Consider the following 55,774-nt stretch of genomic DNA (forward strand, 5'->3'; position numbering starts at 1 on the left):
GCCACCATATTGCCTGCTTCTATGTTTGGGGCGACAAGAATGTCCGCAGCACCAGCCACCTCGGACGTAATCCCTTTGGTGCGTGCCGCATTCAGATCGACCGCGTTGTCCATAGCCAAGGGGCCGTCAACCAACCCTCCTGTGATCTGACCCCGTTCGGCCATCTTCGACAGCAAGGCGGCATCAACTGACGACGCCATGCGCGGGTTGATCGTCTCAATGGCTGAAAGCACGCCTACCTTTGGGGTCTCAATCCCGATGGAATGTGCCAGATGGATGGCGTTCTGAACAATATCAGCCTTCGTTTCGAGGTCAGGGGCAATATTCACGGCCGCGTCAGTTACCATGATCGGACGCGACATCCCCGGAACATCCATAACGAATATATGTGACAGCCTTCGCCCGGTTCTCAACCCGTTTTCGCGGCGCAGAACCGCGCGCAACAAGTCATCGGTGTGCAAATGCCCCTTCATCAGTGTTTGCGCCCTGCCCTCAACCACCAGGTCAACCGCGCGATGGGCGGCGGCTTGGTGGCCATAGGCCTCGATAATTTCAAATCCGGACAGATCGGCACCCAGTGCCTCGGCTGCGGCAGCGATCTTGCCGGGATCACCCACAAGGATCGGCGTGATAATGCTGTTGCTATACCCCAGCAAAGCACCCCCCAATGAGTTTGGCTCTTCAGGTGCAACAACAGCAGTTGGCATCGGGTCAAGGGGTCTGGCTTTCGCCAGCAACGCTTCGAAATGGCGGTGGCGTTGTACGATAAGTCCCGGCACCTCTATCGAATCGAATTCCATATGCTTTGCGGGCGGCGTGACTCGGACATCTCCGCTCAGGACCAGGGTGCTGTCGCCAACACGCCGAACCTCGGCGGTGCAGATAGCATCACCATCGTCAGATTTTTCTGTAACCCGAACAACTGCGGTCAACTCATCTCCGGCCAGAACGATCGCGTGAAACCGCAGATTGGCCGCGCGGGTCTGGGTTCCCGCGCCCGGCAAAATATTCCCCAAGACGGCCGCCACCAGACCGGCGGGCCAAAGCGCAGGGGCCACCGCCTCGGGGTGGCCGTCGCCGTCACCGTCATAGGCCGCCAGATGCAGAGGATTGTGATCCCCCGATGCCGAGGCGAAGGCGTAAAGATCGTCAACCGTGCACAATCGTGTCAGCTGGGCTTCGTCTCCGACCGCGAGCTGTGAAAAGGTTCGGTTTTCCTGGATCTTCATTTGGTCAGGCCTTTTTTCAGACGGTGCATCGGCATGCCTTGGAATTGGCGGCGGGTCAGAGCGGGGCATTCTCGGTCACTATTCGACCTGCGCCAAATCCTCCAGATCGGATGACGGATCCATACCTTCACCAATAACACGTTCACCTACCTCTAGCCGATCCTCTGCTGACGGCAATAGGCCGGACAATGTTTCAGCAGCCCAATTTAAAATGATGGATTGTTCGACAACAGCACTGCCCGGACCCTCCGAAGGAGTACTGCGCCTGAGTGGCTTGCCATCCGCACCGTCAACCAAGAATAGTTTTCACAAATTGCGAGTTAAACTTTTGATTTAAGAACCACTTTTGACATATTACGACCCGGCCAAACCCTTTGCCGCCCTTAGACCTGTTCCCACTAGCCAGTAATGCGGGGGCAAAAATGGGACGGGCATTCACATCTGCACAGGCAAAAACCTGCGGAAGCTGGTATTCTTCAATGCGGCAGACCGGGCATATTGGTCTGATGACCCTGTTTGGGCTACAGCGCCGCTGTCCAAACTCTGTAACGTCCCTGCCCTGTCACCTCGCGGATCAAGCCCCTCCGGCTGAAACGGTCAATGTTGCGCTGAACCGCAGCGCGTGAGGCTTTGGTCAGCTCTTCCGCCAATGGGGCCGAGACCATTGGCCAGGCCGTAAACACGTCGATCAGTCTTGGTGGTGTGCGCCCGCTCAACTCTGCAGTGGTCTCTCTGGCGCGCTGCTCCCAGGCGCTGACCCGGTCCAGGTGCAGCAAGGCGGACAATACCGCCTGCCCTGTTCCCCTGATCCAGGCAGCAAGCTTTTCTGATGGTTCACCAACACCTCTCAAAGCACCCGGACCCGACAGAACCAAGGGCATGAACACAGCCCCGCCCCGCCCCATCTTGGCCGCATGACGGGCGGCAATGATTGCAGCCTCGGTATCCTGTCCGATGCCTTGAGACAGGGCCCGCCAGGCATGAAAACCGATGGCGGCCTGCGTCACCGGATGCAACCCTTCGGAATTGCGCATGACTTCGGCAAGATCGGCGATGGCTTCGGGGACTTCGTCAATCCCCTGCGCAATCCGATCTAAAAAGGCTGTCAGGCCGGTCTCCCACCCGCCATCCGATGGCGCGGCGCCAGATGTTAGCCGCCGTACGGCCCAGCCCGCGCGGTACAGGGCCTGCACATCATCCCCGGTTGCACCAATGCGAAGTCCGGTCCAAAGCGCCAGCCGATCAACGCTGATCCGGTCGCCGGTCCACCATCCCAAATCGGATACATCCATCAGCGCCAGCCGGTGTGTCCACCCATCCGGACCGGCGCGCAAACGTTCGTCCAAGGCGCCAAAACTAACTGCCAGATCGGCCAGTTCCAACGACAGATCTGCCTGCGCCGCACGCCAGTCCCTGGGATCAAACAAAAGACTGCGGTCGATCCTTGGACCGGGCGGCAGGAAATCCTCGACAGCCTCTTCGTCAGGTGGCAGGAACCACAGATCGTCCTCATCAGCGTCGTTATCATCATAGATGCTGCGCGGGCCGAGGGGGTCCTCGTCCTCATCCGGATCGGGAATGACGGGTGTGGTGGTCATGTCCGCTATATTTCTGGTATTTCCGCAGGTTCACAAGGCGTTTTTGACGCCGCCTCAGCTTGCAAAGGTCGCGGTCAGAATATCCAGCTTACTTTCCAGGTCAGTCTGGTCGCTGTCACCAATCAGCATATAGCCATAACCGTCTTTGGACCAGGTGGCCGTCGCCAACCCGCTGAGCACTGCCTCTTTCAAATCCTTGCTTGGCGCGCCTTCACCCTGACGAATGACACAGAAGGCAAAAGGCTGGCCCTGTTCATTCGCAAAGACCACTTGAACCAACGGTTTGCCCCTGAAGGACAACACCTGCGCACGCTTCAATTCCATCCCCGGCAACGCCTCAAGAGTGTCACGTCTCAAGGATAGACCCAGCTGTGCCTCGGCCTGATCAAACTGAGTTGTCAACGCCTGTTCCGAGCTGTCCATCCCCGCGATCGTGTCCGCCGCATATAGTGATTGATAGATCGCCGCCTGCTCAGCCCACCCCATGGGCTGAGGCCTGGTTACCAAATATGTGGCCGACACAGAAATCACCGCGACAGATGCAGCTACGGCCAACAGGCGCAGAGGACCGCTACTGGTTTGTATCTCGGCATTTGGGTCAGGCAAAACCATCCGGGGCATCTCGGCCGGGACATGTTCAAACACCGCTTGTACCACCGGTGCGAATGGATCAAGCCCCATCAGGCGCGCCTCAAGCTCGGGTTCGGCCGCAACCGCAGCTTCTATCGCCTGGGCCTCGGCTTCATTCACTTTGCCTTCCAGATACGCTTTGAGAACTTCATCGGAAAACTTCATTTGCGACTCCGTCGAACGGCATCTGCCGCCTCATGCTGCATCACGACTTTCAGTTTTTGTCGCGCATTGGACAGCCTGCTCATGATCGTTCCTATTGGCACCTCCAGCAATGCTGCGGCCTCGCGGTAGCTATAGCCTTCGACATAGACCAGCATCACCGTTTCTCGCTGTGCTTCTGGCAACTGCATCACTTGGGTAAACACTTCGGCGGCGAATATATTCGTTTCCGAGTCCGGTCCGGATGCAATCAGCTCTGACTCTGGGGTCAACGACAGTGCCTGCGCTTTTCGGACCGAGCGGGCACGCAGCTCATTCAACCAGATTGAACGGCAGATCGTCATCAACCAACTGTCCAACCGCTCAAATGACGTGACCTGGTGGTGGCGTTCAAGCGCACGCAGGCAAGTGGCCTGCAACAGATCATCGGCCACATCGGAAGCACCCGACAGGGCAAGCCCAAACCGCCAGACGCGCCTCGAATGCGTCTGGATCGCGCCGCGCACGGCCTGCTCGGAACTCAATTCACCGACCATAGTTTGCTTCACGACCTCTATCATTTTCACGAACCAGGTTCGCTGGGTCAGGCCTGACATACCCTGCGCGGGAAAGAAATGGAACTTATGTTGAAAAGGAAAGTACCATGCGGTCTTTGAAATTGCCCGTGATCTGATCGGAAATCCGCAGGCTCTGATTGATACATCCTCACTAGGAACGGAGTCTACATCCAGACAGCCGGATCAAGGAGAGGAGTTTAGGTCGCGAAGATACACGTACATATCCTGCGCACTCTATTTTCTGGATCGTTGTTGTGAAGTCAGATTTCAGGCATGAAGCCGCTTCACGACTGCGCTTCATCTAGGCGTTTGATCTCTGTGCAGATATACTCGGCCAACTTTTGTTGAAATGCTGTGAGGTTCCGGTCTTTTCGTTGAACAAGATAGATCGGAAAGGCCAGCGACATCCCCGGTGTTTTTATCTCTCGTAAAGACCCGTTTTCCAATTCGTCTTTAACAGAAGACCAAAACAGGAATGAGATGCCCGCCCCTGCCCGGACGGCCTGTTTGATGGCTTCGCCATGTCCAAATTCCAGTGTGACATTGCTTCTGATTATTCCATGAGTCATCAGCGCATAGTCTTCGAGATCGCGCCGGGCAGTATTTGCCCTTGCGGTGACAAATGGAAGGTCCTTCAACTTCTCTGGTGTCACCTGATTGCCAACAAAGGTCGTCTTATCTGACCCCGCCAAGATCAATCTTTCATTGTACAACGGCGTTACATCAAGCCCGCGGATTCCGTGAATCTGGTCGACAATCGTCAGTCCAAAGTCACATTCGCCTCTCAATACCTGCTCGCTGGCCAGTTTTGGGCTCGCAACCTGCACTGAAATATCACTCTGTTCGTGGTCCGTTTTGAACTGAGAAACAATGGACGGCAGGATGTATGACCCCAAAGTCATTGACGCGGCGATTGAGGCGTGCCCAACCGCGCCGGATTTGCGGTCCTGAAGTTCCTGCTCAAGCTCTCGTGTCTGCGACACGATTTCCTTGGCCCAGACGTATATGCGTTTCCCATCTTCTGTCAGCGCTATCCGCCGCCCATTGCGCTGCGTAAGCTGCACCCCCAGTTTTTCAGAAAGCGCCTTGATATGCGTAGTTACAACGGGTTGTGCGATGCTGCATTCCTCAGCAGCCCGCGAAACGCTTTCTAACTCGGCGACGTGACAAAACACTTCAAGCTTGTGAAGTGTTAGCTGACTGATGAGTGACCGCATCTGTTGACCCTCGCCCTTGGACTTTTTTGTTCTGATGAACTTCCACTGTCATATCTATTATATGATATGAATTACCTCTGTACTATATATTTTTCATCAGGCGTCAGCGTTTCTATTTTGCACCCCAACTTGGCTTGGAGATGTAGATGGCTCTTGATCACGACTCACAAAACGACGCTCGGCTAATTGATGCGGCTATTAACGAGTTGGTTTTGGCCAATAGAATTCTTGCGCGTGAAGACGTTATAGACAGTTTTGGGCACGTCAGCGTGCGCCACCCGCTGCGGAAAGATCGCTATTTTCTGTCCCGTTCGCGCAGCCCTATCAATGTGACTCGCGAGGACATCATGGAGTTCACCTTGGAAGGTGAACTTATCGGCGAAGATCATCGTCGGCCATATAACGAACGACATATTCATGGGGCGATCTACAAAGACCGACCCGATGTGAACTCGGTGGCGCATCATCATGCGCGCTCGATCATTCCGTTCACAATGAATGATGTGTCCTTGCGTCCGATCTTTCACATGTCTTCAGTCATTGGCAAAGAAGTTCCGACCTGGGACAGCCAGGACGAGTTTGGTGACACCAACATGTTGGTTGACCGGATGGATATGGGCCACTCTCTTTCGCGCGCGCTTGGGCAAAACAGTGTCGCCCTGCTGCGTGGCCACGGCTGTATCTGTGTGGCTGCAAACATCCGGGCAGTTTGCATGGTTGCGACCGGTCTTAAAGACAATGCCGCGCTGGTTCAGCAGTCGCTGGCGCTGGGTTCCCTCAAACATCTGACAGATGGTGAAATCGACAAAACCAGCGCGATGCTTTTGGGCGATATGCCCCTGGCCCGGGCCTGGGATTACTGGGTGTCGCGTGCGGGCTTCGCCGGCTTGTAACAAAGCCGAGCCGCGCATTTCCGGCAAATGGATATAGCTAAGAGCGTTGCCTGTGTGACCTCTTGCCAAAGTGACTAAGGAGGCAACAGTGCCAATAGAGCCTATTTTGATTGCAGGTGCCGGAATCGGCGGCTTGGCCGCCGCAGCTGGTCTTGCCCGCAAGGGTTTTCGTTCGATCGTTGTCGAACAGGCCCCCATTTTGGGAGAGATCGGTGCTGGTATCCAGATCGGACCAAATGCTTTTCACGCTTTTGACTATCTGGGCGTTGGAGACGAAGCGCGATCCAAGGCCGTGTATGTCGATTCACTGCGTCTAATGGATGCTAAGAACGGTAATGATATTACGACAATCCCACTGGGTGAGGACTTCAGAAAACGTATGGGCAACCCATACGCTGTTGTTCACCGCGCCGATCTGCACTCGGTCCTGCTGGATTATTGCGAAGCAAGTGACCTGATCGACATTCGAACGAACACACTTGTCAGCGGTTACGAACAGGATGGAAAATCCGTCAGCCTCAAGACATCTCTGGGTGTATTCAAAGGCGCTGCGCTGATCGGTGCGGAAGGGCTTCGTTCACCAATCCGATCCCAGATGATCGGAGATGGCGAGCCCAGAATTTCAGGTCACACCACATATCGAAGCGTCATTCCCACAGAGCAGATGCCTGAAGATCTGCGCTGGAATGCTGCAACATTGTGGGCTGGCCCCAAATGCCACATCGTGCACTATCCGCTGAAGGGCGGGAAGGTTTACAATCTGGTTGTCACCTATCACCGCGACCTGCAGGAGCCTATTGCAGGTCGACCCGTTAGCCGCAAAGAAGTGATGCAGGGCTTCGAACACATTGCCCCCCGAGCGCGTCAGATCATCGAACACGGTCAGGACTGGAAGCTTTGGGTGCTTTGTGACCGCGATCCGATTTCCAACTGGCGCGATGGTCGCGTGGCTCTCTTGGGCGATGCGGCTCAACCAATGCTGCAGTATTTTGCTCAGGGCGCATGTATGGCGCTCGAGGATGCTGTCTGCTTGTCGCATTGCATGGAAAACTACGGCGACAACATCGAGAACGCGTTGGAAATCTACCAGAACCAACGCCGGGTTCGGACGGCACGTGTTCAGATGAACTCGCGCCTGATCGGCGACTATATTTATCACCCGGACGATGCGCAGGCCGCCGTACGCGACCACGTAATGTCGAACATGACACCCGACGAATGGTGCGACCAACTTCATTGGTTGTACGGATCGAATGGACTTGAAAATTAAAGGATAACAGATGGGCTACGTTTTCCCCCCTCAAAACACCGTAACCCTTCCGGTAGCTGGCAGCGATGATCGTCTGCCAGTGCGCCGTATTTTGTGCGTCGGCCGGAACTATGCGGCACACGCACGCGAAATGGGTAAAGACCCTGACCGCGATCCGCCGTTCTTCTTTTCGAAACCCGCCGATGCAGTGGTTATGGACGGCGAAACCGTCGCATACCCGGCTGAGACCGCCAATTTCCACTACGAAGCGGAATTGGTCGTTGCGATCGGCAAAGAAGGTCGCAACATTCCAATGAACAACAGCCTCGATCACGTCTGGGGCTACGCTGTCGGCAATGACCTGACCCGCCGGGACCTGCAGCTTGCAGCCCGGGAACAGGGACGCCCCTGGGACATGGGTAAGTCGTTTGACCGCTCGGCCCCGATTGGCCCGATCCACCCGGTTTCGGCCGTTGGCCACCTGTCAACCGGGGAAATCAAGCTGACCGTCAACGGAGAAGTTAAGCAGCAGGCTGATCTTTCGGAATTAATTTGGTCCGTTCCCGAAATCGTTTCGATCCTGTCCAGCTTCATCGAGCTAAAACCAGGCGACCTGATCATGACCGGCACGCCGGCAGGTGTTGGATCGATGGATCCTGGTGATGTCTGTGTCGTCAGCATCGAAGGGCTGGGGCACATCACCACAACAATCGGGGCCGCTGAATGAACTTTCAGCTGCATAACTTCTTCAGGTCTTCAACATCGACGCGTTTGCGTGCGGTGTTGAACCTGAAAGGGTTGGACTACGACTATATCGCCTATGTTCTTCGCACGGGCGAAACCAGAAGTCCCCAATATCTGGCTATGAACCCCCAAGGGTTGGTTCCTTCCCTTGTACGGGAAGATGGCACGGTCATGACCCAATCCCTTGCCATCATCGAATGGCTGGATGAGGTTTATCCCGAACCTGCACTTTTTCCTTCCGATCCAGACGGAAAGGCCCAGGACCGTGCGCTTGCCTATATGATTGCATGTGACATCCATCCGCTGAACAACCTGCGCGTATTGCAATATTTGGGCAGTGAATTCGATGCGGATGAGGAAAAGCAGAAAAGCTGGTTCACACATTGGGTGAAAACCACACTTGATGCGTTTGAACAGACGCTGGCGTCTCGGGAAGAACAATCAATCTATTGCTTGTCCGACACACCCGGATTGGCCGATGTCTGTTTGTATGCGCAAATCTGGAACAATAAGAGATTTGGTATCCCGATGAATGATTGGCCAAACATATCGCGTATTTACAAAGCATTGGATGCACTTCCTGCGTTCCGAAATGCGGCGCCACCGAACCAGCCCGATGCAGTATAATGAAAGACTTTAGGAGACTGTTTTGAGTTCCGATACCAGCCACGAGAACGTTGAGCATTCAATGCAGCCCGAAGACAGCCCCGAGCTGCGCAATTTGTACAAGAATTTTGCAGACGAGCATATCATTCCGCTCTGGACTCAGCTTGGGGATTTGATGCCCATGCATCCCAAGCCGAAGGCCATTCCTTATGTTTGGAAGTGGCAAACGATCCTGCCTCTGGCAGAGGCGTCTGGTGATCTTGTCCCCGTCGGTCGGGGTGGCGAGCGTCGCGCGTTGGGATTGGCCAATCCCGGCCTTGGCGGCAACGCATACATAACCCCCACGCTTTGGGCAGCGATCCAATACTTGGGCCCCAAGGAAACCGCGCCTGAACACCGCCACTCACAAAATGCGTTTCGTTTCGTCGTCGAAGGCGAAGGGGTTTGGACCGTTGTCAATGGCGATCCGGTTCGAATGAGCCGCGGAGACCTGTTGCTGACACCAGGTTGGAACTTCCATGGTCATCACAACGATACCGACAATCCCATGGCCTGGATTGATGGTCTGGACATTCCGTTCAGCCAACAAAACGATGTCGGATTCTTCGAGTTCGGATCGGATCGGGTAACCGATTATGCGACGCCGCGGTTCTCACAAGGAGAGCGTCTGTGGTGCCACCCAGGTCTGCGGCCATTGTCGCAACTGCAGAACACCGTTTCGTCGCCAATCGGCGCATATCGCTGGGAGTTCACGGACCGGGCGCTGACAGAACAGCTTTTGCTGGAAGACGAAGGAAACCCGGCAACCATAGCGCCGGGCCACGCCGCGATCCGATATGTGAATCCAACGACCGGAGGCGATGTGATGTCGACAATCCGGTGCGAATTCCATCGTCTGCGTGAAGGAACAAATACCCAGACACGACGCGATGTCGGATCAACCGTGTTCCAGGTATTCGAAGGCAGTGGTGCGGTCATCATAAACGGTGAACGTCGCGCGTTGGACATCGGCGACCTGTTTGTGATCCCGTCCTGGGTTCCATGGGCCTTGGAGGCGGAAACACAATTTGATCTTTTCCGTTTTTCGGATGCCCCGATTATGGAACGGCTCAACTTCGCGCGCAGCTACGTTGAAGGCCAAGAGTGACCGATAAGGCACGGCAAGACCACCGAGCAAGAATGGGTTCTGGCGCCAGATTTGATTCAGATCTGGCACCAAAGCAAGACTTGCTTCTAGCCCGCCGCGGCACCGCATTTTTTGCACGCTTATTAAATGATCTACCCGATACCGCTTTATCAGCGGACAGCACTGTGCCTGGTTGGCAGCGGCGACATGTCATTGCTTCAGTCGGTTTGCACGCCCGGGACATGTGCGAAACGATTGAACGTGTTCGATCTGATAGCCCCAGCTTTGAAACAACGGTCCCTGGGCGAAATGACATACATGAATACGCAACAATTCCAGCCCGCGCGCTTCATCATCTCTTCAGCCACGCGGCCGTTCACTTAAATGTAGTTTGGCGTGACTTAACTGATTTCGAATGGGGAATGTCCGTTGCTCAGACCTCAATATCGGACACGCCTTCCGAACGTGCAAAGGTCATATGGGCCGCGGCACTTGACTTGAATGTCGGGGCTGACTCCGCTGTATTTCCAGATCAGGCCCGGGCTCTTTTGGAAGAGCGCCATCACCAATAGACGGCGAGTGGTTCCGTCTGAATATCGCTTCTGATCGCTGGACGTGAATGCACATCAAAACAGCGGCGAAAGTCCATTCGAATTCAATCTATGCGCGATCTACGAATGCTAGATAGCAATTCGAATCTCTCGCTTTGCATCCCCCAAAAGGCGCCAAAGTTTCTCTTTTGGTTGTCAATCCTGACGAAGTTCAACCCCAGTTTGAAAATCTATGACAGAATTGTCAATTTAAAGGAAAAGCACTGTGTTTTAGTACGTGTTTTCTTTGTATTTGGGAATTTTGTACTCTATAAGCTCCCTAATACTCATATTTAGGGATTTCTAGGGAGGACCTCATGAATACCAAGACACCACTAAAGGGCATGGCCTTGGCGGCGTGCGCTACCATGGCAATGGCAGAAGAACAGGACACTCAGGATGGCGGCCAGCAGGGCCAGCTACCGGTTGGGATTGCTGCGATCTACAACCTTGGCGGGTCTGGCTTGCTGGAAAGTTATCTGTCGAATGAACCGTTTGGCATAGCTCAGACAAGGATTGGGGTCGCGCGCGCTGTTACCGGTGTCGCGCATGCAGGAGGGCCAACAACCGGATATGAGACGTCACCTGTCTCGGGGATCATTGATATTCATGCGTTGAAGATGATCGGGCCGGATTCCTTCATTCGGTTTTCGACTGAATACGTCGCCACAGATGGTGATGGCAGCATCGTCGTGGTAGACGCCGACACCATTCGTCTCGATGCTCAGTACGTCAAATTTTTTGATGTGAATACAATGCTTGCATTCGGCGCCTTTTACGAAAACACCGACATCGAAAACATTGGCGTTGCCGATTTGACCTATGGCGGATGGGGTCTGCGCGCGGATGCCTTGAAGCAATTCAATCCAAATTGGGGCATGTCAGCTCGGATGGAATACATGTTCGGCGAGACTGATATCTCGCTGCCGGTAAGCCCAACAGCCACATTGACCCAAAACCAGGACGATGATCGCCTGTACATCCAATCTGAGCTTGTCGGCCGGTTTGATAAGTCAGACTTGAAATGGTTGCCACAAGGATGGGTGTTGAACCCAATCTTTGGCGTTTTGTACCAACGGGCATGGATCGAAGAGACTGCTGACAGCTTTGGCAATCTGGCGTCAGGTGTCGATGGTCCGGACGAGACCTATAGCACAATCTGGGCCAAGGCCAGGATCTCAAAAGAGCTGAGACCTGGAACTTGGTCACCCAAGGCGACGTTGGGCCTTGAACACGAGTTGGTCAACGACTTGGATGAGTACCTTGACGAACCGACCTACGGTGTTGTCGGGCTGGGGATTACGCATCTGACGAATTCCGGCGGCTATTTCGACCTGACATATTCCGGTCGCCTCGGCCTGAACGGTGTGCGCCGGCAAAACGGGCTCACTTTTGCCTTCACCAAGGCGTTCTGATCTATCTAGAAAAGGGCGGCACATCTGTGCCGCCCATTCCCCAAGTGCAACAACATTCAATAGCTGCAAAAGAAAGCCGACCCTATTAAACGAACCGGCGGTTACTTTTGATAGACTGTATGTTCTCGTCAACCAGTTCTAGTGCCCTGAATCTTGTAACGTATGAAGCACGCGTTGCATCAGGCGCACAAATTGCTCCCGTTCGTCTGGAGCAAGGTCTTTCAATGCCAAATCGTTGACCTTCGTCGCAGCTTCGTAGGCATCATCGCGGATCGATTTGGCTTTTTCTGACAGAAAAATGAACTTTGCGCGGCCATCTGTCGGGTGATGTTTACGCGAAATCAAACCATCACGTTCCATTCTGTTCAACGTGTTCGCCATAGTCGCCTGCTCGATGTCCAGCTTGTCGACAAGTTCCTTCTGCGTTTGCCCATCCTTCTGCCACAGCGCAAGTAATGCGGGGAATTGTCCCGGCACTATGCCCAAAGGTTCAATACGTCTGCGCAATTCCTCAAAAAACAAACGAGCCAAATGGTTTATAAGGTACCCGGGCGAAGACGTGTGATCAAATTCCATAGAACCTTTTAGATTTGCATAGTGACGGATGCAATGATATATAGCAGGCTATGCACAGCCAGGTGTACGACACGCGCAACTGCATAGAAGGACTATCCAGATGAAAACCCGCATCCATGCCACCGCCGGTGGCATCGCGTTTCTAACAATTTTGACATTTTGGACGTCGAGTGTTTTTTCAGAACTGTTCCTTGATCATGAAGCCATTGCATCGGTGAAGACCATGATTTTGCGGGGTATGTTTATCCTGATACCCGCGATGATCGTTGCAGGCGGCTCTGGTATGGCGCTTGGGAAAAACCGGACAGACCAGCTGGTGTTGGGCAAGAAAAGGCGCATGCCGTTCATTGCCGGAAATGGAATTCTTGTCCTTATCCCATGTGCATTTTTCCTTTCCAGCAAGGCCTCGGCAGGAGAATTTGACACTGTGTTCTATGTCGTACAGGCTGTCGAACTTCTTGCCGGTGCAACCAACCTCAGTCTGCTGGGGATGAATATACGGGATGGGCTGCGTATGACCGGCAAGATCGGCGGCGGTTCTAGCGTTGCGGACAACACCGCGACGATCCGCGGTCTTCCAGATGGCCCCCTTCTGGCCAGAGAGATCCCCAGATTGACCGATGCTGACGGTTCCGATGTAGCCGTGAAAAAATCTTTGGCCTTGTGTCGTTGCGGAGCGTCAAAGTCCAAGCCTTACTGTGACAGTTCACATACTGGTATTGGCTTTAGTTCAGCGGTGTCCAAGGATCGAACCCCGGACCAACTGACCGCCTATCAAGGCAAGGATATCACAGTTCACTACAATCGCCTGTTGTGTTCCCATGCGGGGGAATGCGGCCGCAGATTGAAGTCTGTTTTCGACTCGAGCAGAAAGCCATGGATTGAGCCTGACAATGGCGACGCCAACGCAATTCGCGAAATTGTTGCAGCCTGCCCTTCCGGCGCGTTGTCCTGGAGCGAACCAGGTGGCGAGCCACAGCAACCCAGCGTCGACATCCCCGGCATTACAATCGAGCGTAACGGACCCTTTCGGGTAACCGGAGTTGACTTGCAGGATGTTCAGTGGGCTGAGGGCGCGTCATCCAATAAATACGTCCTTTGCCGGTGCGGTGCCTCCAAGAACAAACCATTCTGCGATGGGTCGCATGTCGACATTGGCTGGGAAGACAGCGCTGAGTGATCTCGAAATTCAACTGAGGCAATCGAAATGAAAAGTACAACAACGTCTTATGGGACTGTGGCAATCACTCTGCATTGGCTCAGCGCAGCATTAATCATTGCGCTGTTTGCAAGCGGGTTTCGGGCGGCGTCCATTGATGTCAGCGTCGCGAAGGCAGGGGTTCTTTCAGTCCATGTCCCAATCGGTATTTCGGTACTGTTGCTCACACTTATCCGTATCGGGTGGTGGATGTTTGCTGATCAAAAGCCCGCCCATTTGGAAACTGATCCGGCTTGGCAGGTGTTTATCGGCAAAGCGGTTCATCTCCTGCTCTATATCGTTACCTTGGGTATGGTCGCCAGCGGAATAGGCATGGTCGTGATGTCTGGCGCCGGAACTATTCTGTTCGGCGGATCAACTGCACCGTTACCGAACTTCTTCGACTATCCGCCACGGCTTGCACATGGGGCCGGTGCGCGGTTTCTGCTTGTTTTGCTAGCGCTTCATGTCGTTGGCGCGCTTTACCATCACTATGTCAAAAAAGACGGCACTTTCGGGCGCATGTGGTTTGGTCAAAGTTAACTAACTGATTGGGGCGCGGTGCGATTTAGGCCGCGTCTCAATATCTAGCTCGCGTGCCATTTGCCTTGATAGCTTTGGTAATAAGAGCAACAATTTGCTGCTGCTCAGTATCGCTTAGCCCCTCCAATATTAACTCGTTTTGCTTGCTTGCCCGCTTCAGCGTTGGCTCTTTCAAAGACTTGCCATGCTCTGTCAGCCATGTTTGTCGGATGCGCCCATCTTCTGTATCTCGCCGACGGATGATCAGGCCGTCTCGCTCCATCCGAGCCAAAGTATAGGCCATTGTTGCCTGTTCGATCCCGACACGCTCAACCAGTTGTTTTTGCGTCAGGCCGTCGTCTTCCCATAAGTGCACCATGATCGGGAAAACACCTGTTGAAAGGCCAAGAGGCTTTATTTGCTCTTGTAGCGCGTTCGCAAACAGGCGCGCGAGGTGATTAATCAGATATCCCGGAGAATTCTCTCGTGAAAAGGTCATGTTCCTTCGATTCTTTTACATAGTAGACTATACATTTATTGTATAGCTTGCTATATGTGTTCTGGCAATGAGTCGTTTCACATAAGACTCACACCATTATACATAGCTTACTATGTAATGATGCGAGAAAGGAGACTTCAGATGACCAAGAAAATTCACCCGATTGCAGGCGCCCTTGCCTTTATTATGATCGCCAGTTTTTGGCTTTCCACTGTGATCGTCGAACTCTTTGGCACCGAAGCACAGATCATCGCGGTCAAAACGACAATACCTTGGGGCTTCTTAATTCTCGTCCCGGCAATGGCCGCTGTTGGCGGCTCGGGCTTCACCCTTGCAGGCAAGCGTCGCGGCGGGGTCCTTGGGGACAAGGCCCGCCGGATGCCAATCATCGCCTTCAACGGCATAGTGATCCTGATTCCTGCAGCCCTTTTTCTGGCCGCTAAAGCGAAAGCCGGAGAACTCGATAGTACCTTTTATCTGGTGCAAACTCTCGAGCTGGTCGCCGGTGCGACGAACCTCACGCTAATGAGCCTTAGCATGCGCGACGGTCTTCGCATGAAAGGTCGACTTCGTCATCGGAAGGTAAAAGCATGATGTCCTTGGCCCGCACGGCGGAAGCGATCACAATCATAGCCTCGGGCATGTTTGCCGGGTCGATGCTGTTTATTGGAATGACGCTTGGCGGCTATTGGCAAAGCCTTGACGCGCAGCAGTTCCTGGACTGGTTTGCTGTGAACAACGTTTTCATCCAGCGAACCATACCCTTGGTATCGATGCCGGCTCTTCTCGGCTCGATTCTCTGCGTGGCATTGTTTTGGAGAAGCCCCGCTCGTGGAATGTGGATTGCAGCGCTACTCAGTTGGATGATCGTGGCGATCCTGACATTCGCATTCTTTGTTCCGACGAATACGGCTTTTGCCTCTGGGGGTCTGCCAACAGCCGAAGTTGCTGACACGCTGGAGCTTTGGCTGCAGGTGCATTGGCTTCGGATCATCTGCGGGATTGCCGCAACTGTCTTCGCTTATCTGGCAATACGACGAGCTTAAAATCTCGGCACTGACCAAAGGAACCTAAGACGATGAAATCACCTCTCATTCTAGCCACAGCCATTGTGATCACCACGGCTGCATGCGGCGCGACCTATTTGCAAACCGTTCAAGATGCCAAAGCTGCATTACAAGGTGCTCCTGCCGAACGTCTGAAAACCTGCATTGGCGAACCCGCGACTGTGGAAACTCAGGGCCGTCAATTCATTGCCACCTATAGTTCTGCTCAGGCGCGCGGACCGGACGGATTAACACTGCCATCAGCTGCAGCCGCCGAAGACCCTAAGGCTTGCGTCTTCAACTTCACCATCTCGGATCGCGTTATTCAGAGCATCAATAGCGAAAACCGCGCCGGTTGGGGCGGTGGCAGCATCACGAAATGTGCTGAACTTGTAAAAGCCTGCACAAATCAGGCTCAGTGAAAGGGTTCAAAAATGGCTTTTGAGATTGGACTTCGCGGGGGGCTTTCCGCGCTGGTGACCGTGTTCGCTTTCAGCGCTGGCAGCCCGGTTGTTGCAGATAATACTACCTTTCAATCCGTATGTGCAGAATGCCACACGGGCGGCCTTAAAGGCTTCATGTCAGGCGCGCCCAACGTCAAGAAACCGGACAACTGGCAAAAGTTCCTGCAACGGGATTCAGAACAGCGCATGCGCGATATCGTGTTACGTGGCACCAAGGACCATAAAGCGAAAGGCGGCTGCACCACCTGTAGCGACGAACAGATCGACGCTGCGATCGACTACATGTTGGAGTTGGTGAAGTAACAATGGAACGTTACCACCCTCTTCTTGTTACGCTGCATTGGCTTATGGCAATTCTCATAATCCTGACACTTTTGTCGGGAGGCATTGCCCCTCTGAGTTTCCATTTGACCAGCGGAATCTTGATCCTGGGGCTGATAATGCTTCGGCTTCTCGTCCGTTTTAAAACAGAGAAACCAAGCGCACCAGAAAGTGGATTGAATATACAAGTGCGACTGGCAAGCTGGATGCATACCTCCTTGTATATTCTTCTTGGCGCCGTCGTCGTAACGGGCACCGGAATTGCTGTCGAGTCAGATCTGATACACGTGGTACAAGGCAACAAGATGCTACCCGCCGGGTTCACTGAGACAGCCCTGTACAGGGTTCATGGCCTAGCAACGGATCTGTTGATGGTCGCAGTCGTCGCTCATGCCTTCGCTGCCGCTTGGCATCAGTTCGTTCAAAAAGACAAGCTCTTTGCGCGGATGTGGTTCAAAAGGCCCAAGCGCGGCCGTGCACAGACATCCTGATACTTGATGAACGACATCGCGAAATTTGCGCACCAGTGCACCAAACTATTAAGTCAGACGCCCAAAATCTGAGCTTACAGCTCTTTAGTTAAATCCCGAGGCACACCGATGCTGTTTACGCTTATGAAGTTCACTCACTTGTTCGGAATCCTACTGGTCGCGGCCGGTTTGTTTTCGGTTTTTGTCCAAGACATTCTGTCCCGCGGAATTGCAACACAGGCTGGCTACAAGAACGCACTTGGGGCCATGGGCATTGCCTATAGCTTCCTCGCCCTGCCGGGGGCCCTGTTTGTCATCTCATCAGGCGGATGGCTGATTGCGAACTACTATGGCCCGGTTGAATTATTGGAAACACCATGGTTGGCGGGCATGGTTGGCCTGTTTTCGGTTTGGCTGTTTGTGGTTCACGTCAAAGTAAGATTTGACCTGCGTCGCTGTCGTAGAATGCTTGGCGAGGGGCAAACGGTCAAAAAACTCGAGGCACTTCGAAATAACGGTTTGTCCCTATTTTGTCGGGCTCTGGATTTACCGATACTTATTTTGATCTTGGTCCTGGGAACCTTTCGGCCCGAAAGCTGGGCCCTGCTTCTGATCGGGATCGGCTTCGCGATCGAATTCGCGCTTATTCTGACAACCGTAGGTTCTTGGCTCTGTCGCCAAGCTAATCGTCAGGAAGCCACGGGTTTTTGACAGAGTGATGGACTTTAACGCGTTGGGAACGTTCAGCACTAAGCTATTGCTGGTTCCTCGCGCATCGCTTGCCGAGTAGTGCCCCACGAATTTCAGAGGTAATGGTGGCCTATGGCCCGAAGAACCAGAAGTCATCGGGCCAAAAGATTGATGACAATACTGAGTATTAACCCACGCAGAAACCTGGGACGGTCATCTTGGTGAACAAGTGAGGACGCACGACTGCGCTCTCAGGGTATTGACCGATCCGGGCCTGGAATTCCGGGTTGGTAAATGCGTTGCGGAAAGACGCGACGTCCTCCCAGATTGCATAGTTCATATAAGTTCCGCTACCGGCCAGACCTTTGTGCATCTGAGTCGAAATGTAGCCAGGCTGCGCCTTCATAAAGCCGGCATCATGCGCCCACGCGGCAACCAGCGCTTCTTCGTCTTTCGGATCGATCGAGAATACGTTCACCAGAACAACTGGGCCTTCACTGCTGCCCAGTTGCTCGGCCAATGTGACGACCTCATCAAGTTCTACAAGTTTAGCCATGATTTTCTCCTAGTTGGTGGGTTTGCTAACTGTTGCGGGTCAAACCTGCGTTCTACCCGCCTGGATTCTGGTGCGCCTTTTTTGCGCCCAAACGCCTATGACTAGGCATGCTTTGTGTTGACCAAATAACATAGTCAGCTATGATTTTATATATGATCTTTTTTGACATCATCAAATAGACCCTACGAACATCGTGCAAGCTTTGGCGCTATCTTGTCACTGTGCAAAGGTTCGGCTTCAGATCAGTTTCACCTTGTTTTGAATGAGTTAGCTGCGCACTTCACTTTCTTTATCATTTTTCCCACTTTACGGGAATTTCTTCATTGTTAAATATTCATTAATCCTATAAATAGACAAAAGCAACAGGAGATGCCCTTAAGATGACGACTGCGCCGGATATGGACAAACAGCCAAAACTTGACCGCAGTGTTCACCTGAACTTTACTGGTGACTGGGGCCAAGCAAATTTTCACCGCATCTGCTCATGGCTGTGCCAGGAGGTCTGCGACCGCACCGAAAAAGGATCGCGCGTTGCAATTTGGAATCTGATTGCCGGTGCTGACTCTCCGATTGCTGTGTCTAACGGTGAGGTTGATCTCTGCATCGCCACGCCCGTCCAAATGTTGCCCGGCGCGCTGGCTGGGGAAGGAATCTTCGAAGGAAGCCCGCTTCCACGGCTGCGCACGCTTGCAATTCTTCCACAAACAGACCGCATGGTTTTCGCCATCGATCCAAAATATGGCGTCTCAACATTTGAAGAGCTGCGTGAGAAAAAACCACCAATCACACTCGCCACTTCGGAAGATGACGGTGTAAATCTGATCGGTTATACGGCCGCCCGTTATCTAGAGGCCCATGGCATCGACCGCGACACTCTGGAGTCCTGGGGTGGTAAATTGATTACGGATACCAGACCCGAACAATCGGTGTTCCGTATGCGGGATGGCGAAGTCGACGCCCTACTGCAGGAGGCATATATGACGCCTTGGTGGCGGGATGCTGTCGCAAACCGCTCTCTGGTGTTCTTACCAGCAGAAGATGCTGCCCTGACGAAGCTGGAGACCCAGTACGGCTGGCCCCGTGCCGTTGTGCCTGCTTATTTCTGGGAAGGTCAAACCGAAGATCTGCCCGCGTTGAATTTCTCTGATTTCGCCGTGCTTGTGCGTGATGATATGCCCGAAGATCTTGCGCATCTGTTGACCTGGTGTCTGGTCGAAACCCGCGAGGTTATCGAACAACAATTCCGTCACATCCCATCACATCACAGCCCCCTCAGCTATCCGCTTGTGCCGGAACGCATGGCGGATTCCCCGATACCCTTACATCCCGGTGCTGCGCGCTATTACAAAGAAGCGGGCATCATCGAGTAGAACCACCCCATAACACCTACTCACTCACAACCCCCCCTCGCTCTACCACTCACAACTCCCCTCACTCACAGACCCCCTCGCTCTACCACTCACAAACCCCCTCGAACTTGTTCCCTTCAACATTCAACACGGAGCACGACATTATGGCTATTGATAGTAAGACAATCACTATTACTGCAGCTGATGGCCAATCGTTTTCAGCCTATCGCAGCAGACCGTCATCGACCGACGCTATCGGTGGAATCGTTCTGATCCAGGAAATTTTCGGTGTAAACGACAATATCCGAGCAGCATCCGACTGGTTTGCCGAGCAAGGTTACGATGTCATCGCACCGGATATGTTCTGGCGGCAGGAGCGCGATATCGAACTGAACGCCGCACTTGAAGAAGATCGCGAAAAGGCGATGGGGTTTATGCAGGGGTTTGACCTCGAGGCAAGCCTTGGCGACATGGATGCCGCCGTTGCACTTCTTCGCGAGGATGCCAAGCTGCAAGGCAAGATCGGTGTTGTTGGCTATTGTCTGGGAGGGCGCGTTGCCTTCCGCATGGCGACGTCCAATGCTGCCGATGCCGTCGTTTGCTTTTATCCAGTGGCTATCAGTCAGGATCTTGGGAGCAGCACTGGTCCTCAGGCTCCGCTTTTGATCCATTTGGGTGCCGACGATCATCTTTGCCCGCCTGAAGCTCAGACCGCGATTACCGAACATGTCGAGCAGTCAAAAGACGGCTCTGTAACTGTACATGACGGTGTCGGCCACGCATTTGCACGTTTGGGCCGTTCTGGTCGTGCAGAAGAAGCTGCTATTGCCGCAGAATCGGCCACTCTGGAGTTCTTCAAAAAACATCTGGGTGCATAAACCCAAGGCGAACCAAGCGGGTCACCTGCTCTTCAAACGTTATGAGAACCGGATTTTGTAAGTCCGGTTCTTATTGCATGCGCAAGCACCTACTCAGCTCGCTGAGCTTGCTGCGCAACGTCCGTAAACTCTAACTCGATGGGGAATGTAAATGAGCACGATGCCAAGGAAGATAATATCCTGGATTCCAAGACTAACTTTGCTGTTGTGTGGGCTCATCATGTGTCTCGCCGGTATTGCTGGCGTAATGGACCCTACCGTCATCAGTGGAACTGCAACTCTTGCTCCTGACGGGATCACCAGCATCCGCGTCGACTTCGGCGGCTTCCACTTGGGTTTGGGACTGTTCGCTCTTTACGGCGTATTCTTTCGGTCGTTTTTGAAGCCTGGGTTGGTGGCAGTTGCCACCACACTGACTCTTGTTGTCATTACCAGACTTACCGGGATCAATCTGGACGGGTCGAACGATGCCCAGCTCACAATCCTATCCAGAGAATTGGTTCCCTTCACCCTCTCGGTCGTGGGATTTCTATGCCTCGTAGTTTCATCCAGAGCGCATTCTGAAACCTGAAGCTCTTTTAGGGCAATCATCCGATTACAAAGACTGGCCCGCGGCCCCTACCTATCCAGTGAGAACAGGTAAGGGTCAAACGCGTCGCCTAAATTTATTCAGCTTTCATAGCTTCGATCGAAATCGAAATGTCGACTTTATCGCTGACACCCGGCGCGTATTTGCCCAAACCAAATTCAGACCGAAGCACGGATGCTGTCGCATCGAACCCCACCCAATCCTTTTGCTCTTTGTCGTGGAAACCCATTTTGTTCATTCTTGCATCAAGAGTGACTGGATGTGTTGAACCATTCATCGTCAGGTCGCCAGTTATCTTGGCCGTTGTCTCACCAGTGACTTCAATATGCGTTGACTTGAACTCGATCTGATCATTCTCAGTCGCAACAAAAAAATCTCCACCGACGGTAAAGTTCGCATCTCTCTGCTCGAGGCCGGTGAACATCGTTGACACCGGGAACCAGACCGCAACACTGGATCCTTCCGGGTTCTCTTTGTCAAAGTCGATCTCACCTTCAATACCTGAGAACATGCCGGTTGTTCTGGAGTAACCAAGATGATCGTAGCTAAATATAATTTGTGACCATTTCGGCGCCAGAAGGTATTTTTCCGAGTCAGCCACACTGGTGGATGCCAGAGCCGAGGCAGTTAAGGCCATTGCGGCAAACAACACCGAAAGCTTCATGAAATATCTCCTGATAGAAGCGTGAAATTCTAAGGACAAAAAGCCACTCGTAAGAAAGAGCTCACTTAGTGTCCGCTAGCGTCGTGCTGATTTCATTATCTTCCTGAGCGGCACGGAATCGTCACTAAAGATGGCTTCGTCACCGTGAAAATTCGGGTCGGCGATCATTCTCCGTAACAAAGGCATATCGCGGGCTTGATTGATCGTAACCGCACCTTGGATCTTGTTGTCGACAAGCTGAATCAGGGTCAGCCCATCATCCTCGCCCGCACGCTCAATACAATGCATCTCTGCGTCCAACTGCCCCAGAATTTGAATATTCAGATCGCCCTGATCAGACCAGAACCACGGAATCGTGGAAACTTCGGTCAGCTCGCCCACCACCGATTTACCGACCGCATCACCCTGTACATTGGCATTTTCCCAAGATTCCAGGCGCATGTGACGATCATATTCAGGGTTCATCTGGTTAACTGCATCACCTATGGCGAAAATATCAGGATCAGAAGTTCTGCCAAAACTATCCGTCTTGATGCCGTTTTCGATAGTCAATCCAGCATCTTCGGCAAGCGATGTATCGGGGTCTACCCCAATACCGACTAGGATCATATCGGTGGGAACAGACGTGCCGTTCGACAATACCAAGTTTTCGCCATCCATTGCCTGGGCCTGAACACCAAACAGAAAGCGCACGCCTTTGTCAGAGTGATAGGTCTGCACAAAGGTACTGACAGTGGGTGATCCAACTCGGGGCAACAGCGCTTCACCAGCTTCAACGATTGTGACAGTGCACCCAAGCTTTTGGGCCGTTGCCGCAACCTCAAGTCCGATGAACCCGCCACCAATGACGGTCAATCGTTTGCCTTTTGTCAGTTGATCCCGCAATTTGCTGCAGTCATCCATGCTGCGAAGATAGTGAACACAATCCTCTTCGGCACCGTCCAACGAGATACGCCTTAGCCGGCTACCGGTCGCGAGAATCAGTTTGTCATAAGCTATGTTTTCGCCATCTTCGAGAAGAACGGTTTTTGTCGCCCGATCAATTTTTGTCACCGACACTCCCAAGTGCAAACGAATATCCCGTTCCTTGGCCGTCGCATCATCAAAGACAAATGGAAGCTTGCTTTCGTCATCCAGCAACATGGCTTTCGACAGAATCGGCCTTTCGTATGGTGCGCAAGGCTCCATTGAGATCAGAGAGATGTCGGCAGCTGGGTCTGATGCGCGCGCCGCCAGAGCCGCACGGCCACCCGCTTGTCCGCCACCCACAATCACGATTTTTTGTCGCTGTGACAATGCTCCACCCTTTCTTTCGTGAGTCGGGATTCGATGAACCCTTCCTGCGATATGGACTCCTGCCTGGCGAGTGCGAATATGTCAGGAAATGCACGCTCAGACAGCATTCAATTTCAATCGCATATGGCACATTTTCTCGCATTTAACAATAAAATTAGATGTTCTATTTGACATTTTTCCCAACATATGCGATTTCTGGCTGAAATTGGTGATCAAGTTGAACACCTATTAACGAACCATTGCTCAATGGGAGGAAATCCAAATGGCTAAACCAACACTTGAAGAAATGACTCAGGAAATGCGCAAGCGCGTCGGTGAAGACAGCGGCTTTGGGCACACTGTAAAATTCAACTTTGGCGACGAAGGCGTCATCTATATTGATGCCAAAAATGTCCCTCATATCGTTTCGAATGAAGACAATGACGCCGAAACAATCGTAAACATCAAATTTGGGGATTTCTGCAAGATTTCTGACGGCAGCAAAGACCCAACCGAAGCCTTTATGGCTGGCCGGATGACGATCGACGGAAACGTTGACGCAGGCTGGAAGCTCGGCTCGATCATCGGACCCGACCGGGCTTGAGTGGAAATTAGTTGAAACCCAACATGGGACGTTAGCGAATGAGCACAGACAGCACCCAACTAACTATTGCGCCACCTGATCCGGATCGCCCGCCTATGGCGTCGAACGCATTCCATGCAGCTCGGACAGCAAATACGACACTTACAACCCCGTTCCCTTATGTGACGGACGAATGCCTTGTTCCTGGTATCGCCTTGTTCCAAGGCGACCTGGGGGATGATGGCATGGGCCATTTCCATCACACAAACTCGGTTGATGAGACCTTCCTTTGCCTGGCTTCCAAGGGCTCGGCGGTCAGAACTGGTACGCTGATGGTTGGTCCACGAAGCCACCACGTTGGGTCGTTCTTTGAGAACGAGAGAGACCCGGAAAACGTGATGCTGATGATCGTTGTTCAACGTCAATCAGCAGAAGGTGTACGTCAGCATGAAGGCCTGACCTTCCATTGCCACAAGTGCCAGAATGTTATGCTGGATCACGAATTCGACGTTGAGAATTACAACGAAATCCGCGGCCCTGTGCCTGGGTACTTTGCTCCGCTGGAAACGCTGCTCAAGAGCTATGAATTCGGCAAAGAGTACAACGACGACCCAGAAGTTCGGAAATGTTCCAAATGTGGGCACGAGCACAACCTGTTCCCGATGCACGTCTGGGGTTGGACGAGCTACCATACAAATTACGAAGCCAGTGAGCATTGCCGCGATTTGCTCATCGAAGCGACGTCCGCTTGAATTTAGCGAGGAGACAGAAAGATGCCACGTAGGCGATTTCATCAAACCTATCAACTCGCTCAGCAGATCGGCTGCTATGACGAGTATCCAGCAATCTCTGAAGGTGTAGACCCGCAGGTCAACATCAGCCGAAGCGACCGCATTCAGCCGTTCCATCTGATTTGTGAAAAAGACACAATGATCGTACTGATGTCGGGCGCAGCCAAGGTTGAATTCCGCGACAGCAGCGTGAATTACGTCAAAGGAACGCCGGGTGAAATGATCTATGTTCCGGCCCGTACCCCGCATCGCGTCGTACCTTCGGAAGAGACCATCCATTATCGTTACAAAGCAGAGCATGCCGGTTTGGAGGCTGTTGCTTGGTATTGCGAGAAATGCTCGTCAGAAGTTGCGCGCGTAACTTGGGATACGGCCGAGGAACTCCCTCAAGAGGCGTATCTGCGTGCGACCAACGCCTTTAACAGTGATAAAGACATGCGCACATGCGGCGACTGCGGCACCGAACATCCGCCGGTGGATACTACCGGCAACAGATGGCAGGCAATAGTCGACGAGTTAACGGCTGAAACAGACGACGATGACGACTGGTAGGTTGTGCTGCGATTAATTACCATCGGCGATCAGCAAATAGGAGAAAAGCTTTATGACAACTGCAGATAAACTTTTATCAGTCATGAAGCTTTTCACCATTGAAGAACCGGAATGGACAGTGGAAGAGGCGACCAAACGTCTTTCCCTGTCCAGCAGCTCGACTTACCGCTACTTCAACAGTCTGAGTGCTTTCGGTCTGGTCGAGGCCTTGAACCCCGGCGTTTACACTCTTGGTCCGGCGATTATCGAATTCGACAGAATGATAAGGCGTCAGGATCAATTAGTTAAAACGGCAACGCCGATCATGCGTAAGCTGGTCGATCTGACGGGCGACAATGGTTCCGCATTGCTGTGCCGAAAGTATCGCCATCAGGTCATGTGTGTTCACTCGGAAGGGTTTGTCGATCCCGAAAAATCCCTTTCCTATGAGAGGGGCCGGCCTTTGGGGTTGTTTCTTGGCGCAGCTTCCCGAGTTGTCCTTGCCTATATCCCTAGCAGAAACCTAAAAACGATCTTCGCCGAACACGAAAAGGAAATCGAAGCTGCCGGTCTTGGGGCAACCTGGGAAGAGTTTCGTCGCAATTTGAAGCGCATCCGGTCCAACTCCATCGTAGTTGCGTATGGGCAGCTGGATCCAGGGAAGGTCGGAATCGCCGCACCTATATTCGCAGCTAACAAGTCTGTGATCGGCAGCATGACGCTTGTCTTGAACGAGCATGAAGTGAATTCGCAGATGGTCGAACGGCTATCAATTTATGTTCAGGCTGCGGCTCAGGAAGTAACCTTGGGTCTCTCAGCAGCCTTTATCGAAAAACAGTCCGGTCCGACCGGTTCAAAGAATGCAAAACCCAAATGACGGGTGCTGCGAAAGGATAGAAATGAACGATCATCCAGTTGTTGTTCTGGTCGCGTCTATGAGCGGCGTTGCAGAAATGGTCGCGGATGAAGTGGCCGATAAGCTTGTTGAAACCGGGTACAAAGCCCGCGTTGTCCGCATGGAAAAAGCATCACAAAAAATGCTGGATGCACGCGATACCTATGTGATCTGCAGTTCGACATATGGCACTGGTGAAGTGCCGGACAACGGCAAAGAGTTTCACGAGTTCCTGACAAAAGATCGCCCCGATCTGTCGTCCGTGCGCTATGGCGTCATTGCTTTGGGAAGCATGGATTATCCACAGACATTCTGTGGTGGCGGCAAAGCCTTTGATGCAACCTTCGCTGAATTGGGTGCCAAGCGGCTGGTAGATCGCATGGAACATGATGCGAAATCCGGCGTCTATCCTGAAGAAGCCGCGCTGGACTGGATCGACGGTTGGGTCGCGGCACTATCCAAAGAAATGGCCTAAAAAACCGGGAACCTTGCACCTTGCGAGGTTCCCATACAACTTGTGAGGACGGCCTTCAGAAATCAGGTTTTGTCACGGCAGTTCCCGAAGCATTTCGCCAGGAAATGCAATGAATCTACGCCTCAAACATTTTGATACCGATACCTGCGTCAACAAGATTTCTGCGAATTTTGGTTCCCATAGCAACGGCACCAACAGTATCGCCATGCAAACACACCGTATCAACGCGACATGGAAGGCGTTTCCCGGTTTTGGTGATAACCGCCTGCTCTTTCAACATCATCATGATGCGCTCGGCGGCATAGTCGGCATCCTCCAAAACAGCGCCCGGTTGCCTGCGGTCTACCAAGGTTCCGTCATTTTCGTAAGCGCGGTCAGCGTAGACCTCGCCTACCCATGAGCAATCCAGTTCCTTCACTGCCTGCTCCATCGCAGTTGATGCAATCGCCATGAGTATGATTTCGGGCTGAACTTTCAACGCGGCCTCAAAGCAGGTTCTGGCAATATTGATGTCTTCCGACGCCATGTTTCCCAAGGCACCATGCAGCTTAAGGTGTCGAACTTTTCCACCCGACAGTAGCGCCATCGACTGCGCCGCACCCAGCTGATATCCAATCATATTGGTCAGCTCATCCGAGGAAAAACTCATCCGACGGCGACCGAATCCAGTCAGATCGGGAAAACCGGGATGTGCACCAATTCCGGTCCCTTTTTGGACCGCAATTTTCATGGTCTGGGCCATAATGTTCTGATCTCCGGCGTGGAATCCGCAGGCGATGTTCGCAGATGAAACGATGTCCATCAGTGCAAGATCATCCCCCATTTTCCATGCACCAAATCCTTCGCCAAGATCCGAATTTAGATCAACCACATTAGTCATTATTGCCAGGCCCTAATTCTTAGATGTCGGATTATTGAGTGTCTGAGGCAGCCACGCGATTTCTCGAACCCACAATGAAGAAAGCAAGCACAGACAAGCCCACAATATCTGTCCAGATCGCGGAGGGAAACAAATCTGAAGGCAACAGACACAGCACACCACAAAGCGTCAAAGTTAAGCGACCGATGAACCCCCTGACATGTTGGAAAAACCCAACGAAGCCAGCAGTTACCATGTAAATACCAACCAATGCTGTTGCTATTGACCAAAGTGCCTTCAGCAGATTGCCTTCCAAAATCAATCCGGGTGCAAACAGAAAAAGAAACGGGACCAAATAAGCCGGCCAAGCCAGCTTCATTGCCTCTTTGCTTGTCTCCCATGCTGATGACCCCGCGATATTCGCTGCGGCAAATGACGCCAGTGCAACAGGCGGAGTGATCATCGACATCAGCCCGAAATAGAACACGAAAAGATGTGCTGCCATCACTGGGACACCGAATTCGATCAAAGCCGGGGCGACCAGTGTCGCCAACAGAATGTAGACCCCAACAGTTGGCATCCCCATCCCCAAAACAATGGAAATCAACGCCGTGATCAAGGCGAGCACCAGCAGACTGCCACCGCTTGCGGTGATTATGTGCAGTGTCAAATTAAAGGCAAGGCCGGTGATATTCAGAATACCAATGATCAGTCCAGCAGCTGCACAGACAACAACCAGCCCGATAGCCGATTGGCCCGCAGACGCTATGGCCTGCCAAATCTGAATTGGCCTGATACGACGGCCTTTGTAGCCAAAAATCAAGCTGCCGACCAATAACACCACAATCGAAATGACCGCAGAACGCTCCGGTCTCATGTTCAGGGCGAACAGCGTATAGATCAGCACAACGAACGGTAAAATGAAGTGCCAACCCTGTTTGAGTGCTTCGCGGCCGCTCGGGATATCAGCTTCTTCAACCTGTGCCACCCCTCGCCTGGCCGCTGTCAGATCAACATTGATGAAGATAGCGCTGTAGTAGAGCAGAGCAGATGGTAAAGCCGCCAACATCACGGTCGAATAATCCACGCCAATAAAGTCGGCCATGATAAAGGCCGCTGCCCCCATCACAGGCGGCACCAGTTGCCCACCCGTAGACGCGACCGCCTCAACCGCGCCAGCATATCTTCCATTAAAACCAGCTTTTTTCATCATCGGGATCGTAACCACGCCAGTGCCGACGACATTTCCAACCGCTGATCCTGAAATAGATCCGAACAAAGCCGACGCCGAGACTGCTACTTTTGCTGGCCCACCCCTGAAACGACCCATTCCGGATAAAGCCAGGTCATTGAAAAAATCCGCGGCTCCACAGGCCGTCAGAAACTGACCGAACAACAGGTAGGGAACGACAATTACGACGGCAACTTTCAATGCTGCGCCAAGAATGCCGTTTGCATCCAGGCTCAGATAAATGACAAGTTCGTCCCAATAAGTAGGGCGGCTCTGGAGATCACCGGGGAGAAGATGCCCCCAGAGCCCGTAGGCTATGAAGACTAGCACTACGATTAGAATTCCGGTGCCCGCAGAACGCCGCAACAACAAAAGCAACCCACCCAGCAGAACGCAGCTGATCGCAACCAGCACAGGGGGCACAAACGGAGCGTCCATCGAAAGCCGGACATAGTTCACCGCAACGTAGCCACCGGTAACAAGTGTGACCGCGGCCCACACGACAGCAATTCTGCGGGTGATCGGCCTGTCCGCGGTTTTCGCAAAACTTAAAAATCCAGAGGCTAGTGCGAGCGCGAAAGACGCGACCAATAATTGCGCATCATAGACGGACACCCCGACATAGCGATGCAGATTGGCAGCATAGATGACCGAGAGGGCCACGATCAGCCCTCTCAGCACCTGATTGGCTTGCTCCAAACGAGCGGTTTTGGATGTTCCAACCATGATTTATGTCAGCAGACGTTACTGCGACAAACCTACTTTCTGATAATAGGTGGCCGCTGCCGGATGGTAGACGAGATCCCCCATATCAGGCGCCATTTTTTCCGGGTCGAACCGCGCGAAAGTCTTAAAGATACTTCGCACTTTTTCCGGATTCTGGTGAATGTATTCGACAATCGGGGCGATCGTTTCATCCGAAACATGCGCGCCTGCCAAAAGCACATAATCATAGAACATCATGTTCGTATCGACATCCACGCCAGGGGCCGATCCTGCGGCTACAGTGTCAATATATGCGGTCGGAACGAATTCGCGCACACCGGCGAGTGCCTCGGGTGTATTCTCCAGCCCCAACCAACGGACTCCTATCGCAGCGTCCGCTTCGCGTGTCTTGCCCCCAGCAAGGGCAAAGAACGCAACTTCGGCGGTGCCGGAAATCAAGTCGTCGACGCCGTTTGGCACCGACGGTACATTGTCGAGCTGCATCTCATCGATGCTTAAACCGCCGCCTGCAAGAATGGCGTCGACCTGTGGCCGAAGCGTCGGTTGTGCGGTGTATCCATAGGTGATCGTTTTGCCCTTGGCGTCTGAGACCATGGCCATGTCGGTGTCTTTGTTGACCATGAAACCATAGGCGGACCCACCCATGGCTGCGACGATGCGCAAATTACCTAGCTGTCGCCCTTCGAAGGCACCTGTACCACCCGCGGCGGCAGAAAAGTCAGGGCTAGGAGCAAGCAGCAAATCCAAGCGGGCATTATCGACCAGAGGCATTGTTTGACCTGATCCCCCAAACGATTGCACTCGAATATCGTACCCAAGCTCATCGGCCAGAAGTTTTGCGAAACCAGCATTGGCCGCATAATTCTGTGATCCCTGTTTACTGGCTCCGATCCCCAAGCTTTGTGCGCTGGCAACTGTGCCAAGCGTCGCAATACCCAAGGCAAGAATTGCCATCCGGTTGATCTTACTGAACATAAAAATCCCTCCCTGTCAGGGTTGGCTCTTGGCTCATGCGGCAAAAGACGAGTGTTTTTAGGCTCTTAAAGTTTGCCAATGGTTTTGGGTGAGCAAAGCCAACCTCTATGGTGGGGATGATTTTTAGCAGAATTTCTATATAACAATAATACAATACACGGCATATTACATATCGTATAAAGTATACTTTTCTGTTCAATTCACTCAGCCAAGGCTGGAGCAGGCCTGCCACGCGCCCCTTTCAACTTGATGCACAGGAGGTCGCGCACCGACCTCGGTAAGTTGATGGCTGGTCAAACAGCCAGCCATCTCATTAGGTTACACTGCGGGCTGCGAAAGCCCCAGAAGTGACCGCGCTTCTGTCCAGGTTGCCACTGGGCGGCCGTGATTATGACAAATCTCTGCAGTTCGGGCCACCAAAGCGGCATTTGATGGGGCAAGTGTGTTTCGATCAAGTCGGACATTGTCCTCAAGCCCGGTTCTTGCATGACCGCCGGCCGCAATCGACCATTCGTTCAGTTCAAGCTGATGCCTTCCAATCCCGGCGGCACACCATTCCGCGTCCGGAGCAAGCCTTTGCATTGTTTTCACATAGTAATTGAAAACACTCTTGTCGGCCGGCATCGAGTTCTTCACACCCATCACGAACTGCACGTAAAGCTTGCCCGGAAGCTTACCTGCGTTACTCATGGCGACAGCCTGGTGAATATGGCTCAGATCGAACGCCTCGATCTCTGCGGTAATTTCGTATTTCGTCATTTCCGCAGCCAGCCAATCGACCAGATCGGGTGGATTGTCGTAGGTCCGAGTTGGAAAGTTTGTCGATCCAACGGACAAAGAGGCCATATCGGGACGCAACGGCAAACTGCCCCCGCGTTCATGTCCTGCGCCCGATCGTCCTCCGGTCGAGAACTGAACAATCATACCCGGGCAATGTTTGTTCAAACCTTCAAGCAACCGGCCGAATTTATCGGGATCCGAGGTAGGCGAGCCATCGTCATTGCGAACATGGCAATGCGCGATCGTCGCGCCGGCTTCGAATGCAGCTTGTGTGCTTTCTATTTGCTCGGAGACCGTGATAGGCACCGCCGGGTTGTCTGATTTTTGGGGCAAAGATCCTGTAATTGCCACACAAATAATACAAGGCTTTTGCGTCATTGGCTTAGGACTCCACCTTTTCTGGCACCATCACAAAGTCAAAAGGAGAACGCCAAACTGTATCACCGTCCTTGTTTTCAACAAATGGGGCAACCAGCGTCGCCTTTACGCCGAAAACCGCATCAGATTTGAGGTATTCATCTTCGCCAACAAAGGTATGCGTCACGATTTTCTCATGACCAGGCGCCGTCACCATGTAATGCATATGAGCAGGGCGGAAAGGGTGGCGATCGAGCTTGATCAGAAGTTTTCCAACCGGCCCATCATGGGGGATCGGATATGACACCGGCTTAATCCCCTTGAAGTGGTAGAACCCATCCGGGCCAGTCGTGAAGACACCCCGATTGTTCCACTTGGGCTGAATACCGGGTTGCTGAACGTCGTAGAAACCATCTTCGTTGTCACACCAGACATCGATACGCGCACCTTCAATCGGGTTTCCTTCAAGGTCCAAGACCCGCCCCTCAAACAGGCAAGACTGTCCCTTGCCGTCCAATGAGATGTCGGCACCCATTTCGTATTCAGGGGCGTTTTCGACATGGAATGGGCCAAACACCGTGTTCTCGGTTGCGCCTTTCGGGCGTCGGTTATTGATTGCGTCTGTCAGCATCGAAAAACCCATGACATCGCTCAACAAGATAAATTCCTGCCGGTTTTCGTCACATATTTGACCGGTTGCCGTAAGGAAATCGATTGCGATATCCCACTCGTCCTGACGCAATTCGACGTCCTTGGCAAAAGCATGCAAATGCTTGATCAATGCACCCCAAATCTGTGCCAGACGGGCATCGGCATTTGAACCATTGCGCCCAAGCACGGCCTCAACAGATGACTCTTCAGTGAAATAGTCGATTTTGGAAAGATCAACCAAATTTGACATGGGTATACCTCTATATTTGTGTGTGTCAGCGCGCTTGGTTTTCTTCCGGGGGCAGCTGTCGCAGAGACAAAAGCTCAATCCCGGTTTTTTCAGTGAACAGCCCCCACAATCCGCGCCGGGCGAACAGCATCACGGCAATCCCAAGACAGCCCAGGACGATCAGATAGACCGTGCCATAATCAGCAAGGGCCCGTTGCAGGAAATAGAACACGATCACACCGATGATCGGTCCCGGCAGTGTTCCGATTCCACCAATCACGGTTATAAAGATCACGAAAGCGGTCCAATCCACCACCGAGAATGCCGCTTCGGGTGTAACCCGTGTAATCTGAATGAACAGAAGTGCACCACAAAGACCGGTACCAAAAGCCGTCAGCATGAACACCCAAGCTTTCAGACGCGTAGGATTTACACCAACTGACCGGGCAGCCTCTTCGTTGTCGCGCAGCGATTGCAGGCCCAGGCCCATTCGTGACTTTAGGAAAAGATACGCCGCAATAAGGGTTGCAAGGGCCAGGATCAGTGCTAGCCAATAGGTCAAAGCGTCAGATGCGGCGGATGAACTACCACCCAACCAACTTTTGATCTCAGGCACGCCAAACATGGTTTTTGTAGTGCCTTTCGGCAATGAGGTGCCGGTTCCGCCGCCAAGTGCTTTCCATTGGGCAAAGCAAAGGCGCGTTATCTCTGCGATGACCCATGTTCCGATGGCAAAATAGGCCCCGGCCAACCGGAATGAAAAGAAGGCCATTGGAATTGCCAGGATCATGGCAGTGATACCTCCAACGGCGATGCCAATCAGAGGATCCAGACCCAGCAGGATAACGCAGGCGAACATGGCATATGCACCAACGCCGACAAAAGCCTGCTGGCCCACGGATACCAACCCGGCAAATCCTGCAAGCAGATTCCAATTCTGCGCCAGGATCAAAAGCGTCAGCACGCCAAACAGATCTTGCACCAAGGCCCGAGAGCCAATGACAGGCACGAGAAACAAAAGTACGATGCCAGCAAGGCCAAAAAGCTGAAGCAAGCGGGTCATATTCTTTTGATCAGACACTGCGGGTACCTCAGTCTTTGGAACGTGGGAAAAGTCCGCGGGGGCGAACGAGAAGGACAACGACAAATGCGATATGTCCGGACAGAATTTGCCATTCGGGGTTGATGGAAGCGCCCAAAGCCTGAGCGACACCGATAATCACCCCACCAGCCAAAGTGCCCCAAAGCGAGCCAAGCCCACCAATGATCACCGCCTCAAATGCGTAAAGAAGGCGTGCGGGGCCAATGCTGGGATCGAAATTGGCGCGAATGCCAAGATACAAGGCTGCAATCGTGGCAACTACCATCGCAATACCTGTAGCGACTGCAAAGACGTTATTGGGGCGGATCCCCATCAGACCCACGGTCTCGCGGTCGTCCGAAGTGGCTCGGAATGCGCGCCCAAGCTTGGTTCTGTAGAAGATCTGGTTCAGCGCAAAGATAACCACAACAGCGGATACAAAGGTCAGCAAAGGCATCACCCCAACGGTGACCGGCCCCAGCGCCAAAGACTGTGCCTCGATGGGCCCGGCTGTCAGTTTCTGACTATCCGCTGTGAATATCTCCAGCAAACCATTCTGAATCACCACAGACAGGCCGAAAGTCACCAGCAAGGGCGGCAGGATATCGTCCCCCAGCACACGGTTCAGCAAATAGGTTTGCAGCCCCCACCCCACAGCAAACATGATAGGAAACGCGAGGATCACGGCAACAAACGGGCCGAGATTCAGAGCCGTGCCGATGGACAAAATGACAAATGCTGCCAGTACAATCAGATCACCATGTGCCAAGTTGACAAGGCGCATAACGCCAAACACCAGGCTAAGCCCGGCAGCGAACAGAGCATATAGGCCACCAAGCAAAATGCCCTGAATGAGTGTGTCGACTAATATCATGCGCTTACCCCGAAATACGCGTTGTGAATCTCTTCTCGCGACAACTCGTCGGGCGTGCCCTGTAACGTCACGCGACCTTCCATCATGCAAAACACCCGGTCTGCAACTTTCATCGCTTGCCCAATATCTTGCTCAACGACGACAACAGAGGCTCCGCGCTCTTTGATCGTCGGGAACGAAGCATAGATTTCTTTGATGACAACAGGTGCCAGCCCAAGGCTGAGTTCGTCACAGAGCAAAAGATCCGGGTTTGACATCAACGCCCGACCAATCGCTACCATTTGCTGCTGACCACCGGATAATGCGGTACCCGGATGATCCCGGCGGTCCTTCAGTGCAGGAACAACTTCGTAAACACTCTCAAGGTTCCAGACCCCATTTCCGGTTCTGGTATGTGCCCCGATCAGAAGGTTTTCTTCCACCGTGAGAGAGGGAAACAACCGTCGCCCTTCCGGGACCATGGAAATCCCCCGCTCCAGCACCTCTGGTGCAGAGAGGTCACCAATGCTCTCACCCCGAAGTTTGATTGCGTCCGGTTTGTTCTTCAATAGACCCGTGATGGCACGCATCAGTGTGGATTTTCCTGCACCGTTCGCACCGATGATGGCAATCGTTTCGCCCTGCTTGATGTCGATATCGACACCAAACAGGGCCTGGAAATCACCGTAGTGAGCCGTAAGTCCGTGAGTGGATAATAGTGGCTCAGTCATACTTCAATCCCCAGATAGATTTCCCGGACCGCAGGGGCGTTCATGACCTCGTCAACCCCTCCGACCATGAGATTCTTACCGAAATTCAACACCATAAGACGATCAACAACCGAGTTGAGAGCATGCAACACATGTTCAATCCAGATGATCGACGTACCCTGACTGTGGATGTTCTTGATCGTCTTGATCAGATCGACACACTCACCGTCGGTTAGACCTCCGGCAATTTCATCCAACAAGATCAGCTTGGGAGAGGTCGCCATAGCCCGCGCCAATTCCAGGCGCTTGCGCTGCAACAGTGATAGACCACCCGCCAGATCGCGTGCGCATGATTCAAGGCCGGTTTCAGACAAAATGGACATGCAAAATGTCCCTGCCTCGTATCCCCGATGTTCTCCTCCGAACTGGGCGGCAACCATCAGGTTTTCGTAGACACTTAAATGCGCAAAAGGTTGTGGAATTTGGAACGACCGACCGACCCCGGCATGAACTCTTTCCATGGGTGTCCGCTGAGTAACGTCCACACCCTCAAAAAAGACCTGCCCTTCATCCGGTTTGATGTTCCCGGCAATCAGATTGAACAGGGTCGACTTCCCTGCCCCGTTGGGCCCGATAATTCCCAGAGCTTCCCCTGCCTGAACGTCCAGAGACACATCGTCCGTAACCTTCAAAGCCCCAAACGATTTGGATACTGATTTGAGTGTCAGGATAGACATTCGAATCTCCGAACAAAAGGAATTGGCACCGGGCCCGATTGGCCCGATGCTCAAAGGCGCTAGTTGAGGGTTTCGAGTGTACCGTCGAGCGGGATCTCGGGCGCGTTGCTGTTCTCAACGATCAGAAGTTCGAAATCACCACTGTCCTGGCGGCGCCACTGGCCACCGACCAGGGGTGTCTTGGCCACGTTTTTCTGCGCAAATGGTGGCAGGTTGTCTTTGCCCCAACCGATATGGCCAACCACTGTTTCCAGGTCGGTGCTGGCAATCGCTTCAGCCAATGCATCTCCGTCTGTTGGGTCTTCGGTGCGCTGAATTGCGCTGGCCGCAACTTCGAACAGGGCGTGAGTAAAGCCGACGGGTTGCGTCCATTTGCGCTTAGCCGCTGTTTCGAAACCGGCGGCCAGCTCAGCGCTTGTTTCACCAGTCAGTGACGATTTGAAGGGGAACGAAGGTGTCCAGTAGACTTCGCAGGTCAAGTTGTTCCCGAGATCGCCAAGTTGCTGAACGCTTTCGGGAAACAACAATGCCTTGGCGATCGAAGCCATCTTTGGATTATAGCCCTGCTGTTTCGCCTGAGTCCAAAACGTGGTGAAATCCGGAGGGATCGGAATGCCCGTGAAAATTTCCGCGTTCGCATTTTTATAAGCGTTGATCTGCGCGCTGAAATCATCGGTCAGGTTTTGGTACCGACCCGGATCGATCAGCTGATATCCTGCAGCCGCTGCAGCCGGTGGCATGCCAACATCACTTGCCCAGGCGTTCCCGTCCCCATCATTGGGCCACAGCGCCCCTAGTACCTTGTTGCTTTCAATGCTGTTCCACATGTTCAGGAACACGGACACGTTGTCTTCCAGCCCCCAGAAGAAGTGGTAGACATAGTCGAATTCCTGCCAGCTGGACGGATCACCCGGATTGCCTTGCTGACCGATGAACCACGGCTGCCACGGAGCCACAGAAGAAATCACCGGGATTTCTTCGGCTTCTGCAATGGTGCAGACAGGGTTTGTAGTTTCAGGTGTCGATGCGACGCAGATCAGATTGACCTCATCGCGGACAATCAATTCGCGCGCAACTTCGGCCGCACGGTTGGGGTTGGATTGGCTGTCTTTGACGATCACTTCAACATTCAGACCGCTTGCGGCACTGTTCTTGATGAACTGTTCGATGACATAGTTGTCAGCCTCGGAAAATGCGCTGAGCGGGCCGGACTGCGGGCTGACATATCCAATCTTAACCGTTCCGTTCTGGGCCAGGGCTGGCATCGCCAAGGCGGTGGCCCCGGCGGCCGCGCCTGTTTTCAGAAGTGTGCGTCGTGTCAGCATGTTGGTTTCCTCCCTGATGCATTTGACGGTATTTCAGGCTGTTACTCTGGTCGGCGACCTTCAAAGGCCTGCTGCAGCAATTCCCTGATCGCCTGACGTTCTATTGGGCGTGGATTCCAATAAGGATTCTGGGTCGCAATCTCGGTCGCGAGGTCCAGATCGACTGCTTGGACATTCAAATCGCGCAGTGCCAGCGGGGCATTCAGAGATTTCGCAAAATCCCACAATCCTCCGCCAATAGAACCACCGAACAGATCGGCGATCGGTTGCATCTCATCAACCACAGCAGGCGCGTTATATGCGGCTGAGTGTGGCAACATGATCGCGTGCGTTTCCGCATGCGGCAGATCAAATGTCCCGCCCAGTGTGTGGCAAATCTTGTGGTGCAGAGCCATGCCCACAGTCCCCAGGACCGCGCCACAAAGCCAGGCACCATACAGTGCTTCGCTGCGTGCTTCGATGTTTTTTGGGTTCTCCACAATGCCGGGCAGAGCGTCTCGTAGCGCGCGAACACCTTCCGCTGCCATAAGCGAGGTCACCGGGTTGCGGTTTTCAGCGTAAACAGCCTCGACCGCATGCGCCATCGCATTCAGCCCCGACGTTACGCTCATGCCTACGGGCAGACCCACGGTCAATTCGGGATCATAAATCACAACTTCGGGCAGGATCTTGGCGTGACGGATAGTTGTCTTCAGTCCATTTTCAGTCTGCCCGAGGATCGGCGTGACCTCTGATCCCGCGTAAGTGGTTGCAATCACGACCTGAGGGGTATCATTGCGATAGGCGATTGCCTTGCCGAGGCCGATAGTCGACCCTCCGCCCAAGGCAATAACACAGTCAGCATTCGCAGCTTCATAGGCCGCCATTGCTTTCTCAGTAACATCCACAGGCGTATGCATGGCCGCCTGTGAGAACACCCCAACGGCAAGTGAGCCCAGATCCGCAGCCAGTTTTTCAGCGTCATTCGCCTGAAATGGCGTCGACAAAACCAGTGCCCGGCTACAGCCCAGGCTGCTAACTTCTGCCGCAACATTGGTCGATGCTCCCAGCCCGAATACGATCCGCGCTGGATTTGCGTTGTAGGTAAACCCTGAAAACATGGCGCCCAACCTCACTCGGCGGCTACGGCAACGGCCGTATCCAGGTGCAATGCTGACATGACCTTGTCAAAACGAGATTGCAGATTTTCCGGTGTGTTGGCGGTAATAGCCACGTAAAAATCTGGACGTACCAAGACATATTTCGCGTCGATGTCTTCCAACCAGGCCTTATAGGTCCCTTCGGTGTCGACAACATCATGCTGACCGCCTGGTGCACCAATCTGAACGCCGAAGCCTTCCAGTTTTCCTAGTTGCTCACGCTGGGTTTCAGTCAATGCTGCAATCGGGTCCGCCTGATAACCGATCAGAACCCAACCCCGACCAACAGCCTGGTCAAAGCGACCCTTGTTTCCATCGTATTCGACAACGCCTTGCACAGAAAGTTCACCGGCATGGGCGCTTTCATCACACCAGACACCCTCGCCCAGATGGCAGATATCTGTCGGTACCGGCTGATTGTTCCGATGTTTCAGATCGGCGATCATACGCGCGTCGCGGTCAATCGCTTCCTTCTCATCACTGATACAGATGATGCTGCCCAACTCCTGGCTGAAGTTGATGTAGTGTTTGGCGTGCTCAATGCGTTCTGAGGAGTAGCTTTCCAGCACTTCAATCCCGGTCTTACCCTCAAGAATGGCATTCAGACGCCAGCCCATCGCCACTGCATCGCGCAAACCAGCGCACATACCTTCGCCAGCAAAAGGCGGCATCAGGTGTGCAGCGTCGCCGCCGATGAGGCACCGGCCGCTATGCCATTTCTTGGCCCAGCGGGCCTGAAAGCGATAAACTGCAGCGCGTTCCAATTCAGAGTTTTCCGGGGTCAGCCCCCAGGGCTTCAACAACCTCCAGGCATTTTCCTCTTTCTGAACTTCTTCCACGGACTCACCAGGGAGAACCATGAATTCCCAACGCCGGCGATCCGGGCCACCTTCGACAGGGCCAGGCCCGCCTGGCACAATCGTTGTTGGGCGCTTTGGATCGCACAGCTGCCACTGCGCCGGATCTTCCGGGCGTGAGGCGCAATAGTCGAACTGCGGGACCATATCTAGGATGAGCCAATCGAAGAAGTAACCCTTGTCTTCGTTCTCGATACCTAAGCTTTCGCGCACGAAACTGTTCGCGCCATCGGTTCCAACGGCGAATTTTGCGCGAATGACTTTGCGTTCTCCGTCGGGCCCAAATTCTTCGGGGTTTTGCTTAAGCGACAGCGACACGCCAGTGCTATCCTGATCCAGAGCAACGCCGTCCCAACCGCGCAAGATTGTTACGTCGGGGATTTCACCGGCAATCTTCAGCAAGCGCTTTTCAAGCAGCGGCTGGTTGAACCAGTAACGCACGCGCCAGCCGCTGGCTGATTGGCTCTGCCAGTCAACAATCTGCAGGTTCTGACCATCCCGGTTGCGCCAGTAATACAACTCATCATGACAGTTGATCGCTGAATCGGTTTCAGAATCGATTCCAAGGGACGCCAGAATGCGGGCAATCTCGTGGTCGTATGTAACCGCACGCGGCAGGCCGTAATGTGTGGACCACCGCTCAACCAGAGTGACCTTCTTCCCCTTCTGGCCCAGCAGAATGGCCAGCATGGTGCCAACCGGACCAGCACCTACAATTGCAACATCAGTATCGAAATCGCTGTTGGTCGCGGGATGGGTCATCTTTGTTTCCTCCTAAGCCCTTAGCCGTTCAACCAGCGCCCTTAAACGGGCTGGAACGGCCAAAAAGTTACCTCTTCTTGACGCTAGATCGTTTTCGAATGTTCGTCAAGTTTGGTTACTATTCGCTATTGGACGCCACTCTTTCCAATGAAGGTGTGAAATATTATCGTTTGTTTATCGTAAGTTATGATCACATTCCGCCGTTTTACGGTGAGATCCGAAAATCCGTCAGAAGCAATCCATAGGCTTCAACTTTCCCAATGGTTGTGAAAGAAGTTGTGGCAAAATTCAAAATTGAATATGATTCGATTATTGTCAGGCGGAACTCAAAATGAGCGAAATGATCCCCGTTAAGGAGGGCCGAGTTGCAAAGCGTCAGCGTCGAAATAAACAGGCGCTGATTGGGGCTGCTCGTGAAATCATGTCCGAGCGCGGCGTCGATGCCGCAACCATGTTGGAGATTGCCGAAAAGGCAGATGTCGGCGCTGGCACAGTCTATAGCTATTTCAAATCGAAAGACGAATTGGCAATCGCCGTTTTGGAAACCCTGATGCATGATCTGGCGTTGAGGATCGAAGAGGTCACGGACACGTTCGACGACCCCGCCCAAGTCTACGCCTTTGGTATTAGAACCGTGCTCGATACAGCAACAGGCGACACGCACTGGAAACAGCTTTTGCACAGATCTGAGGTCATATCAGACACGATGTTCCGGATGATGGGTCCCTTCGCCATTCGCGACTTGAGGCGGGCCTCACAGGCCGGTCGATTTCAGGTCTCTGATGCCGAGCTGGTCTGGAGGTTGACCACACATGCCCTGATTGGTGCCGCCCTTGCGATAACCAATGACAATGTCCCTCACAGCAGCAAAAGCCAAATCATCACCCAACTTTTGTGCATGACGGGAATTGGCAAGAATGCAGCGGTTGAGCTGGCTGCGCGTCCACGTCCGGAAATCAGTGGTCAATAGCACCTACGCTTCAACGCCTACTGTCCAAGCATGAGGTTCGGCAGCCACAAGGTCAACGCAGGGAAGAAAACGACCAGAACCAGCAAGACAGCCAATGCGATTAGGAACACTCCGGCTTCACGCACGACCTGACCAACTCTGGCACCAGACTGGGCCGCGGTTACGAACAGCAAAATGCCAACCGGTGGAGTAACCAGTCCAATCGCACCGGCCAGGACCACCACAAGTCCAAACTGAACTATATCCACCCCTGTCATGATCGCTGTGGGTGCCACAATCGGGGCCACAACGATTGTGATGATCACCGGGTCCAGTACCGTCCCCAGAATCAGCATAAAAACCGCCACAAGCGCCAAAAACATTGTCGGAGTGAGCTGAATCCCATTCACCATTGAAACGAATTGCGCCCCAACCCCCATGCGTGCGGTGATCCAGATGAATGCACCGGACACACTGACGATGATCAGGACCTTGGCGCTGTCAATCGCCGCATCCCCAAGCGCCGCACAAAAGCTGCGCAGCGTCGTCTCGCGATATATGAGAAGTGAGACAATTATCGAATACAGTACGGCAATCGAACCAATTTCTGAAACGGTTGCGAAGCCAGATACCATCCCTCCAATGACGACAACTGGCAGGATCAGCGCAAGGATACTGCGCTGCAATGCGACCCAAACCGCACGCCAGCCCTGCCAACGCTGAGCGGGATATCCGCGCTTGATCGAAACGACGATCGATACGCCCAAAAGGAAAATCCCCATGAGAATCCCGGGCAAAATCGCAGCCACGAAAAGTCGCGTGATATCTGCACCCGTAAACAGCGCAAAAACGACCATCGGAATTGAGGGGGGAATGACAATTCCGATGGTCGCAGAGGCTGCAGTCACCGCCGCCGCGTAGGCAGGGCTATACCCATCGCGTTTCATTGCGGGGATCATTACTGATCCAACTGCGGCGACATCAGCTATGGCAGAGCCTGAGATACCGGCGAAAATCATGCTCGACCCGATATTGGCATGGCTCAATCCACCCCGGATATGCGCCAACAGAGTCCGGGCGAGATCCAGCAATCGCGCACTCATGCCTCCGGCGTTCATGATTGTGCCAACAGCCATGAAGTAGACCAGCGCCGTAAAGGCGGAATTGTCGAGGCCCTGAACCAATCCCTGCACCACGACCGAGGGGCACATGATCGGTGCATAGACAATCGCAAAAGCTACGACCGAAAGTGCCATCGCATAAAACACCGGAAACCGTAGCAGCATCAGGACAATCATTACGGCTACGGTAAACGCAGTCTCTAACACGGCTTCAGTCCTTTCGAACGAGTGCCGTGATACTGACCAAGATCAGTAAAAACGACCCCACCATCACTGGAAAGAACTTCAGGTTTGCATGCGCGCCAGGTATTGATGTCAGATCAATCTGCGCATAGCGGGCCGCAGCCTCAGACGCGTGATACAACAGGAACCCACCGCTCACCGCCATGGAAAGCTGTAAAACAATTTGCCCTACCCTGCGCAGGGACCGGATGTTTGGCACAGGTATGAAATCGACGGATATATGCGAACGTTTCATCCACAACAGCGGGGCGCCCAGCCAAGCCAACCACATCAACCCGATTGTTGAAACATCTCTTGCCCAAGGCAACCCCAGCGCAAAAAAGTAGCGCAGAATGACCTGCGTAGACTCCAGCAACACCAACCCGACCAAAAGCCCCCCCAGCACAGCCCGCAAAAACCATGTAAGGGAGGTGTCGATCTGTTTAGACCAATCAACGACGTGCAACATGAACCTCAGAGACCTTTGATCTGGTCGTACAACCCAGCGGGCCACATCTCTCCGTCAAGTTTTTCGATGACTGGGGCTATGGCCTCCTGAAAGGCCTCAATATCCGGCGTCGAAATCGTGACACCACGCTCCGCCGCAAGCGCCTGAGCGGCCTCCATCCGGGCTTCTCCGGCCGCGTTTATAGTCGCAGAAGTGACAGTTGCGGCTTCGGTCACCCAACCCTTTTGCTCCTCTGTAAGTGTGTCCCACTTTCCACCTGACATCCAAAGCCCCATGCCGGCATGGACGGTATTGATTGGCGCGTAATAGGGACTGGCCTCATCATAGCCCGCGTCAAGGTAATCTACGAGACCTTGATCTTGACCATCTACCGTTCCGGTTTTTAAAGCGATCATAAGTTCGGGCGACGGGATCGGTGTCGGCACCGCACCAAACGCTTCGTAGGTCGCTACGATGGCCGGGTGCATTGCTACACGCACCCTTTGGCCCGAAAGGTCTTCGGGTTTGACAACTTCAATATCACGGGTGGAAACCGCACGTGGATAGCGATCGCCAACATACCCGACATAATGAATTCCGGTCGCAGTGTCAGCGCGGTCCATCATGGCCTTGAACAGCTCGCTTTCTGTAAACCGGTGTAGATGCGCTTGATCTTCAAACAGATAAGGCGCGAAGAGCACTGAAAAGTCCGACGCTTCCTTCATGAAGCTGACGCCGACAAGTTCAAACAGATGCAGATCCAGATCACCGGCCCGCAGTTGAGCCCAGTGATCCGGAATACCCCCCATTGCGCCGCCGCCGACAATATCCACGGCAACCGTTCCGCCGGATAGGGTGTCCAGTGACTCGGCAAAAATCTCGGCACTTTCCTGAAACACCGAATTTGTTGGTGCTGTATGACCTAACAAAAGTGTGACATCTGCTGCATATGCAGCGCCTGCGCTTAACGTCAGTGATGCAATAGTACCGTTCATCAATCTCGCAAGCATTCCCATGAGTTTTCCCCTCCGTATTCGGTTTCAAACAACCCTGAATTAATCCAATCGGCATCTCTCTAAACTGGACAGCCATTGGCGCGGTTGTTTCCTGGGCCGATCTCAGAATTCACATTGGGCGCATCAGAGATGTGGCAAGCCTTGCAAGCTGACGGCACATCGACAGCGTTGTTCTGCATTTCGAACCTATTAGCCAAAACGGCCCCCAATTCGGCTAACGATTGTAGCCTAATGTCGTAGAAAACATTGTGTGAAATACATAATTTTTACCCCTTTGATACCCTATTGGATATGTATCAAAAAACTACTAAGAGGTTGCCGCAATGGAAATCCCGAGACAGCTCCCAAACCTAGTGAGCGAGGACAAGGCACTCAATCTAACCTGAGGAATCCGCCTTAGGTCGGTCATCCTGGCCAGTCTGACGCATCGCGCTTGTCAAAAAAGATGCAAAACTTCGGTTTTTGTGCAGACTAGAAAAGAAACCGAAGGGAGAATGCGCATGTGCCAGGTATTTGCCGGTCAAGACCCGGAACGTTATGCGAGCGCAACGCGGCGCATTCGTATTAATGGCCAAAGCACGAGCATCAGACTCGAAAACGCATTTTGGCAAGTCATTGATACGATTGCGGATAATGACGGGATGACGACACCGGTTTTCATCTCGAAGCTGCATAGCGAAGTTCTGGAGCTTCGCGGAGAACCCGTTAATTTTACGTCGCTTTTACGCTGTGCCTGTTTGAAATTCATGGAGATTTCTACCCATGATGAACAGCCAGCGGTAGCCGCGGAATAGCCGCGGAGTTCTTAGAATATAAATTCTGCAGGGTAGTAAGCCTATACTACCTGCCTAGCCAATGATGGTCTGTAGACTGCTTCTGTCACAACAGAAGGGGGAAGCGGGCTTTGGCAAAAGCAATACACTCGATGATACGTGTTCTGAACGAGGCACGATCCGTCAGCTTCTACGACACAGCATTCGGCCTCAAAGTCGCCGATCGTCTTGATTTCGAGAATTTTACGCTCGTTTATCTCAGCAACCCTGAAAGCAGTTTCGAGCTGGAACTGACCATCAACAAAGGCCAGACCGAAGCCTATGAGCTGGGAAATGGCTACGGCCATTTTGCGGTGTCTGTCGACAACCTTGATGAAGAACATGCGCGGTTCGAACGCGAAGGGTTATCTCCACGTAAGCTCGTCGAGTTTGCCCCGGACGGCAGACTTGTCGGCCGCTTCTTCTTTGTCACCGACCCGGATGGCTATGAGATTGAAGTTCTCGAACGGTCTGGTCGCTTTCAGTAAAATCAAAGGGAGGAAAAGATGGAGAGTTTAAAACGCCGGAAGGGGCTGACACGTCGACAGCTTTTGTCCAATGCGACAGCAATAGGCGCGTCCTTCGTCGTCGGTGCAACATTCATCGCCGCACCAAACGCAGCCTGGGCCGTCGAAACGTCGGTTCTAAAGCCCGAGACATTTGCAACGCTGGTTCAGATGGCACGCGATATCTACCCGCACGACAAGGTGGGTGACGAATTCTACGTGGTCGCGGTCAAAGGATATGACACCGACGAAGCCGCAGCATCTGTCGAGGCCGGTATTGACGCCCTGAACGCGGCTGCACAGGGCAAGGGATATGACAGCTACCTGGGCACCGGCTGGGAACGCGATCGCGTCGATATTCTGCGCAGCATGGAAGATAGCCCGTTTTTCCAGACAGTTCGCGGTGGTCTTGTGACCGGTCTTTACAACCAAAAAGCCGTTTGGCCAATTTTTGGGTATGAGGGCTCCTCTTTCGAGTTCGGGGGGTACATCGACCGAGGCTTCAACGACATCAACTGGCTTTAAAGGGAGAGATGGCACCATGACGGCACCTTTTGATCTCACCGACGACAGCGTTGTTGTCGTAATTGGAACCGGCGCTGGCGGCGGCGTTCTGTCAAACGAATTGGCGCAGAAAGGCATTAGTGTTGTCGCGCTAGAAGCTGGCGGGCGATACCTGCCAGAAGACTATGTAAACGACGAATGGGAAAGTTTCGGCCAGCTCGCCTGGGTCGACCCTCGAACGACAACGGGTGACTGGCGTGTTGCAAAGGATTTTTCTGGCCTGCCAGCCTGGATCGTCAAGGCCGTTGGCGGCACCACAACGCATTGGGCCGGAGCGTCGCTGCGCTTTCAGGACCACGAATGGAAGGCCGCGACGACCTATGGTGACGTTCAAGGCGCAAACCTATTGGACTGGCCCATCGATCCGCGCGAGATGGATGATTACTATACCAAAGCCGAAAACAAACTGGGTGTGACCCGAACCGGAGATCGTGCCGGCTTGCCGGGAAACAACAACTATCTCGTCTTCGAAAAAGGTGCAAAAGCGCTTGGGTATGAGCAGGTTAATACCGGTCGTATGGCAATCAACTCTGCCGAAACCGAAGATCGCCTGGCCTGCCAACAAACCGGGTTTTGTTTTCAAGGATGTAAGTGGGGTGCGAAATGGTCCGCAGCGTACACTGATATCCCAGCAGGCGAGGCCACCGGCAACCTAGAGGTGCGCGAAAACTCCCACGTCGCACGCATCCTGCACAATGATGAAGGCAAAGTCACCGGCGTCGAATACTTCGACAAAGATGGCAATCTTCAGATGCAACAGGCCCGTGTAGTTTGTGTTGCAGGCAACTCGTTCGAAAGCCCGAGAATGCTTTTGAACTCTGCCTCTTCGATGTTCCCTGACGGTTTGGCAAACAGCTCTGGCCAGGTTGGGCGGAACTATATGCGTCACATGACCGGTTCGGTCTATGCTGTCTTCGATCAACCCGTGAAAATGTGGCGCGGCACCACGATGGCAGGGATCATCCAAGATGAATCACGTCATGATCCAAGTCGCGGTTTTGTCGGCGGTTATGAACTTGAAACTCTGGCTCTTGGGTTGCCATTCATGGCGGCCTTCTTGGATCCGGGCGCTTGGGGCCGTGAATTCACATCAGCTTTGGATTCATACGAGAATATGGCCGGTATGTGGATCGTTGGCGAAGACATGCCACAAGAAACAAACCGCGTTACGCTCAACCACGAAGTGAAAGACCAGCATGGACTGCCAGTCGTGAATGTACATTTCGATGATCACCCAAATGACATTGCAATGCGCAATCACGCCTATGCGCAAGGCGCTGCTGTCTATGAAGCGGTTGGTGCGACACGGGTCTTCCCGACGCCACCTTACCCCTCCACCCATAACCTCGGGACAAATCGAATGTCCGAGAATCCGCGGGACGGCGTGGTGAATAAATGGGGCCAGACCCATGACATTTCCAACCTCTTCATCTCGGATGGTTCGCAGTTCACAACCGGCGCTGCCGAGAACCCGACACTGACCATTGTGGCTCTTGCCATCCGTCAAGCCGACCACCTTGCCGAACAAATGTCAGCGGGTAACCTCTGAAACTTTATTTGCGTGCCCGGGCAATCCGGGCACCAAAACATCATATTTGGATCGCATTATTTCAGCGTGAATCCGCTGGATTTTGAAGATACAAGAAAAACTATGCCAGAGCCCATGTTTTTAAGGGCATTTCATCGTTGTATTCGGTGCTCAGCCTAGACTCAGAAGGCTGTAATTGCTAGTTTAAGATACATAATAAAAAGCCAAAATAGCACGCGGACAAACATATCGCTTTTTGTCACGGTTGTTGCCCCCGTTGTTTTTTTGGCGAACCGAACAAACAGGGAACTGCGAGATTAGGCATGGTTGATATTTTCTCGAAAAAAGACGGCCCGCGCCGTGAAGACCAAGACGCAAGGCGCCTTCTGCAGGGGAACGGCGCAACCATTCGTCGACTAGCAGATCAAATCAGCGGCGGCGGATACTCTCGCTCCCGCGCTGCCATGGCAAACGCCAAGAAAGAACCAGAGCCGCAGGGCCTGAACATCCATGTCTATGGCGGTCCATCTTCGCCTTCGGAACCAAATCCCGTCGTTCGCATCAGTACAAACGAACGTGTTTTTGTTATGGATGCGAACTCTGGTAAACAAATGGAGTTCCTAGGACAAATACGCGTAAATGATGGCGTAAAGTTCTTCGCACTGGCGACCAAAGAGAATGGGTTCGTATCTCCACTCCCCGATGAAGTCACAGAGGTATTGAGCGACCTGAACAACATCGTAATCGAGTCTGATGAAATAAAGGAAAAGCTCGCAGATGTCATAACACGTCGTCTCGAACTTTGAGGCCATCCCAGAAGTAGCCGTTTTTTGAACCGCCTATCTATTTAAGGTGGTGTCAGTGAAAGAAAAACATGCGAAACAGATCCTCCACCTTCCCCAAAACCCCCCTCACGCAAGTCAGCAACGACAGCGACCAAAGAGCAACAATGAACGCTTGGGAAGCTTTCGTCGACACTGGGCGAAAGTCCGAAGAAGTCGAGAAAACCGTAAGACGGGAAATTCTGGACTCGTGGACGAGGTGCACAGATTTAGGCATCAACGCACTGACGCCGGCGGGCACACCGCAAAAAATTGGCGACGAACGCGTAGACGAATTGAAGCGGAAAAACGCTTCTTTATGCCGTGCTGCGCGCTCGGCTTTTCTGCGGCTTGGCCCCCATTTGTCAGAGTCCGGTGCTGTCCTCCTTTTGACCGACCGAAACGGAACAATAATCGATGCCATTGGCGATGATAAAACTCTGGACGAAGGGCGTGATATCCAACTGGAAGTAGGCGGTGTCTGGGACGAAAATGTGATTGGCACAAACGGTATCGGCACAGCTTTGCGCACAGGAAAACCAACCTATGTGCACGCGTCAGAACACTTCTGTCAGGGTATCAAATCCTGGACCTGTGCCGGTGTTCCGATCTTTGATCCGCTTGACCGGCAAGTCTTAGGGGTGGTCGATCTGTCGGGACCACTGGATATTTTTCGCCCCCATAATTTAGCGCTGGTTGTGGCCGCCGCAAAAGAAATTGAAATCGCTCTGGCAGAACAACAAAGGGAAGAACGAACCAATTTGCTTGAGGCATTTATCGATTTGCAAAAGCCACGCAGCACAGACGACACTGTCGTCTTGCTGGATTCAACCGGACGGATCGTTTTCAGTCGAAATACCGAGGTTGAACCTATTCTGAAAACTGGCGGCCTACCGATCGGAAAACAGCTTTTGTCCTGGACGCCAGATATGACGGACGGGGATCTGGTCGCAGCATTACCATCTTCACTGAGCGGTATTGAGATAGATATTCTTAAGTCCGGAACGCAGATTCAAGGCGCGGCACTGATACTTCCAGAGAAAAGAACATCCCCGACACCTACACGATCCACTGGGATCACCATTCGGCCACGGCATGGCGTTGAAGAAGACGAGATCCAAATTCTCGGCGAATGTCCTAAGATGTTGGAAGCTATCGAATTCGCCCACCGGGCCGCAAAGGCAAACGTCACGGTTCTTGTTCAGGGCGAAACCGGCGTTGGAAAAGAACTGTTCGCCCGTCTCATCCACAGCCATCACGCCGATAAAAAAGCCCCCTTCATTGCCGTCAACTGTGCAGCGATTTCGGGTGAACTTATCGGGGGTGAACTGTTCGGCCATGTTGCCGGGGCCTTTACAGGTGCCTTACGTGAAGGTCGGCCCGGAAAGTTTGAGCTGGCAAATGGCGGTGTCCTTTGCCTGGACGAAGTTGGTGATATGCCACCCGAGCTGCAAACATATCTGCTGCGCACGCTAGAGCAGAGGGCGCTTTATCGAATTGGCTGTGACAAACGCCGTCCGATTGACGTTCAACTGGTGGCGGTGACAAACAGAAACCTTCGGCAGGATATCGAAGCCGGCCGGTTCCGCAGGGATCTTTTCTATCGAATTGGCACCATAGTCATCGATGTACCTCCACTGCGTGAACGTGGGCGGGACATCGTCTTGCTGACTGAACATTTCAATCAAAAACTGTCGGCGAATTTTGATCGTGAACCGCTGCAATTTGATCAAGATGCCATGGCCGCTCTTCAAAGCTATCATTGGCCTGGAAATGTCCGTGAATTGCGCAACATAGTCGAACGGCTTTGCCTGTTGCACGGTACCGCAAGGGTATCTTTCGCCGATCTACCCGAAGAGATTTCCAGCCCCGAACCAAGCGACAGCATGTTTGGGAATACACCCCGGAATGTATCCACCAATTTCAATCTGCATGGAATTGAATCCGAAGCCATCCAACGTGCCATTGAGCAGGAAAATGGGAACCTGACGAAGGTGGCTCAATCACTCGGAATTTCGCGCCCAACTTTGTACCGGAAGATAAACCTGTACGGTCTTGGCCGCGGGAAATAATAGATGCGGCGACAGATCAAATCTGCCGCCGCATTTAGGGACCGATTTTCCATGGGGAGACGGACAGAACAGGTTCCCTAATTAGGCTGTTATTCGCGACTCTAAGGAACGATGACAGCGCGTCCCGTGAACTTGCGGTTTTTGAAATCGTCAATCGCTTGATTGATGTTATCAAGCGAATACTCAGTCTGGTGCATCTTCACCAACCCATCGGCATTCAGCTCCATCAACTCTACAAGTTCGGTATAGTCTCCAACCAGGCTACCGCCAATTTTGATCTCATTGACTACTAGGTCGACAGTCGGGATCTCGATCTTACCACCATAACCCACAACGATCAGTTCGCCGCCTTGCCGCAAAAGCTTCCAGCAAATGTTCTCGACGCCAAGCTCGCCGACAAAGTCGATGACAACATGGCTACCACCGCCAGTTACATCCATGACCTGTTCGATCAGATCCGGACCACCATCAAGAACAATGTCGGCACCAAGTTCCTTGGCCAGAACCTGCGCGCCTGGCTCACGGTCTACTGCGATAACTCGGGCGCCGCACAGGTTCTTCAAACACTGAATCGCAATATGCCCTAGGCCACCAACGCCCAGAACAGTGACATATGCACCTGGGTAAACCAGTTCGGCCGCACGCTTTGCAGCGCGATATGCAGTAATGCCCGCATCAGCCATAGGGGCAACTTCCAACGGAGTCACATTGGTGTTCAACTTGATCAATGAGCTCTCGTTTGTAACGAAATACTCTGCAAATCCGCCGTCCAGACCGAGGCCGGGAAACAAGCCATGATCACAATACATATCGTGGCCATACCGACAGTTTAAACAGATCCCGCAACTGCGATGTGGATGGCAAATCACCGCATCACCGGGTTTGACAGAGGTCACGTTGCTGCCAACATCTTCCACCCAACCGGCATTCTCATGGCCCATAATGTAAGGCAAAAGGCTGCCTTCGACATCCATGATATCTTTCCAGACGCCTTCAATGATGTGCAAATCAGTACGGCACAAACCTGCGGCACCGACTTTCACAATCACCTCATCCGGAGAATTTACCGTTGGGGCAGCGACCTCTTCGATCTTTAGCTGAACATTCATGGCCGGATCGTAATCATACAAGCGTGCGGCTTTCATGTTTCATTCCTTTTCTTAACTTATTTTCGGGTCTTCAAAAGCGATAGGTTAAGGGCGGCCCAACAATTCGGCACCGCCACCCAGGGCCGGGCCTTCGGTCGGATCGGCTTCACCTTCTGACAGGTCACCGACCAGTGTTTCAGTGGTCAGAATCAGCGTTGCCACTGATGTCGCATTGACCAAGGCACTGGCAGTGACACGAACGGGATCGATTATTCCTGCTTCAAACATGTCTCGGAACTCGCCCTTTGACGCATCAAAACCGTGCCCTCTTGGACCGGCCGTAATGGATGCAATCACTGCATTCGGATCCGCGCCGGCGTTGCTGGCGATCCGTTCGACTGGACGGGTCAGAACCGAGCGAACCAATTCAACACCTTTGCTGACATCGCCGTCATTCGCCGAAACGATGCCTTCCAGGACCGAGCCAATCTGTGCAAGCGCAGTTCCACCACCTGCGACGACCCCATCTTCAGAGGCCGCGCGAACCGCACAGAGGGAGTCCTCGATCAACTGAATTTTGCGCTTTTGTTCAACAGGTGTGAAACCACCGGCATAGATAACAGCAGTTCCGCCGGATAGTTTGGACACACGCTCACGCAACTTGTCCTGCTCAATATTCGGCGGAGCGGCGTCATGCTGGCGCTGCACCTGCGCGCGTCGAGCGCGCACTGCAGCCGGGTCACCGTCACCCTTCAGAATGCTGGTCAGAGAGGATGTAACCCGCGCCTTTTGAGCACCACCTAATTGTGCCAATGTGACGTTTTCGATCTTTTTGCCAAGGTCACGCGCAAGCACTTCACCGCCGGTCATGATCGCAAGATCATCCATCATCGCGGCGCGCCAGTGACCATACTCGGGTGGGTGCACAATCAGGTATTTGCCCGCACCGTTATTGTCCATCAACGAGATCACGACTTCTGGCGCAATTTCTTCAGCGATAACCAACAAAGGTCGTTTCTGTTCGTCGGCAATGCGTCTTGCATTATCCAGAATCTCAGGACGCAGGATTTTTTGATCCGTCATCAAAATCAGCGGATTCTCCAGGACCGCTTCCATGTTTTCACGGTCCGTCACCATATGATGTGAGATATAGCCCCGTTCGAAGGACATACCCTCGACCACCTCAAGCGTTGTGTCGATCGTCACCCCGAAATCGGCAGTGATTACACCCTCTTTCCCTACACGTTTGAAAGCTTCGGCAACCAACGATCCCAGTTCAGGTTCTGTTGCGGACACCCGCGCGACGGATTCAAGATAGCTGGGGTTGTCGTCGCAGGACCGCGATGCCTCATCCAGCGCGTTGATGATTTTGTGTACAGCCAGCTCTATGCCTTTGCACAAATCCACGGGTTTGACACCCTCAGCGGTCAATTCGACGCCTCTCTGGATCAACGCATTGGCCAGAACTATTGCAGTGGTCGTACCGTCGCCCGCGACTTCATTGGTCTGCATCGACACTTCACGGACCACTTGTGCACCCATGTTTTCAAACCGGTCGGACAACTCAATTTCGGATGCGATGGATACACCGTCCCGGGTCACCAAAGGGGTGCCGACGGGCCGGTCAATCATCGCGTTCAGCCCCTTGGGACCAAGGGTCGGCTCCACTGCCGCGGCCAGTTTGGAAACACCCTTGGCGAGCGCCCGCCGTGCTGTTCCGTTGTGTATCAGTAGTTTTGCCATGACTTCTCCCTTCCATCGGCTTAGAACCGATGGCTTCTTATGTTGACGGTTACGCGTGAAACGTTTTTAGCTGCGGGCTTCAGAAACTCTTGGTGGCACCCGGTTCTGAATGAAATCGATCAATGTCGGTCCATCTTCACCAATTTCAACCTCCTTGTACCGTGTTGATTGAAGCCCCCGACAAAGCGCGCCGTTGAACTCCATGTTGATGCGAACACCCCTGAGCTTACCCAGGTAGTCGCGCAATCCAGCCGCTGTTAGACGGTCACCTTCCCAAGTGACAAAAGCCGGATCTTCTGCTGATTTTGCCAAGTTTTGGGACAGCAGCAATTCGCGGTAACGCGGTTTCTGCTTGGACTCCTCACCGCCAGAAAACTCGATGGCGTCAAATTCTGAAAGTGTCATGTTGACGATCTTGGGCCCCGAAAAACCTTTGGCTTCCAACCCAAGCAATACGGTTTCCTGACGGCGTATAAATGCCTTCTCCAGAAACTTCGCACGGATTGAATTGAGATCATCACCATTACAATATTCAGCGAACACTTCGGTGAAGTCTTTCTCACCGTTAACGCCGTCATTCACTCGATCTGCAAAACAGTGATCATTAAGGGTGACTCTCACCTGACGAACCCAACTCAGCTTGCTAAGCTCATGGCGAATATCAAACGCCATGAGAAAGGCAAAATTTGGAGAGCACCAATAGGTCGGGAGCCGAAATTCGACCTCTACAAGTTTTGAATCAATGTTCACGTCAACAAGTTCGACAAACCCCATATCGGTGATCGGTTCGTCCAACTCAGGGTCCGTGACCAGATCGAGACGTTGCCAAATCTCCAACTCCAGCTCATCTTTGTGCATCTCCAAAAACATCGGCTTACTCCGCCGCGATCTGCACTGGTGATGCGCTAAGCTCAGCCTTCTTAGCTTCGACATCGATATCGTAAAGTGCTGCTGCATTCAGACCCAGGATCTTTTCTTTGATCTCATCGGTCAGTTGAACGCCGCGTTCTTTGGCGATGTCTTCAGGGATCTGATACTCCCAGAATTGCTCAACAAGCCATTGAGGGGTCCAGATTGCATAGTCCGAGCCGAACAGGATCTTATCCTCGCCGATCCAGAACAGCAGTTCCGCCATCACTTCACCGAAATACCTGGGACGGGTGAAAATGAACGGCATGGCAACGGCAAGACCGCCGTAGACATTGGTTTCCTGCGTCGCAATCCAGCAGAAATCATCCAAGCGCGGCAATCCGCAATGCTCAATTATCCAGTTCAGATTCTGGAAATCGGTAGCGGCATAATCCACATCACGAACGTCAAACGCATCCATGCTGAGCGGAATGATGGTCGGACCTTTGTGAACATGGATATTCTTGATACCCAGCTTGTCGCACAGTTCAAAGCACTTGTAAGCGGCAGGGTCATTGAGGGCCCAACCTTTGCTTTCTCCGTTCCATTCAGCGGTGTACATTTTGACACCTTGGATATCGAAGTTTTCCTTCATGTAATGGATGTATTCCAGCGCTTTCTCACCGTCTCTCGGATCGAATGACCCGTTCACGATAAAGCGCTCAGGATGGCGCGAGGCCATTGAGCTGCTGCGCTCGATGCTAGAAAAACCATTCTTGTAGAAGTCGCGCAGATATGTCGACTGGATGATCGCCACATCATCAGGCCCATCGATGAACAGATCCCGATAGACATCGTCTTCCGAGTACTTTTCGAACCGTCCTTTTTCCCACAGCTGTTCCGGCGGGCTTAGGTTGGTGTGGTAAGCATAAAAGCAGTCAATGAACTGCTTACCGTGAATATTGCTCTGGTTTTCCGGGCTGCCGTCCCAAAAATGAGTGTGACCGTCGACCACGAATATTTCTTTGCCATCTTTGGTTTTAAACATCGATTCCTCCTCAGGTAGTCTGAATTTTCACGCCGTGAAGTTTGGGAATGCGAACCCGAGCAAAGCCGGGTTCGCACATCGATTTTGTCACTCGATATATTCGAAGACGTCGTCCATGTTTCCAAACAGGACGACGGTGTTGTCATCGACCCGGACCATCCGGCCATAATGAGTGGACGTGTTGACTTCGAAAGTTTCCGCAGTCATTTCGCGACCCAGAAATTCACTGATCTCATCCATTTTGAAGACCAGTTTGCCCTCGCCGTCGACACGGATGGTCGCAGGGTTGTGGGTTACTGTGACTTTGGGATCTTCGCCCATGAACTCGGCAATCGCCCGGGCTTCAACAGAGTCATTCATGGTCACACCGCACTGGTGCGAAATGGTCTGTTCAAACTTGATTTCGTTCATCGGCTTGAAGATGTTTTGTTTTGAAGCGTCGCGTGCTGTACTCGACATCGTAAATTCTCCTTTGGGTTAGCGGCTCAGGCCAAGTTCAGACAGGATTTGGCCAAGACGCTCTTGCGAGACGGCTTTGACATCTTCGAAAGCAACGGGCTTGGAATGCGGCTGTGACCAGACTGGCTGCAACGCCAGTACGGCTTTGTCAGCCAGATCAGCATGTTTCTTGATCCAAGTTTGGAACAATGCCTTGTTATGCGCACCATGCTCTTCATCGTTTGCCAGCAGGTACATTAGGTCGATTGTGTTCGCGAGGTTGCGCTCATAATCGGCCTCGGCGGCCGAGATAACTGGCGGCGTGATGAAGTCATTGTTCGCAGCGGCGGCCTGCATCAGGAAACCCGACCGGAAAAGCTCACCAACCAGCGGTTCAAAGATCAAATTGATCGCGAAATACTGCTCAAGGTAGTCTTCCGACCCCATGATGGTTTCGATCGCCTCGCGGCAGGGTTGCCACATTGGATCTTCCAGCCAGGCTTTCTTGCCCAGTTCATCGTTCCAACCTTCGATATCCATTCCGATCTCGGCCAGATACAACGTGATATCCTGGCACAACCGCATTTTGTAGGACGAGTTGGTCAGCGTGGCGTTGTTGATCATCTGAGTATAGCCATACCTCTGGGCTTGCATCAGAGATGTGCCAAGACCAAACTCTGCATGTTTCCAGGCACCCAAATGAGTTTGCAGGATACGCTCCCAAGCCTTGTCAAACGACTTGTGGGCCCCGGCCTTGCGCGCATTGTCGACGACCGATTTTACCATTGAACAGATTTTGGACTGGCGCTGATAATGCGTGCGCTCCCATTCCTGATCAGGGGCTCGGAAGGCGTGCCAGTTTGAACTCAGCGCAGCTGTATTGTCCTTT

61 protein-coding genes (2 of these 61 only partly in view) are annotated in these 55,774 nt (G+C 53.0%); 30 read left to right on the forward strand and 31 right to left on the reverse strand.

Going from position 1 to position 55,774, the window contains the following annotated elements:
- The 5 genes from AC2FIP_RS11030 to AC2FIP_RS11050 form a co-directional block, all read right to left on the reverse strand.
- A protein-coding gene (locus tag AC2FIP_RS11030) for a bifunctional enoyl-CoA hydratase/phosphate acetyltransferase (RefSeq protein ID WP_496786399.1) crosses the window boundary here: on the reverse strand, positions 1-1,229 show its 5' portion. Its footprint begins 166 nt before the window's first position; only the first 1,229 of its 1,395 coding nucleotides appear in the window; it begins with the start codon at positions 1,227-1,229; its stop codon lies off the left edge, out of view.
- A 521-nt stretch (positions 1,230-1,750) separates the two neighbouring features.
- Positions 1,751-2,827 carry a helix-turn-helix domain-containing protein gene (locus AC2FIP_RS11035; RefSeq protein ID WP_496786400.1) on the reverse strand — a complete coding sequence of 359 codons (1,077 nt, stop codon included), beginning with the start codon at positions 2,825-2,827 and terminating at the stop codon, positions 1,751-1,753.
- A 54-nt stretch (positions 2,828-2,881) separates the two neighbouring features.
- Positions 2,882-3,622 (reverse strand): hypothetical protein, encoded by a 741-nt coding sequence (locus tag AC2FIP_RS11040; RefSeq protein ID WP_496691383.1) that lies wholly within the window; start codon positions 3,620-3,622, stop codon positions 2,882-2,884.
- Positions 3,619-4,155, reverse strand: coding sequence for a sigma-70 family RNA polymerase sigma factor (locus AC2FIP_RS11045; RefSeq protein ID WP_142636435.1), 537 nt, complete (start codon positions 4,153-4,155; stop codon positions 3,619-3,621). Before AC2FIP_RS11045 ends, AC2FIP_RS11040 begins: the two co-directional genes overlap by 4 nt.
- A gap of 305 nt (positions 4,156-4,460) precedes the next feature.
- Positions 4,461-5,393, reverse strand: coding sequence for a LysR family transcriptional regulator (locus AC2FIP_RS11050; RefSeq protein ID WP_496709046.1), 933 nt, complete (start codon positions 5,391-5,393; stop codon positions 4,461-4,463).
- A 146-nt stretch (positions 5,394-5,539) separates the two neighbouring features.
- On the opposite strand from AC2FIP_RS11050, the gene AC2FIP_RS11055 reads away from it, so the two are divergent.
- From AC2FIP_RS11055 to AC2FIP_RS11085, 7 genes are all read left to right on the forward strand, one after another.
- Positions 5,540-6,286, forward strand: coding sequence for a class II aldolase/adducin family protein (locus AC2FIP_RS11055; RefSeq protein ID WP_496705200.1), 747 nt, complete (start codon positions 5,540-5,542; stop codon positions 6,284-6,286).
- 88 nt (positions 6,287-6,374) lie between these two features.
- Positions 6,375-7,556, forward strand: coding sequence for a 3-hydroxybenzoate 6-monooxygenase (locus tag AC2FIP_RS11060; RefSeq protein ID WP_496786401.1), 1,182 nt, complete (start codon positions 6,375-6,377; stop codon positions 7,554-7,556).
- Positions 7,557-7,566: 10 nt separating this feature from the next.
- On the forward strand, positions 7,567-8,262 hold the full coding sequence (locus AC2FIP_RS11065; RefSeq protein WP_496701970.1) for a fumarylacetoacetate hydrolase family protein: 696 nt from the start codon (positions 7,567-7,569) through the stop codon (positions 8,260-8,262).
- Positions 8,259-8,906 (forward strand): maleylacetoacetate isomerase, encoded by a 648-nt coding sequence (maiA, locus tag AC2FIP_RS11070; RefSeq protein WP_496703105.1) that lies wholly within the window; start codon positions 8,259-8,261, stop codon positions 8,904-8,906. The genes AC2FIP_RS11065 and maiA overlap by 4 nt, the downstream gene beginning before the upstream one ends.
- 22 nt (positions 8,907-8,928) lie before the next feature.
- Positions 8,929-10,032 carry a cupin domain-containing protein gene (locus AC2FIP_RS11075; protein ID WP_496703104.1) on the forward strand — a complete coding sequence of 368 codons (1,104 nt, stop codon included), beginning with the start codon at positions 8,929-8,931 and terminating at the stop codon, positions 10,030-10,032.
- A gap of 32 nt (positions 10,033-10,064) precedes the next feature.
- A complete protein-coding gene (locus AC2FIP_RS11080) occupies positions 10,065-10,583 on the forward strand; it encodes a maleylpyruvate isomerase N-terminal domain-containing protein (protein WP_496786453.1) in 519 nt (172 codons plus the stop codon).
- Positions 10,584-10,918: 335 nt separating this feature from the next.
- Positions 10,919-12,016 (forward strand): autotransporter outer membrane beta-barrel domain-containing protein, encoded by a 1,098-nt coding sequence (locus AC2FIP_RS11085; protein ID WP_496786402.1) that lies wholly within the window; start codon positions 10,919-10,921, stop codon positions 12,014-12,016.
- 138 nt (positions 12,017-12,154) lie between these two features.
- On the opposite strand, the gene AC2FIP_RS11090 is transcribed toward AC2FIP_RS11085, so the two are convergent.
- Entirely contained in the window at positions 12,155-12,592 is a 438-nt protein-coding gene (locus AC2FIP_RS11090; protein WP_496703101.1) for a MarR family winged helix-turn-helix transcriptional regulator, read from the reverse strand.
- Positions 12,593-12,692: 100 nt separating this feature from the next.
- Here AC2FIP_RS11090 and AC2FIP_RS11095 point away from each other — a divergent pair, with 100 nt between their 5' ends.
- Both AC2FIP_RS11095 and AC2FIP_RS11100 read left to right on the forward strand, forming a co-directional pair.
- The gene (locus AC2FIP_RS11095) at positions 12,693-13,772 is read left to right on the forward strand and encodes a CDGSH iron-sulfur domain-containing protein (RefSeq protein WP_496786404.1); all 1,080 of its coding nucleotides are present in this window, start codon (positions 12,693-12,695) and stop codon (positions 13,770-13,772) included.
- 27 nt (positions 13,773-13,799) lie between these two features.
- Entirely contained in the window at positions 13,800-14,333 is a 534-nt protein-coding gene (locus AC2FIP_RS11100) for a cytochrome b (protein ID WP_496786405.1), read from the forward strand.
- Positions 14,334-14,370: 37 nt separating this feature from the next.
- On the opposite strand, the gene AC2FIP_RS11105 is transcribed toward AC2FIP_RS11100, so the two are convergent.
- Positions 14,371-14,811: a MarR family winged helix-turn-helix transcriptional regulator gene (locus AC2FIP_RS11105; protein ID WP_496701984.1), complete on the reverse strand. Its 441-nt coding sequence runs from the start codon at positions 14,809-14,811 to the stop codon at positions 14,371-14,373.
- A gap of 141 nt (positions 14,812-14,952) precedes the next feature.
- Between AC2FIP_RS11105 and AC2FIP_RS11110 the strand changes: the two genes are divergently transcribed.
- The 6 genes from AC2FIP_RS11110 (at position 14,953) to AC2FIP_RS11135 (ending at position 17,823) form a co-directional block, all read left to right on the forward strand.
- Positions 14,953-15,405 carry a hypothetical protein gene (locus AC2FIP_RS11110; protein WP_496786407.1) on the forward strand — a complete coding sequence of 151 codons (453 nt, stop codon included), beginning with the start codon at positions 14,953-14,955 and terminating at the stop codon, positions 15,403-15,405.
- Positions 15,402-15,857 (forward strand): anthrone oxygenase family protein, encoded by a 456-nt coding sequence (locus tag AC2FIP_RS11115; RefSeq protein WP_496786408.1) that lies wholly within the window; start codon positions 15,402-15,404, stop codon positions 15,855-15,857. The genes AC2FIP_RS11110 and AC2FIP_RS11115 overlap by 4 nt, the downstream gene beginning before the upstream one ends.
- Positions 15,858-15,889: 32 nt before the next feature.
- Positions 15,890-16,279: a hypothetical protein gene (locus AC2FIP_RS11120; RefSeq protein ID WP_496786410.1), complete on the forward strand. Its 390-nt coding sequence runs from the start codon at positions 15,890-15,892 to the stop codon at positions 16,277-16,279.
- A gap of 12 nt (positions 16,280-16,291) precedes the next feature.
- Positions 16,292-16,624, forward strand: a complete 333-nt coding sequence (locus tag AC2FIP_RS11125) for a c-type cytochrome (protein WP_496786411.1) — start codon at positions 16,292-16,294, stop codon at positions 16,622-16,624.
- A 2-nt stretch (positions 16,625-16,626) separates the two neighbouring features.
- Positions 16,627-17,133, forward strand: coding sequence for a cytochrome b (locus AC2FIP_RS11130; RefSeq protein ID WP_496786413.1), 507 nt, complete (start codon positions 16,627-16,629; stop codon positions 17,131-17,133).
- 108 nt (positions 17,134-17,241) lie between these two features.
- Positions 17,242-17,823: a DUF2269 family protein gene (locus tag AC2FIP_RS11135; RefSeq protein WP_496786415.1), complete on the forward strand. Its 582-nt coding sequence runs from the start codon at positions 17,242-17,244 to the stop codon at positions 17,821-17,823.
- Positions 17,824-17,989: 166 nt separating this feature from the next.
- Here the strand turns inward: AC2FIP_RS11135 and AC2FIP_RS11140 are convergent, their stop codons facing one another.
- Complete coding sequence (locus AC2FIP_RS11140) at positions 17,990-18,358, reverse strand: antibiotic biosynthesis monooxygenase family protein (protein ID WP_496701997.1); 369 nt, start codon at positions 18,356-18,358, stop codon at positions 17,990-17,992.
- Positions 18,359-18,738: 380 nt separating this feature from the next.
- On the opposite strand from AC2FIP_RS11140, the gene AC2FIP_RS11145 reads away from it, so the two are divergent.
- The 3 genes from AC2FIP_RS11145 to AC2FIP_RS11155 all read left to right on the forward strand — a co-directional run bounded on the left by AC2FIP_RS11145 (position 18,739) and on the right by AC2FIP_RS11155 (position 21,156).
- The gene (locus tag AC2FIP_RS11145) at positions 18,739-19,728 is read left to right on the forward strand and encodes a TAXI family TRAP transporter solute-binding subunit (protein WP_496786417.1); all 990 of its coding nucleotides are present in this window, start codon (positions 18,739-18,741) and stop codon (positions 19,726-19,728) included.
- Between the two features lie 143 nt (positions 19,729-19,871).
- Positions 19,872-20,585 (forward strand): dienelactone hydrolase family protein, encoded by a 714-nt coding sequence (locus AC2FIP_RS11150; protein WP_496786418.1) that lies wholly within the window; start codon positions 19,872-19,874, stop codon positions 20,583-20,585.
- 151 nt (positions 20,586-20,736) lie between these two features.
- The gene (locus tag AC2FIP_RS11155) at positions 20,737-21,156 is read left to right on the forward strand and encodes a DUF4345 family protein (RefSeq protein WP_496786420.1); all 420 of its coding nucleotides are present in this window, start codon (positions 20,737-20,739) and stop codon (positions 21,154-21,156) included.
- 94 nt (positions 21,157-21,250) lie between these two features.
- Here AC2FIP_RS11155 and AC2FIP_RS11160 read toward each other — a convergent pair whose 3' ends face one another.
- Together AC2FIP_RS11160 and AC2FIP_RS11165 are read right to left on the reverse strand one after the other, a co-directional pair.
- Complete coding sequence (locus AC2FIP_RS11160; RefSeq protein ID WP_496705225.1) at positions 21,251-21,838, reverse strand: YceI family protein; 588 nt, start codon at positions 21,836-21,838, stop codon at positions 21,251-21,253.
- Between the two features lie 75 nt (positions 21,839-21,913).
- Positions 21,914-23,134, reverse strand: coding sequence for an NAD(P)/FAD-dependent oxidoreductase (locus AC2FIP_RS11165; RefSeq protein WP_496786422.1), 1,221 nt, complete (start codon positions 23,132-23,134; stop codon positions 21,914-21,916).
- A 262-nt stretch (positions 23,135-23,396) separates the two neighbouring features.
- On the opposite strand from AC2FIP_RS11165, the gene AC2FIP_RS11170 reads away from it, so the two are divergent.
- Genes AC2FIP_RS11170 through AC2FIP_RS11190 form a run of 5 tightly spaced genes read left to right on the forward strand, consistent with a single transcriptional unit; the run spans position 23,397 to position 26,388 of the window.
- Positions 23,397-23,717, forward strand: a complete 321-nt coding sequence (locus AC2FIP_RS11170; RefSeq protein ID WP_496702006.1) for an SCP2 sterol-binding domain-containing protein — start codon at positions 23,397-23,399, stop codon at positions 23,715-23,717.
- Positions 23,718-23,755: 38 nt separating this feature from the next.
- Positions 23,756-24,448, forward strand: a complete 693-nt coding sequence (locus tag AC2FIP_RS11175) for a cupin domain-containing protein (RefSeq protein WP_496705227.1) — start codon at positions 23,756-23,758, stop codon at positions 24,446-24,448.
- A gap of 21 nt (positions 24,449-24,469) precedes the next feature.
- Positions 24,470-25,039, forward strand: a complete 570-nt coding sequence (locus AC2FIP_RS11180; RefSeq protein ID WP_496702010.1) for a cupin domain-containing protein — start codon at positions 24,470-24,472, stop codon at positions 25,037-25,039.
- A 52-nt stretch (positions 25,040-25,091) separates the two neighbouring features.
- Positions 25,092-25,895 (forward strand): IclR family transcriptional regulator, encoded by an 804-nt coding sequence (locus AC2FIP_RS11185; RefSeq protein WP_496786424.1) that lies wholly within the window; start codon positions 25,092-25,094, stop codon positions 25,893-25,895.
- Positions 25,896-25,917: 22 nt separating this feature from the next.
- Positions 25,918-26,388, forward strand: coding sequence for a flavodoxin domain-containing protein (locus AC2FIP_RS11190; protein ID WP_496702014.1), 471 nt, complete (start codon positions 25,918-25,920; stop codon positions 26,386-26,388).
- Positions 26,389-26,503: 115 nt separating this feature from the next.
- Here AC2FIP_RS11190 and AC2FIP_RS11195 read toward each other — a convergent pair whose 3' ends face one another.
- The 12 genes from AC2FIP_RS11195 to mhpA all read right to left on the reverse strand — a co-directional run bounded on the left by AC2FIP_RS11195 (position 26,504) and on the right by mhpA (position 39,660).
- Positions 26,504-27,268, reverse strand: a complete 765-nt coding sequence (locus AC2FIP_RS11195; RefSeq protein ID WP_496709059.1) for a LamB/YcsF family protein — start codon at positions 27,266-27,268, stop codon at positions 26,504-26,506.
- A gap of 31 nt (positions 27,269-27,299) precedes the next feature.
- Positions 27,300-29,204, reverse strand: coding sequence for a TRAP transporter permease (locus AC2FIP_RS11200; RefSeq protein WP_496786426.1), 1,905 nt, complete (start codon positions 29,202-29,204; stop codon positions 27,300-27,302).
- Between the two features lie 18 nt (positions 29,205-29,222).
- Entirely contained in the window at positions 29,223-30,179 is a 957-nt protein-coding gene (locus AC2FIP_RS11205) for a TAXI family TRAP transporter solute-binding subunit (protein ID WP_496786428.1), read from the reverse strand.
- Positions 30,180-30,497: 318 nt separating this feature from the next.
- On the reverse strand, positions 30,498-31,337 hold the full coding sequence (locus AC2FIP_RS11210; protein WP_496786429.1) for a 3-oxoadipate:acetyl-CoA acetyltransferase: 840 nt from the start codon (positions 31,335-31,337) through the stop codon (positions 30,498-30,500).
- A gap of 4 nt (positions 31,338-31,341) precedes the next feature.
- Complete coding sequence (locus AC2FIP_RS11215; protein ID WP_496786430.1) at positions 31,342-32,217, reverse strand: dioxygenase family protein; 876 nt, start codon at positions 32,215-32,217, stop codon at positions 31,342-31,344.
- A 25-nt stretch (positions 32,218-32,242) separates the two neighbouring features.
- Entirely contained in the window at positions 32,243-33,259 is a 1,017-nt protein-coding gene (locus AC2FIP_RS11220; protein WP_496786432.1) for a branched-chain amino acid ABC transporter permease, read from the reverse strand.
- Between the two features lie 28 nt (positions 33,260-33,287).
- Entirely contained in the window at positions 33,288-34,151 is an 864-nt protein-coding gene (locus AC2FIP_RS11225) for a branched-chain amino acid ABC transporter permease (protein ID WP_496702028.1), read from the reverse strand.
- Positions 34,148-34,861, reverse strand: coding sequence for an ABC transporter ATP-binding protein (locus AC2FIP_RS11230; RefSeq protein ID WP_496709065.1), 714 nt, complete (start codon positions 34,859-34,861; stop codon positions 34,148-34,150). Before AC2FIP_RS11230 ends, AC2FIP_RS11225 begins: the two co-directional genes overlap by 4 nt.
- Complete coding sequence (locus tag AC2FIP_RS11235) at positions 34,858-35,577, reverse strand: ABC transporter ATP-binding protein (RefSeq protein ID WP_496786434.1); 720 nt, start codon at positions 35,575-35,577, stop codon at positions 34,858-34,860. Before AC2FIP_RS11235 ends, AC2FIP_RS11230 begins: the two co-directional genes overlap by 4 nt.
- A gap of 59 nt (positions 35,578-35,636) precedes the next feature.
- Entirely contained in the window at positions 35,637-36,902 is a 1,266-nt protein-coding gene (locus AC2FIP_RS11240) for an ABC transporter substrate-binding protein (RefSeq protein WP_496702034.1), read from the reverse strand.
- Positions 36,903-36,943: 41 nt separating this feature from the next.
- Positions 36,944-38,002: a maleylacetate reductase gene (locus AC2FIP_RS11245; RefSeq protein ID WP_496786436.1), complete on the reverse strand. Its 1,059-nt coding sequence runs from the start codon at positions 38,000-38,002 to the stop codon at positions 36,944-36,946.
- Positions 38,003-38,013: 11 nt separating this feature from the next.
- Positions 38,014-39,660, reverse strand: a complete 1,647-nt coding sequence (gene mhpA, locus AC2FIP_RS11250) for a bifunctional 3-(3-hydroxy-phenyl)propionate/3-hydroxycinnamic acid hydroxylase MhpA (protein ID WP_496786438.1) — start codon at positions 39,658-39,660, stop codon at positions 38,014-38,016.
- Between the two features lie 331 nt (positions 39,661-39,991).
- Here mhpA and AC2FIP_RS11255 point away from each other — a divergent pair, with 331 nt between their 5' ends.
- Positions 39,992-40,630, forward strand: a complete 639-nt coding sequence (locus tag AC2FIP_RS11255) for a TetR/AcrR family transcriptional regulator (RefSeq protein ID WP_496702039.1) — start codon at positions 39,992-39,994, stop codon at positions 40,628-40,630.
- Positions 40,631-40,647: 17 nt separating this feature from the next.
- On the opposite strand, the gene AC2FIP_RS11260 is transcribed toward AC2FIP_RS11255, so the two are convergent.
- The 3 genes from AC2FIP_RS11260 to AC2FIP_RS11270 are packed head-to-tail and all read right to left on the reverse strand — an operon-like array spanning position 40,648 to position 43,416.
- Complete coding sequence (locus AC2FIP_RS11260; RefSeq protein ID WP_496786440.1) at positions 40,648-41,937, reverse strand: TRAP transporter large permease; 1,290 nt, start codon at positions 41,935-41,937, stop codon at positions 40,648-40,650.
- 4 nt (positions 41,938-41,941) lie between these two features.
- Positions 41,942-42,421: a TRAP transporter small permease gene (locus AC2FIP_RS11265; RefSeq protein WP_496786442.1), complete on the reverse strand. Its 480-nt coding sequence runs from the start codon at positions 42,419-42,421 to the stop codon at positions 41,942-41,944.
- Between the two features lie 5 nt (positions 42,422-42,426).
- Positions 42,427-43,416 carry a TRAP transporter substrate-binding protein gene (locus AC2FIP_RS11270; RefSeq protein ID WP_496786443.1) on the reverse strand — a complete coding sequence of 330 codons (990 nt, stop codon included), beginning with the start codon at positions 43,414-43,416 and terminating at the stop codon, positions 42,427-42,429.
- A 500-nt stretch (positions 43,417-43,916) separates the two neighbouring features.
- Here AC2FIP_RS11270 and AC2FIP_RS11275 point away from each other — a divergent pair, with 500 nt between their 5' ends.
- The 6 genes from AC2FIP_RS11275 (at position 43,917) to AC2FIP_RS11300 (ending at position 49,719) form a co-directional block, all read left to right on the forward strand.
- A complete protein-coding gene (locus tag AC2FIP_RS11275) occupies positions 43,917-44,210 on the forward strand; it encodes a ribbon-helix-helix domain-containing protein (protein WP_496697140.1) in 294 nt (97 codons plus the stop codon).
- 110 nt (positions 44,211-44,320) lie between these two features.
- Complete coding sequence (locus AC2FIP_RS11280; protein WP_496709071.1) at positions 44,321-44,716, forward strand: VOC family protein; 396 nt, start codon at positions 44,321-44,323, stop codon at positions 44,714-44,716.
- Positions 44,717-44,734: 18 nt separating this feature from the next.
- Positions 44,735-45,259: a twin-arginine translocation signal domain-containing protein gene (locus AC2FIP_RS11285; RefSeq protein ID WP_496786445.1), complete on the forward strand. Its 525-nt coding sequence runs from the start codon at positions 44,735-44,737 to the stop codon at positions 45,257-45,259.
- A 16-nt stretch (positions 45,260-45,275) separates the two neighbouring features.
- Positions 45,276-46,847 (forward strand): GMC family oxidoreductase, encoded by a 1,572-nt coding sequence (locus AC2FIP_RS11290; RefSeq protein WP_496697146.1) that lies wholly within the window; start codon positions 45,276-45,278, stop codon positions 46,845-46,847.
- A 302-nt stretch (positions 46,848-47,149) separates the two neighbouring features.
- On the forward strand, positions 47,150-47,632 hold the full coding sequence (locus AC2FIP_RS11295; RefSeq protein WP_496786447.1) for a hypothetical protein: 483 nt from the start codon (positions 47,150-47,152) through the stop codon (positions 47,630-47,632).
- Positions 47,633-47,775: 143 nt separating this feature from the next.
- Positions 47,776-49,719 (forward strand): sigma-54-dependent Fis family transcriptional regulator, encoded by a 1,944-nt coding sequence (locus AC2FIP_RS11300; protein WP_496697150.1) that lies wholly within the window; start codon positions 47,776-47,778, stop codon positions 49,717-49,719.
- A gap of 101 nt (positions 49,720-49,820) precedes the next feature.
- Here the strand turns inward: AC2FIP_RS11300 and AC2FIP_RS11305 are convergent, their stop codons facing one another.
- The 6 genes from AC2FIP_RS11305 to AC2FIP_RS11330 form a co-directional block, all read right to left on the reverse strand.
- Positions 49,821-50,864 carry an NAD(P)-dependent alcohol dehydrogenase gene (locus AC2FIP_RS11305; protein WP_496697152.1) on the reverse strand — a complete coding sequence of 348 codons (1,044 nt, stop codon included), beginning with the start codon at positions 50,862-50,864 and terminating at the stop codon, positions 49,821-49,823.
- 48 nt (positions 50,865-50,912) lie between these two features.
- Positions 50,913-52,550: a molecular chaperone GroEL gene (locus tag AC2FIP_RS11310; RefSeq protein WP_496697154.1), complete on the reverse strand. Its 1,638-nt coding sequence runs from the start codon at positions 52,548-52,550 to the stop codon at positions 50,913-50,915.
- Positions 52,551-52,616: 66 nt separating this feature from the next.
- Positions 52,617-53,420 carry an iron-sulfur cluster assembly protein gene (locus AC2FIP_RS11315; RefSeq protein WP_496697156.1) on the reverse strand — a complete coding sequence of 268 codons (804 nt, stop codon included), beginning with the start codon at positions 53,418-53,420 and terminating at the stop codon, positions 52,617-52,619.
- Between the two features lie 4 nt (positions 53,421-53,424).
- Positions 53,425-54,447: an amidohydrolase family protein gene (locus tag AC2FIP_RS11320; RefSeq protein WP_496697158.1), complete on the reverse strand. Its 1,023-nt coding sequence runs from the start codon at positions 54,445-54,447 to the stop codon at positions 53,425-53,427.
- Positions 54,448-54,534: 87 nt separating this feature from the next.
- A complete protein-coding gene (locus AC2FIP_RS11325) occupies positions 54,535-54,906 on the reverse strand; it encodes an MmoB/DmpM family protein (RefSeq protein ID WP_496697160.1) in 372 nt (123 codons plus the stop codon).
- Positions 54,907-54,924: 18 nt separating this feature from the next.
- Positions 54,925-55,774 carry the 3' portion of an aromatic/alkene monooxygenase hydroxylase subunit beta gene (locus AC2FIP_RS11330; protein ID WP_496697161.1) on the reverse strand. Its footprint extends 215 nt past the window's final position, so only the last 850 of its 1,065 coding nucleotides appear in the window; the start codon falls outside the window, past its right edge — the gene reads right to left on this strand; the stop codon is at positions 54,925-54,927.

The organism is Ruegeria sp. CDSB114 (assembly GCF_059611025.1).

Bases quoted from the DNA above. Each gene is read 5' to 3' on its own strand.
- AC2FIP_RS11035 (WP_496786400.1), bottom strand. From the start codon at position 2,827: ATGACCACCACACCCGTCATTCCCGATCCGGATGAGGACGAGGACCCC.
- AC2FIP_RS11040 (WP_496691383.1), bottom strand. From the start codon at position 3,622: ATGAAGTTTTCCGATGAAGTTCTCAAAGCGTATCTGGAAGGCAAAGTG.
- AC2FIP_RS11045 (WP_142636435.1), bottom strand. From the start codon at position 4,155: ATGGTCGGTGAATTGAGTTCCGAGCAGGCCGTGCGCGGCGCGATCCAG.
- AC2FIP_RS11050 (WP_496709046.1), bottom strand. From the start codon at position 5,393: ATGCGGTCACTCATCAGTCAGCTAACACTTCACAAGCTTGAAGTGTTT.
- AC2FIP_RS11055 (WP_496705200.1), top strand. From the start codon at position 5,540: ATGGCTCTTGATCACGACTCACAAAACGACGCTCGGCTAATTGATGCG.
- AC2FIP_RS11065 (WP_496701970.1), top strand. From the start codon at position 7,567: ATGGGCTACGTTTTCCCCCCTCAAAACACCGTAACCCTTCCGGTAGCT.
- maiA (WP_496703105.1), top strand. From the start codon at position 8,259: ATGAACTTTCAGCTGCATAACTTCTTCAGGTCTTCAACATCGACGCGT.
- AC2FIP_RS11080 (WP_496786453.1), top strand. From the start codon at position 10,065: ATGGGTTCTGGCGCCAGATTTGATTCAGATCTGGCACCAAAGCAAGAC.
- AC2FIP_RS11085 (WP_496786402.1), top strand. From the start codon at position 10,919: ATGAATACCAAGACACCACTAAAGGGCATGGCCTTGGCGGCGTGCGCT.
- AC2FIP_RS11090 (WP_496703101.1), bottom strand. From the start codon at position 12,592: ATGGAATTTGATCACACGTCTTCGCCCGGGTACCTTATAAACCATTTG.
- AC2FIP_RS11095 (WP_496786404.1), top strand. From the start codon at position 12,693: ATGAAAACCCGCATCCATGCCACCGCCGGTGGCATCGCGTTTCTAACA.
- AC2FIP_RS11100 (WP_496786405.1), top strand. From the start codon at position 13,800: ATGAAAAGTACAACAACGTCTTATGGGACTGTGGCAATCACTCTGCAT.
- AC2FIP_RS11105 (WP_496701984.1), bottom strand. From the start codon at position 14,811: ATGACCTTTTCACGAGAGAATTCTCCGGGATATCTGATTAATCACCTC.
- AC2FIP_RS11110 (WP_496786407.1), top strand. From the start codon at position 14,953: ATGACCAAGAAAATTCACCCGATTGCAGGCGCCCTTGCCTTTATTATG.
- AC2FIP_RS11115 (WP_496786408.1), top strand. From the start codon at position 15,402: ATGATGTCCTTGGCCCGCACGGCGGAAGCGATCACAATCATAGCCTCG.
- AC2FIP_RS11120 (WP_496786410.1), top strand. From the start codon at position 15,890: ATGAAATCACCTCTCATTCTAGCCACAGCCATTGTGATCACCACGGCT.
- AC2FIP_RS11125 (WP_496786411.1), top strand. From the start codon at position 16,292: ATGGCTTTTGAGATTGGACTTCGCGGGGGGCTTTCCGCGCTGGTGACC.
- AC2FIP_RS11130 (WP_496786413.1), top strand. From the start codon at position 16,627: ATGGAACGTTACCACCCTCTTCTTGTTACGCTGCATTGGCTTATGGCA.
- AC2FIP_RS11135 (WP_496786415.1), top strand. From the start codon at position 17,242: ATGCTGTTTACGCTTATGAAGTTCACTCACTTGTTCGGAATCCTACTG.
- AC2FIP_RS11140 (WP_496701997.1), bottom strand. From the start codon at position 18,358: ATGGCTAAACTTGTAGAACTTGATGAGGTCGTCACATTGGCCGAGCAA.
- AC2FIP_RS11145 (WP_496786417.1), top strand. From the start codon at position 18,739: ATGACGACTGCGCCGGATATGGACAAACAGCCAAAACTTGACCGCAGT.
- AC2FIP_RS11150 (WP_496786418.1), top strand. From the start codon at position 19,872: ATGGCTATTGATAGTAAGACAATCACTATTACTGCAGCTGATGGCCAA.
- AC2FIP_RS11155 (WP_496786420.1), top strand. From the start codon at position 20,737: ATGAGCACGATGCCAAGGAAGATAATATCCTGGATTCCAAGACTAACT.
- AC2FIP_RS11160 (WP_496705225.1), bottom strand. From the start codon at position 21,838: ATGAAGCTTTCGGTGTTGTTTGCCGCAATGGCCTTAACTGCCTCGGCT.
- AC2FIP_RS11170 (WP_496702006.1), top strand. From the start codon at position 23,397: ATGGCTAAACCAACACTTGAAGAAATGACTCAGGAAATGCGCAAGCGC.
- AC2FIP_RS11175 (WP_496705227.1), top strand. From the start codon at position 23,756: ATGAGCACAGACAGCACCCAACTAACTATTGCGCCACCTGATCCGGAT.
- AC2FIP_RS11180 (WP_496702010.1), top strand. From the start codon at position 24,470: ATGCCACGTAGGCGATTTCATCAAACCTATCAACTCGCTCAGCAGATC.
- AC2FIP_RS11185 (WP_496786424.1), top strand. From the start codon at position 25,092: ATGACAACTGCAGATAAACTTTTATCAGTCATGAAGCTTTTCACCATT.
- AC2FIP_RS11190 (WP_496702014.1), top strand. From the start codon at position 25,918: ATGAACGATCATCCAGTTGTTGTTCTGGTCGCGTCTATGAGCGGCGTT.
- AC2FIP_RS11195 (WP_496709059.1), bottom strand. From the start codon at position 27,268: ATGACTAATGTGGTTGATCTAAATTCGGATCTTGGCGAAGGATTTGGT.
- AC2FIP_RS11200 (WP_496786426.1), bottom strand. From the start codon at position 29,204: ATGGTTGGAACATCCAAAACCGCTCGTTTGGAGCAAGCCAATCAGGTG.
- AC2FIP_RS11205 (WP_496786428.1), bottom strand. From the start codon at position 30,179: ATGTTCAGTAAGATCAACCGGATGGCAATTCTTGCCTTGGGTATTGCG.
- AC2FIP_RS11210 (WP_496786429.1), bottom strand. From the start codon at position 31,337: ATGACGCAAAAGCCTTGTATTATTTGTGTGGCAATTACAGGATCTTTG.
- AC2FIP_RS11215 (WP_496786430.1), bottom strand. From the start codon at position 32,217: ATGTCAAATTTGGTTGATCTTTCCAAAATCGACTATTTCACTGAAGAG.
- AC2FIP_RS11220 (WP_496786432.1), bottom strand. From the start codon at position 33,259: ATGACCCGCTTGCTTCAGCTTTTTGGCCTTGCTGGCATCGTACTTTTG.
- AC2FIP_RS11225 (WP_496702028.1), bottom strand. From the start codon at position 34,151: ATGATATTAGTCGACACACTCATTCAGGGCATTTTGCTTGGTGGCCTA.
- AC2FIP_RS11230 (WP_496709065.1), bottom strand. From the start codon at position 34,861: ATGACTGAGCCACTATTATCCACTCACGGACTTACGGCTCACTACGGT.
- AC2FIP_RS11235 (WP_496786434.1), bottom strand. From the start codon at position 35,577: ATGTCTATCCTGACACTCAAATCAGTATCCAAATCGTTTGGGGCTTTG.
- AC2FIP_RS11240 (WP_496702034.1), bottom strand. From the start codon at position 36,902: ATGCTGACACGACGCACACTTCTGAAAACAGGCGCGGCCGCCGGGGCC.
- AC2FIP_RS11245 (WP_496786436.1), bottom strand. From the start codon at position 38,002: ATGTTTTCAGGGTTTACCTACAACGCAAATCCAGCGCGGATCGTATTC.
- mhpA (WP_496786438.1), bottom strand. From the start codon at position 39,660: ATGACCCATCCCGCGACCAACAGCGATTTCGATACTGATGTTGCAATT.
- AC2FIP_RS11255 (WP_496702039.1), top strand. From the start codon at position 39,992: ATGAGCGAAATGATCCCCGTTAAGGAGGGCCGAGTTGCAAAGCGTCAG.
- AC2FIP_RS11265 (WP_496786442.1), bottom strand. From the start codon at position 42,421: ATGTTGCACGTCGTTGATTGGTCTAAACAGATCGACACCTCCCTTACA.
- AC2FIP_RS11270 (WP_496786443.1), bottom strand. From the start codon at position 43,416: ATGGGAATGCTTGCGAGATTGATGAACGGTACTATTGCATCACTGACG.
- AC2FIP_RS11275 (WP_496697140.1), top strand. From the start codon at position 43,917: ATGTGCCAGGTATTTGCCGGTCAAGACCCGGAACGTTATGCGAGCGCA.
- AC2FIP_RS11285 (WP_496786445.1), top strand. From the start codon at position 44,735: ATGGAGAGTTTAAAACGCCGGAAGGGGCTGACACGTCGACAGCTTTTG.
- AC2FIP_RS11290 (WP_496697146.1), top strand. From the start codon at position 45,276: ATGACGGCACCTTTTGATCTCACCGACGACAGCGTTGTTGTCGTAATT.
- AC2FIP_RS11295 (WP_496786447.1), top strand. From the start codon at position 47,150: ATGGTTGATATTTTCTCGAAAAAAGACGGCCCGCGCCGTGAAGACCAA.
- AC2FIP_RS11300 (WP_496697150.1), top strand. From the start codon at position 47,776: ATGAACGCTTGGGAAGCTTTCGTCGACACTGGGCGAAAGTCCGAAGAA.
- AC2FIP_RS11305 (WP_496697152.1), bottom strand. From the start codon at position 50,864: ATGAAAGCCGCACGCTTGTATGATTACGATCCGGCCATGAATGTTCAG.
- AC2FIP_RS11310 (WP_496697154.1), bottom strand. From the start codon at position 52,550: ATGGCAAAACTACTGATACACAACGGAACAGCACGGCGGGCGCTCGCC.
- AC2FIP_RS11315 (WP_496697156.1), bottom strand. From the start codon at position 53,420: ATGTTTTTGGAGATGCACAAAGATGAGCTGGAGTTGGAGATTTGGCAA.
- AC2FIP_RS11320 (WP_496697158.1), bottom strand. From the start codon at position 54,447: ATGTTTAAAACCAAAGATGGCAAAGAAATATTCGTGGTCGACGGTCAC.
- AC2FIP_RS11325 (WP_496697160.1), bottom strand. From the start codon at position 54,906: ATGTCGAGTACAGCACGCGACGCTTCAAAACAAAACATCTTCAAGCCG.